The organism is Nocardiopsis sp. NPDC006198 (assembly GCF_040613895.1).
Lineage (GTDB): Bacteria > Actinomycetota > Actinomycetes > Streptosporangiales > Streptosporangiaceae > Nocardiopsis > Nocardiopsis tropica.
Genome location: NZ_JBEXSY010000042.1, coordinates 1 through 57,671 on the forward strand (window position 1 = coordinate 1; position 57,671 = coordinate 57,671).

The window sequence follows — 57,671 nt, forward strand, 5'->3', positions numbered from 1 at the left end:
TCCGGGTCCTTTCTCCCCCGACCCCTGACCTGGTCCGGCCCCGGGCCGTGCGGTGGGCCCCGGGGGGCGGCCCCGGGGGCCCCCGGTGGCCGGGGGTGCCCCCCCGCCCGGGCCGCCCGCCGACGCGGGCGGCCCGGGCGGGCGGCTGCTACGCCTGCGCGGTGCCGCACCAGTCGGCGATGAACAGGGCGATGCTCTTGGTGATCCGCCGGACGGACTCCACCTCCACGCGTTCGTCGAACCCGTGGATGGCCTCGGAGACGGGACCGTAGACGAGGGTGGGGATGTCGCCGTAGAGCGTGAAGACGCGGCCGTCCAGGTAGCCGGGGGTCGTGAAGCTCCGGAGCTCGGACCCGAACACCCGCTCGTGGGACCGGGCGAGCACGGCCTCGGCCTCACTGCCCTCCTCCAGGACGTAGCCCTCGGCGTAGAACCCGGTCCGGGTGGCCACGGCGGAGATCGGGTGGCCCTGGGCGTCGGACGTGACGGACTCCAGCGCGCCGGTCAGCTCCTCCCACGCCTGGTCGGCGGTGACGCCCGGGTAGAGGGCGGCCCGCACCTCGATCTCGCACCAGGCGGGCACGCTGGACGGCCAGTCGCCGCCCCTGATCGTGCCCAGGTTGAAGTTGATCGGGTGGTCGAGGTCCTCGAAGTGGCGGTGGGAGCCCCGTTCGGCGTTCCACCGCTCCTCCACGCGGCGCAGCTCGCCCATCACGTGGTGGGCGGCGTCGATGGCGTTGAAACCGGAGCTCATCTCGCGCGGGTGCGTGGGGACGCCCGCCACGCGGACCGTGAACCAGATGACCCCCGTGTTCGCTCGGACGAGCATGTCCTCCTCGGGCTCGGGGATGACGACGGCGTCCGCCGTGTACCCGCGCATGAGCGCGGACAGCGACCCGTTGCCCGTGCACTCCTCCTCGACCACCGACTGGAAGTGGATGGGCGCGGCGGGGGAGAGGCCCGCGGCGCGGACCGCGTCGAACGCGAACAGGTTGGCGACCAGGCCCGCCTTCATGTCCCCGCTGCCCCGGCCGTGGAGCCAGCCGTCGATGACGGGGGCGTCCCAGGGGGAGCGCGACCACGCCTCCTCCGGGCCCTCGGGGACGACGTCCACGTGCCCGTTGAGGATGAGGGACCGCCCCGTGTGCTCGGTCGGCCGGTAGGTGCCGACCACGTTCGTCACGCCCTCGTAGGAGACCGTGCTCGGCCCGTAGCCCACGTGCTCGGAGAGCTGTGCGGCGTCCAGCTCCCACCGGTCCATCGCGAAGCCGCGCCGCTCCATCTCGGCGTATAGCAGGTCCTGGGCGGAGCCCTCGCGGGTGCGCAGGGACGGGTGGCGGACCAGTTCGGCCGTCAGCTCCAGCTGGGCGTCGAAGGCCGCGTCGACCGCGTCGCAGATCCTGCGGGCATCGTCGGCGTGCATGGGGTGGTTCCTCTCGTTCGGGGCGGTGCGGTTCAGGAGACGATGGACTTGTCGGTGATGCGCAGGCGCTCCCCGTAGGCGCCGCCGACCGCCGAGAGGAGCGCGATCACGACGAGGATGAGCGCGGCGGACCAGGAGGCGTTGCCGGAGGCGGCGAGGAAGGCGGTGGCGATCAGGGGCAGGAACCCGGTCAGCGCCCCCGCGAGGTTGTAGCCCAGGGAGACCCCGCTGTAGCGCAGGTGCGGCGGGAACAGGTCGGTGAGCAGGGCGCCGGTGACGGCGTAGGCGATGGTGACCAGGGCGATGCCGGCCGTGACCGCGAGGACGATGGCCAGCGGGTCCCGCGTGTCGATGAGCCAGAACAGCGGGAAGGCCGCGGCGGCGGTCGCCAGCGAGCCCGCCACGGTCATGCGGCCCGGTCCGAAGCGCTCGGCCAGGCGCCCGGCGAACACGGTGACGACGATCTGGAGGGCGGCGGCGACCAGGGTGGCGTTGACCATGACGCTCCGGTCGACGCCCAGGGTGTTGGTGCCGTAGCTGACCACGAACGTGGTGATCATGTAGAACCCGCCGACGCCCAGCATGGCCGCGGCGACGGCGACCAGCAGACGGCCGCCCGCCTGGCGGAAGACGTCCAGGGCGGGGATCCTGGAGCGCTCCTCCTGCTCGACGAGGTCCTGGAAGATGGGCGACTCCTCGACCTTGAGGCGGATGTACAGGGCGATGCCCAGGAGCGGGAACGCGGCGAGGAACGGCAGGCGCCACCCCCAGGCGTCGAAGGCCTCGCCGGGCAGCATCAGGACGAGGGCGAACGCGCCGGAGGACACGAGCGTGCCCACGGGGGAGCCGACCTGCACCAGGGCGGCGAACCGGCCCCGGGTCTCGATCGGGGCGTGCTCGACGGCGATGGTCACGGCGCCGCCCCACTCCCCGCCCACGGCCAGGCCCTGGAGGAGCCGCAGCACGGTGAGCATGACGGGCGCGGCCAGGCCGATGGAGCCGAAGTCGGGCAGCAGGCCGATCAGGCCGGTGGCGCAGCCGATCATGACGATCGTCGTGAGCAGGGCCGGCCGCCTGCCGAAGCGGTCGCCCATGTATCCGAAGAGCAGGGCGCCCAGGGGGCGCGCGGCGAACCCGACCCCGAAGGTGGCGAACGCGGCGAGCGTGGCCGCGGTGCTGTCCAGCTCCGTGAAGAACAGCCGGTTGAACACCAGGGCGGCGGCGGTGCCGAAGAGGAAGTAGTCGTACCACTCCAGCGCGGTGCCGACGAACGCCGCCCAGGCGATGCGGGAGGCGTCCGCTCCGGAGACGGTCTTCGTTCCGCCGGGGGGCGGTGCTGGGGAGTCCATTGGGGGCCTTTCGTTCGGCGGTGCTCTGCTCGGCACCCCTCGTCGGTTCACCGGATGTGCCGTCCCCCAACGGGAGGGGGCGCACGGGGAGCGGGGGCGGCGTGGCGCCGCCCCCGCTGGTAGTCCATGATCAGGGGGATCGGGTGACCTGGACAATGGTCATCCCCAACCGCCTCGCGCGTTCGACTGTGCGAACACACAACGAGGAGAGTCCCCGTGTCCTGGTCCGAAGAAGGCTCCCCCGGGGCCGTCGCCCTGCGCGCGTGCCTGCGCGAGGTCGACGACCTCGCCCGCGCCTACCTCCTGGAGGTGCGCGGGGTGACCGGGTACCCGGAGGCGGCGATCGCCGACGAGGAGCTGCTGGCCACCGCGCGCGAGTCCCTGGAGTACCTCCTCCGGCTGGTGGCCGGGCTGCCCGTGACCTCGGACCGGCGCTCCCTGTCCCGGGAGGTGGGCCGGCGCCGCGCCCGCCAGGGCATCCCGCTGGAGTCCCTGCTGCGCGCGGTGCGGATGGACTTCCGGTTCATCTGGAACGCGTTGCGCGAGCACGTGTCCGACGAGGACCTGGTGGCGTTCAGCGACGGGGTGCTCCCGATCTGGGACGCGGTGGAGCTCCACCTCACCGACGTCCACTCGGGGTACCTCGCGGAGCTGACCGCGATGCGCAGGCAGGCCGAGCACGAGAGGGTCTTCCTGCTGCGCAGCCTGTTCGAGGCGGAACGGCAGGACCCCCACCTGGTCCGGCAGGTCGCACGGGCCCTGGACGCGGACGCCCGGGACCTGTTCGCCGTCGCGGTCGCGGCGCCCGGCCGCGAGGCCGAGCTGCGGGCGGCGGCCGCCGGCGCGGGGGCGGACGACATGCTCGTGGACCTGGACAGCGAGGTCCTGGCCCTCCTGCGGTGCGCCGACCCGGGCGGCGCGCCCCCCGAGTGGCTGCTCGGCCTGCCCGTGGGGCTCGCGCCCACCGCCCGCGGCGTCGCCGAGATCCCCCGCATGCGCCGTGTCGCCGCCAGGCTCGCGAGGGCGGTGCGACCGGGGGACGGGCGCGCCCTGCTGGTGCGCTCGGACTGGCCCGCCGTCGTCGTCCGCGAGCTCGGCGACGTGGCGGAGGTCCTGGCGGAGGAGGTCCTCGCCCCGCTCGACGGGCTCGCGGAGAGGGAGCGGGCGGCCCTGGTCGAGACGGCCCTGGCGGTGCTGGAGCGGGGGTCGGTCAGCGAGGCGGCGCACGCGCTGTACTGCCACCGCAACACGGTCCTGAACCGCCTGCGCCGGTTCGAGGAGCTGACCGGCAGGAACCCCGCGCGTCCGGGCGACGGCGCGCTCGTCCTGCTGTCCCTGGAGGCGGCGCGCGGACGCGGGGCCGAGGCGGACCCGCACTCCTGATGCCCGGCCCGGGGCCCGGTCGGGCCGGCGCCGTCAGGGCCGGCCGGGCGGGTGCTCCGGTGCGAACAGGACCAGGGCGCGCGCCGCCTCGCGGGGGACCGTGAGGTCCAGCCCCGTCACCTCGCGGAAGGCCTGAAGCCTGTTCACCACCGTGTTGCGGTGGCAGTACAGCGACGCCGCGGTGTCCTTGACCGAGCCCGTGGCCGTGTAGTGGGAGAGCGTCTCCATGAGCCTCGCCCTGGGCCCGGGCGCCAGCCGGGCCAGGCGCGCCGCGGCGCCGCCCCCGAACCCCGGCAGCACGCGGCGCACCTGGTCGCCCGCCACCGCGAACCACACGTCGTCCTCCCGGACCAGGCCGCCGCGCTCCCCGGCGTAGCGGGACAGGACCCTGGCCGCCCCGACGGCGGCGGGGACCGCGGCCAGCCCGGCCGCGTCGGCCACCAGGCCGCCCGCCACCCCCTCCAGGGAGGCCGCCCACCCGGGCCCGCCGACCTCCCTCACCAGCGCGATCCCGTCGTCGAACTCCCAGCTCAGGTGGCGTCCCCGCTCGCGCTCCCGGGTGATGCGGCCCTGCGCCCCGCCCCGGGCCGCGGAGGGCGCGGCCACGAAGGCGACCTCGAACCGGCCGTGCTCGGGCAGGCCGAGCACGGCCGCCACCTCCGAGGCGACCTCCGCCGACCGCTCCCCGGAGTTGAGCAGGCGGGAGAAGGCCTGCGCCGTCACGGCGCGCGAGTCCCGGGCCAGGACGGCCCGCTCCTCCAGGAAGGCGGCCTGCACGTCGCTGATGTACTCCTCCACCGTCGTCAGGATCTCCTCGGCGTGCAGCACCAGGACCTCCGACGACCCGGGGCCGCCCGCCCGCACCAGGCCCGCCCAGATCACGCGGAAGTCGAGCCGGACCGCCTCCAGCAGCTTCTCCCTGGGGACCCCCTGGCGCGCCCGGCGCACGCCGAGCCGCTCCGGCAGGCCGCGCAGGCGGGCGGGCAGCGGGGCGCCCGCGATCCGGCGGATCAGCATGTCGAGGGTGTCGGAGGCGGTCCTGCGCAGGTCGTCCTCGGGGACCGCGCCGCCGGTGTAGCCGCCGAGGTCCCCCAGCCGCCGCAGGAAGTCGTCCACGAGGTTCTCACGGTCCCCGGCGAGGAGTTCGAGCATCCGCGCCCACGTCGGGGGGCCGGGCGCGGTGTGCGCGGGGCCGGGTTCGGCTGTCATCGGGCCCTCCGAAAACGTCATCTGGGCGATACATGGGAGAAATGCCAGGGGTCGGCGCCGGAGGGGGCGCGCCGGGAGTTCGCAAACCCCCCTCCACCTGGGCCTATTCTGCTCGGTCGGCGGTTTCCTCCGCAAAAGGACCGTGGTCCCGTGTGCATTTACACAGTCTGGCGGGGAAATCGTGTGTGAATGCCGATTGAGCTCCGACCTGCGGCGCACCGAGTATGAGCCGAGACACACCGCGCTGTTTCCACAGCTCAACCGGAGACCTCCATGACCGCAAGCCCCACACCCCCCGTCGGCGCCGACCCCGCGGCAGCGGGCCGGGACCGCCTCGCGCCCGCGAAGATGAAGAGGATCGCGACCGCCAGCGTCATCGGCACCACCGTCGAGTGGTACGACCTCTTCCTGTTCGGCACCGCCTCCGCCCTCGTCTTCAACCAGGTCTTCTTCCCCGACCTCGACGGCGCGGTCGGCACCATCCTCGCCTTCCTGACCTTCGCGTCCGCCTACGTGGCGCGCACGGTCGGCGCGGTCCTCTTCGGCCACTTCGGCGACCGCCTCGGCCGCAAGTCGATGCTGCTCGTCTCCCTCATCACGATGGGCGCCGCGACCGTCGCCATCGGCCTGGTCCCCGACTACCGGGCCATCGGCGTCGCCGCCCCGCTGCTCCTGCTCACCCTCCGCCTCGTCCAGGGCCTGGCCCTGGGCGGCGAGTGGGGTGGCGCGGTCCTGATGACGGTGGAGCACGCGCCCCCGCACAAGCGGGGCTGGTTCGGCTCGCTCGTCCAGGTCGGCGTCCCGGCGGGAACCCTCATCGCCAACCTCGCCTTCCTCGGCGTCCTGGCCGCCGTCGACCACGACGCCCTGCTGACGTGGGGCTGGCGCGTGCCGTTCCTGCTGTCCGCCCTCCTCGTCGGCGTCGGCATCTACATCCGGCTCAACATCGAGGAGACCCCCAGCTTCCAGCAGGTCAAGGACCAGGGCGCCAAGGCGAAGCTCCCGTTCGCCCACCTGATGCGCCACTACTGGAAGCAGGTCCTCCTGGGCGGCGTGGCCACCCTGTCCACCGGCTCCACCTTCACGCTCCTGGTCACCTCCGGCGTCAACTACGGCACCGCCGAACTGGGGCACTCCGAGGACCTCATGCTGTGGGCGGTCCTGGTGGCCTGCACCCTGGCCTTCGTGGCCATCCCCGCCTTCGGGCGCCTCTCCGACCGCGTGGGGCGCAAGCCCGTGATCCTGGCCGGCGTGGCGGCCGAGGCCCTGCTGGCGTTCCCGTTCTTCTGGATGCTCGACACCGGCTCGGCCGCGCTCGTCTTCGCCGCCTACGCCCTGATGATGGTCGCCTTCTCCGCCAACTACGGCCCGATCGCCACCTTCCTCGCGGAGCAGTTCGGCTCCCGGATCCGCTACTCCGGCCTGTCCGTGGCGTACATGCTGTCCGGCCTCCTCGGCTCCGCGATCACGCCCGCCGTCACCGTCGGGCTGCTCTCGCTCACCGGGCAGAGCTCGTCGATCGCCTGGTACATCCTCGGCGCCTCCCTGCTGTCCCTCGTGGCGCTCCTGCTCCTGAAGTCCGTCGCAGGCGAGGACTTCGACGCCGCCGACGCCACCGGGGCGGACGGGGCCGCGGGGACGGAGGTGCGGGCGTGACCCCCCGCAGACTCGGCGCGGTCGACGGACTCGCCGCACCCGTGGGCGCGTTCTCCCACGCGGTCGTCGCCAACGGCTTCGTGTACACCTCCGGGCAGCTGCCCTCCGACGAGCACGGCGCGACCCCCGCCACGTTCGAGGAGCAGCTCACGCGTACCCTCGACAACCTCCGCGCCGTCCTGGAGGCGGCCGGGAGCTCCCTCGCCCACGTCGTCAAGGTCAACGGCTACCTCACCGACCCCGGCCACCTGGAGACCTACAACCGGGTCTACCGGGCGGCGTTCGGCGACGCGCTCCCCGCGCGCACGACCGTCTGCGTGTCCCTGTGGGGCGTCGCGCTGGAGATCGACTGCGTCGCGGTCCTCGCCGACCGTCCCGGAGGGGGGACCGGTGCCGCCGATGCCTGACACCGGACCCGACACCGCCGCGCTCCTGCGGGCGCTGGCCGGGGTGGAGCTGCCCACCCTCGGCCACGTCCTGGAGGAGGGGTTCTGCGACCCCGCCGTGCGCACCGTCACCCCGGGCGCCCCGCGCATGGGCGGTGAGGCGCTCACCGTCCACCTCGCCGAACCCGACGCCCTCGCGGTCAACCGCGCCCTCGTCCGGCTGCCCCGGGGCGGCGTCCTCGTCGTCGGGGTCGACGGCGGGGCGCACGCGCCCATCGGCGCCGTCACCGCCGCCGCGGTCGCCGCCCGCGGCGGCGCGGGGATCGTCGTGGACGGCCCCGTCACCGACCTCGCGGCGCTCAGGGACAGCGGCCTCCCCGTCTACGCGCGGGGCTCCACCTGCCGCACCACCAAGCGCCTGGGCACCGCCACCGAGGCGGTGGGCGCCCCCGTCACCGTCGGCGGGGTGCGCGTGCGGACCGGCGACCTCGTCCTGGGCGACGAGAACGGGCTCCTCGTGGTCGACCCGCGCACCTTCGACCGGTCCCTGGTCGAGGGCGCCCTGCGCTCCGACCGGGCCGAGCCCGGCCTCGTGGCCCGCATTCGCGCGGGGGAACCCCTCACCGGCCTCCTCGCGCTCTGACCCGCCCCACCGGGGAGTCCGACGGCCTCCCCACGTCCCGACCCGCCCCACCAGGAAGAAGGCACCTCCCCTCATGTCCACCACCGACCCCGCCCGCCCGCGCTCGGCGGGCCACCTCGTCGTCGCCCAGCTCGAACGCGAGGGGGTCCAGCGCGTCTACGGGGTACCGGGGGAGTCCTACCTCGACGTGCTCGACGGCCTGCACGACTCCTCCGTCACCACCGTGGTCACCCGCCACGAGGGCGGCGCCGGGTTCATGGCCCTGGCCGAGGGCCGGCTCACCGGCCTCCCGGGCGTCGCCATGGTCACCCGCGGGCCGGGCGCGGCGAACGCGTTCATCGCCGTGCACACCGCCCACCAGGACGCCACGCCGCTCGTGCTGTTCGTCGGGCTGATCCCCGTCGCCGACCGGGGGCGGGAGGCGTTCCAGGAGTTCGACCTCACCGCGTGGTTCGGCAGCACCGCCAAGGCCGTGGTCACCCTGGACGACCCGGCCGCGGCGGCCCGGGTGGTCTCCGACGCCGTGCGCCTCGCACGCTCGGGCCGCCCCGGGCCGGTCGTGGTCGGCCTGCCCGAGGACGTGATCCGGCTCTCCGCCGGGGGAGCGGACACGGTGGAGCCCCGCGCGCTGCCGTCCGGCCGCCCGGACGCCGACGCGCTCGCCCGGGCCCTCGCCCGCGTCGACCGGGCCGAGCGGCCCGTCGTCGTCGTGGGCGGCGAGAACTGGACCGACGCGGACGGCGCGGCGCTGGCCGCCTGGGCCGCCGCCCGCGACATCCCGGTGCTCGCCGACTTCCGCGCCTACGACGCCGTGCCCCACCGGCTGGACAGCGCCGACAGCCCCTACGCGGGCTCGCTCGGCTACGGCCGCTCCGACGCCGCGGCCGCACTCCTCGACGACGCCGACCTCGCCCTCTTCGTCGGCGCCTGCCGCACCGACGTGCTCAGCGACGGCTACACCCGGGGCGGCCGGGCCGAGACCGTCGTCGTCCTCCCCGGCGAACCCCTCGGACACAGCGGGCGACTGGACCAGCACCTCGTCGCGGACCCCGCCGGGTTCGTCGCCGCCCTCGCCGAGGCCGGGGGCGCACCGGTCCGGCACGACCCCGGGCGCCTGGCCGGGGCCCGGGACGCCCACACCGCCTTCTCCACCCCGGTCGCGGCGGCCGACGACGGGGGCTTCGTCGACCTCACCGCCGCCATGGGCGTGCTGCGCGAGGAGCTCGACGACGACGCCGTCATCACCTACGGCGCGGGCAACCACGCGGTCTGGCCCGCCCGTTACCTGGAGCACCGGTCCGCCCGCTCCCTCCTGGCGCCCCGCAACGGCGCGATGGGGATGGGCATCCCGGCCGCCGTCGCCGCCTCCCTCGTGCAGCCCGGGCGCCAGGTGGTCTCCGTCGCCGGGGACGGGTGCTTCCTCATGAACGGCCAGGAGATCGCCACCGCGATCGGCTACGGTGCGGTGTTCACGGCGATCGTCGTCGACAACGGCGTCTTCGCGACCATCCGCGAACACCAGGAGCGGCACTACCCGGGGCGGCCCTCCGGCACCCACCTCACCAACCCCGACTTCGCCGCACTGGCACGCTCCTACGGCGGGTACGGGGAGACCGTGACCGCCACCGCCGACTTCCGGGGCGCCCTGCGCCGGGCCCTGGAGAGCGGGCTCCCCGCGGTCCTGCACGTCAGACAGGACCCCGCGGTCCGCGCCCCCGGCGCCTCCTGACCCGGGGCCGGCGCCCCGCACCGACACCACCCACCCGTGCCCGACGAGCAGAGGAACGAGGCCATGACCTCCAGCCCGCCCCGACCGCCGCGCGACCCCGCGGCCGACGACGCCCGCTTCCTGCGGGACTTCGAGACCATGAGCTCCTTCGGCGCCACCCCCTCGGGCGGCGTCGACCGCCAGGCGGCGAGCGAGGCCGACAACGCCCAGCGCCGCTGGTTCGCGGGCCTGCTGGAGGAGAACGGGCTGCGCGTGGTCTACGACCGCGTCGGCAACCAGTTCGGACTCCTGGAGCGCGTGCCCGGCGCCCCCTACGTCGTGGTCGGGTCCCACATGGACTCGCAGCCCACCGCCGGGCGCTACGACGGCGCCTACGGGGTCCTGGCCGCGGCCCACGCCGTCTTCCGCATCGCCGCCGAGGACGGCGCGGAGGCGCCCCCCGTCCACAACCTGGCCGTGGTCAACTGGTTCAACGAGGAGGGCTCCCGGTTCACGCCGTCCATGATGGGCAGCGCCGTCTACACCGGCAAGCTGCCGCTGGAGACCGCCCTCGCCGCGAGCGACAGCTCGGGCACCACGGTCGCCGAGGCCCTGGCCCCCACCGGGTTCCTCGGTGACGGCGACGGGCCGGAGGCCGTCCTGTGCGCCGAGATCCACATCGAGCAGGGGCGCCTCCTGGAGAACTCCGGCACCACCATCGGCCTGGTCGGCGCCAGCTGGGCGGCGAGCAAGTACGAGATCACCGTCCACGGCGAACAGGCCCACTCCGGCGCCACCGCCATGGAGGACCGCCGCGACGCGCTCGTGGGCGCGTCCATGCTCGTCGTCGCCGCGCGCGAGCTCGCCGACCGGTTCCCCGGCGTCCTGCACACCGCCGTCGGCCGCCTCGACGTGTACCCCAACTCCCCGGTCGTGGTGCCCTCCCGCGCCACGCTCCTGCTCGACCTCCGCTCGCCCGACGAGGCCGTCCTCGCCGAGGCCGACGAGCTCCTGCTCGCCGAGGTCGCCCGCGTCGAGGCGGCCGCGAACGTCACCGTCGAGCGCACGCTCTCGCACTCCTGGGGCGTCAACCCCTACCAGCCCGAGGGCGTCGAACTGGCCCGTGCCAGCGCCGAGCGGCTCGGCCTGCGCAGCGGTGAGATCATGACCGTCGCCGGGCACGACTCGATCAACATGAAGGAGCGCGTGCCCACCGTGATGCTCTTCGTCCCCTCGGCGGGCGGGGTCTCCCACAACGAGGGCGAGTACACCGAGGACGCCGACCTCCTCGCCGGACTGGAGGTGCTCACCGACGTGACCCGCCGCCTGGGCGCCGGAGAGCTGGAGAACGCCGCACCCCACGTTCCCGGAAGGAACCGAGCATGACCGAGTACGCCGTCACCGACCCCGCCACGGGACGCCTCGTCAGGAGGTTCCCGACCGCCACGGACGCGGAGGTCGACACCGCCGTCGAAGCCGCGGGGAGGGCCTTCCGGACCTGGCGCCTCCGCCCCGTCGCGGAGCGCGCCGCGTACCTGGCCGCGGCGGCGGAGCGCTACCGGGCCGACCGCGAGCGCCTGGCCGGGATCATCACCCGGGAGATGGGCAAGACCACGGCGGAGGCGCTCGGGGAGGTCGACCTGTGCGCCCGGATCTACGACTACTACGCGCAGAACGCCGCCGCGTTCACCGCCGACCGGGTCCTGGACGTGTCCCACGGGACCGCGACCGTGCGCACGGAGCCCATCGGCGCGCTGCTCGGGATCATGCCGTGGAACTACCCCCACTACCAGGTGGCGAGGTTCGCGGCGCCCAACATCGCGCTCGGCAACACCGTCCTGCTCAAGCACGCGCCGAGCTGTCCGGAGTCGGCCGGGGCCGTCGCCGGCCTGCTCGCCGACGCGGGCCTCCCCGAGGGCGTCTACACCAACCTGTACGCCACCGAGGCGCAGTGCGTCCGGATCATCGAGCACCCGGCGGTCCAGGGGGTCTCGCTCACCGGCTCGGAGCGGGCGGGGCGCGCCGTCGGCGAGGTCGCCGGGCGCGCGATGAAGAAGACCGTGCTGGAGCTGGGGGGTTCCGACCCGTTCATCGTCCTGCCCGACGCCGACCTGGGGCGCGCGGTCCGCGCCGCCGTGGCCGGGCGGATGGGCAACGCGGGCCAGGCGTGCACCGCGTCCAAGCGGTTCATCGTGCTGGACGAGGTGTACGACGCGTTCGTGGAGGGGTTCGTGGACGCGGTCGCGCGCCTGAGGGTCGGCGACCCCACCGAGGAGGGGGTGGACCTGGGGCCGCTGTCTTCGGAGGCCGCGGCCGTGCACGTCGCCGGCCAGGTGGCGGACGCGGTCGCCCACGGAGCCACCGTCCTCACCGGCGGGGGGCGCCCCGACCGCCCGGGCGCGTTCGTCGAGCCCACGGTGCTCACCGGGGTCGCCCCCGGCACCCGCGCCTACCGGGAGGAGATCTTCGGCCCGGTGGCCGTGGTCCACCGGGTCGCCACCGTCGACGAGGCCGTGGAGCTGGCCAACGACACCCCCTACGGCCTGGGCAGCGTCGTGTTCGGGGAGGACGAGGAGGCGGCCCTGGCCGTGGCCGACCGGCTCGACGTGGGCATGGTGTCGGTCAACGCGCCGTCGCGGACCCAGGCCGACCTGCCTTTCGGCGGGGTGAAGGCGTCCGGGGTGGGGCGCGAGCTGGGCGAGTACGGCATGGCCGAGTTCGTCAACCGCAAGCTCCTCCGCACGCGCTGAGCGCGGCCGGCCCGCCCGGGGCCGTGCGCCCGTCCCGTGCGCCCCTCCCACGCGCGGGGCCCCGTGCGGGTCCGCCGGGGGAGCGCGGGGTCGCGGCGTCTCAGCCCCCGGACTCCCACCGCACCTCGCCGTCGGCGTCCCGGTGCGGGGCCGGGGCCATGCCCAGCCGTCGCGCCACCCCCGCCGAGGCTCCGTGGCGGGGGTGGACCCACGCCCCGAACCGGCGGACGCCGCGGGCGGACAGCCAGTCGCGCATCCCGAGGGCCGCCTCGGCGGCCAGGCCCCGCCCCTGGTGGGGGACGCCGACCGCCCACGCCAGGTCCGCAGCCGGGCCCGGCGCCCCGAGCACCACGGTGGCCTGCACGAACCCCGCAGGGCCGCTCCCGTCGCGGGGGCACAGGATCCAGTTGAACCACGACTCCTCCCCGCCGGGGGACCGCCCGGCCGACTGGAGCTCGTAGCGGCGCCGGAGGCCGTCCGCGGTCGGCGGTTCCCCGCCGGTGAACGCGTACAGCGCCGGATCGGCCAGCACGGGGAGCATCGGGCCCGCGTGGTCCGGCGTGAGGGGGTCCAGCACCATCCGCGCGGTCGTGATCTCCTCCGGCGCGGGCGGGGACCACGGTGCGGGGGCACGCCCTCCGGAGCCGGGCCCCTCCGACGGGCGGGGCGGGTCCTCCGCCGGTCGCGCGTCCGCCATGTCCGACCTCCTGTCCGCGGCCCCTCCGGGGCGGCCGGCGGGCGCCGGACGTGACGGAGCCTCCCCCTCCGGGACCGTCCGCGTCAACCGGGTTCCGTGGTCGCAGGGGCCGGCCGCTGCCGGACAAAAGGAATCTACAACGTAAACCTCCGGCCTGTGTCGGATACCGGTCGGGGGGTGAGGGACCGGGAGGGAGCCGGCCCCGGGCTCGCCGGAACTCCCGGACCCGGACGGAACCGCGACGCGAGAGGCGGGCGGGCCTACCGGGACGGGCGCGGACGGGGCGGGCGTGGGTCGTGGCGGAGCGGCTCCGGGCGGACGGGCCTCAGGGAACGGGACAGCGGCCCGCCCCCTCACGGGCGCAGGCCGCCCAGGACGGCACGGGCGATCGCGTCGTTCTGCCGGAAGAACCCGGCGTTGGTGCGCGGACGGGAGAACCCGCCCGCTCCCACGCCGCCGGCGACCAGCGCGCCCGCGCCGAACCGGGCCGGGTGCGGCGTCCCGTCGGCGCCGCGCAGCCGCTGGTCGGCCGGGTCGGCGTCGACGAGCCCGGTGCCGGGCCGCTCGCGGATCTCCCCGCGCCGGAGCAGGGCCAGCAGCAGCGGGTCGGTCGTCCGGGACAGCGAGGGTTCGGGCAGCCTGGCCTCCAGGAGTACGGAGGCCCCGACCGTCGCGTCCGTGCTGGAGGACCTGGCCAGGAAACGGCCCTCGGGGGTGTCCACCTCCATGTCGGCGCCGACGAACCGCAGGACCCCCGCCCGGGCCAGCGCCAGGAGCTCCTCCAGCCGGGGGCCGGGCGGCCCGCTGGCCAGGTAGCTGAAGAACCCGGTGAACCGGGGCAGGTCCCGCGCCGCGGACTCCTGGGAGATCCGTCCGGAGCCGATCGCCTCGGAGATCACCGTGAACACCGACAGCAGCGCGAAGAAGACCGCCAGGTCCATGCTGTACCGCTGGTCGCGCCGCCGTTCGAGGTCGGCGCCGATGTAACCGTCCAGCCACGCGCCGAGCGCGTCGTGGTCGGCGAACCTGAGTCCCGCCAGCGGCCGGTCGATCCGCCCGGCGTCGAACCGGTCCCCGTCCTCGCGCACCGCCTCGGAGACCAGTTCCTTGAGCTGGGCTCCCGACCAGTCCAGGGAGTCCAGCCGACGGACGAACTCCTCCGCGCCGACGTCCAGCCGCTCGGGGTGCGACAGCGCCAGTTCCCGGTAGTGGGCGTGGGCCAGCTCCCGCACGACGAGCGGCCACACGTCCTCCCGGAGGTCGAGGGGGTCGGGGCCGAGCGCGTCCAGGGCCTGAGCGCTCACGTGCCTCGGCAGTTCGGGGCGCGCCCCGGGCAGGTGGTAGCGGATCTTGGAATGGTAGGGCACCCCGCGCCGCGATCCGGCGTGGAGGACGGGCTCGGAGCCGGAGGGGGAGTAGTGCAGGGTCCCGTCCGGGTCCCTGCGGAAGACGCCGCCCCTCCCGGAGGTCAGCAGCACGACGGTGTCCACGAACGCCAGTCCCATGCCGCGCACCAGCGCGGGTTCGCCGGGCGGGACCGCGTCGAGGGAGATGTCGGCGGTGGAGGCGGTCGGTATGTGGACGAGGCCGTGCGCGGCGGCGTGCCGGGCGAGCTCGCGTTCCTCCTCGGTGGGGCCGGTGCCGGCGGAGCCCTGCGCCAGGACGACGGCGTCCGCGTCCAGGGTGTTCCCGGGAGCCGGCGGGCGGCCCGTGCCGGCGGTGCGGTCCGGGACCGGATACGGCGGGCGGTCGAGGAACAGGCGCTGGCGCCCGTCGGCCAGGTCGCGCAGGTCCACCACCCGTGCGGCCACGGAGCGGACGGCCACCCTCCCCGGGGCCCGCTCGGCCACGTGGTGGAAGACCCAGGACAGGTACCGGCTCTGGAACCTGCGGGTGGCGAACCAGCCGGGATGGACCCGGCGGGCCTCGGAGAGGTCGGCCGCGTCGGCCGTGAACCCGGGCGGCCTGTGCAGGCGTCCCGCAGCGAGGTCCTCGGCCCACTCGGTCAGCGTCGGTCCGGGGACGACGGGCCCGGAGCACACCACCGACGCGTCGGTGAACATCGTGCAGTCGTTCGCCGTGGTGTTCATCCACAGCCGGGGCGACTGCGCGCGCCGCCAGATCCGGCCGCCGCCGGGCGGGTGAGGATCTACGACGCAAACCTCGAGCATCGTGTCGGGGAGGAGTTCGTGGACATTGGCGGTGATCCGTTCGAGGAGGGAGGTGGCCCTGGGGCCCGCGCCGACGAGCGCGATACGGAGCGGACGCCGGGGGAGCGCTGTGGTGGTCACCCCCATGAGGCTAATGCATACTAAATAGGTAGTAAATATCGGAAATGAAGGATTGTTCGCGGCCCGGGAACGGAACCGCTACGCGAGGGGCGGGTGGGCCCCAGGGGACGGGCGCGACCGGGGAGGTCAGGGGTCGTGGCGGAGCGCTCCGAGCGGGCGGCCTCAGGGGACGGGCGCCGCCTCGACCCGGCGCAGCGCCTCCCGCCAGGGCGCGGGCACCGCGCCCGAGCAGACCACCTCGCGCGCCCCCAGGAACCCGGCCAGGTCGGCGACCGCGCCCGCGACACCCTCCGCGGCGTCCGCGACCTCCTCGGCGGAGGCCGGGTCAGGGGACGGGCCGGCCCCGGCGTCCGGGCCCGCAGCCCGGACCCCGGCCGCGCCGGGCTCGGCGTACACGTTCTCCAGGTCCAGGACGCCGCGCCGCCGGTCGAACCTCGGCGCGATCCTGCCCACCAGCCGGTCGCCGTGCAGGACCGGCAGGACGTAGTAGCCGAACTCCCTCCGCGCCTTGGGCACGTACATCTCGGTGCGGAAGCGGAAACCCCACAGCAGCTCGGTCCGCTCGCGGTCGCAGAGCAGGTTGTCGAACGGGGACAGCAGCACGGTCCTGGGCCCCCACGCCTCCCCGCCCACGGTCTCCAGCAGCGGGAGGACGTCCGCGTGCACGAACCACGGCTCTCCCGGGTCGGCGCCCTCGACCCGGGCCCGCACCGCCCGGCCGTCCGCCACCAGCCGTTCGAGCGCCTCCGGCAGCGCGTCGTACCGGTCGCGGACGAAGTGGTTCGCGACGTCCCTCGCGCGTCCGGCGCCCAGGGCCCGCAGGGCGTGCTCGGCCGAGAGCGACACGATGTCCGCGTCCGGCAGCTCGGTCCGGTCGGTGCGCTCGGGCAGGCACCGTTCGGCCAGGTCCCACAGGCGCTTGCCGCCCTCCCGGCCCGCCACCATCACCCGTCCCTGGGTCCACAGCAGGTCGAGCATGCGCTCGACGTTGCGCCCCTTCGTCCATCCGCCCGACTCCCAGGGCAGCGCGGAGCGGTCCTCGAACCCGCCGACGGGCAGGGGCCCCTTGTCCTCCAGCCGCTGGAGGACGTGCTCGCGCAGTTCCGCGTTGGCCTCGACCCAGGCCACCAGCCGCCGTCCGTAGGCGGAGACGCCCCTCGGGTAGCGGCGCATCAGCCCCCGGTGCAGCGCGTAGTCCTCGGTCAGCACGATCGACGCCGCGTGGGCCCAGTACTCGAACAGCCAGCGCTCGTCCCACAGGAGGGCGTCGAGGTCGGCCCGGTCGAACCGGCCCACCCTGCTCCACAGGACCAGCAGGTGGCTCCGGGCGACCACCGCGACGGGGTCCAGCTGGAGGCAGCGCAGCGCGCGCAGGACCTCGCGCAGCCCGTCGGCGTCGGCGGCGGGCCGGGGACCGGCCAGCCTCTGGCGGGTGATCGCGAGGCGGCGGACGGTGCGGCGGTCCAGGTCGAGGGGGCGCACGGATGCTCCTGGGGAGAGGGGGTGGAGGGCGGGACGGGCGCCTCGTGAGGCGTCGCGTCCCCGCCAGTGAACCGCGCGCCGACGACGTTCCGGGCGCCGGGAGGGCGGTCGGCGCGCTGTACGGGCTCCGGGAGGGGGCGGGGGCGGTTCCTGTCGCGCCGGTCCCGGTGACCGCGTCAGAGCCGGGTGGGGAGCGGTCCGCCGTTCCACTCGACGGCGTCGGACAGCGCCGCCGTGAGGTCCATGGCGGTGCCGGTGAGGTCGGCGTGGGCGCGGTGCAGGTTCAGGGCGATGCGCTCGGCGTCGTCCCAGTCGCGGAACTCGCCCAGGTCGCAGGCGAGGGCGGTCTCCAGCGGTGTGTGCCCTCGGGCCACCCCGGCGCGCGCGGTCTCCAGGACGAACCGGTAGTAGCGCTCGTGGGCGCCCAGCACAGCGTCGAGCTCGGCGGCGCCGAACAGCGGCCCGTGTCCGGGGACCACGTGGTCGGGCGCGAAGGCGTGCAGCCACTCCAGGGAGCGCAGCGCGCCCTCCAGCGAGCCCATGAACACGAGCGGGGTGAGGCCGTGGAACACCAGGTCACCGGTGTACAGCACCCGCTCCTCCGGCAGCCAGGCCACGACGTCGCCGGGGGTGTGCGCGGTGTACCCGGGGTGGAGCAGGTCCACGCGCCGCCGGCCGGTGTACACGGTCAGCCCCCGGTCGAGCACGATCGACGGGGCGCGCCTGCTGACCCCGCCCCAGTCGGGGGAGGGGGACCAGAACGGCGGGCAGGCGTCGAAGAACGGGTCGTGGAGCAGGGCCTCGCGCATGGCGGCCTGCCCGATGAGCGCGGTGGAGTCGGGCAGCAGGCTGTTGCCGTAGGCGTGGTCCCCGTGCTGGTGGGTGTTGACCGCCCACCGCACGGGGGCGCCGCCGGTGGCGCGTGCCAGGGCGCCGAGGAAGCGGCTGGTGCGGGCCTCGGTGGCGCAGGTGTCGACCACCAGGAGGCCGTCCTCGCCGGCGACCGCGCCCGCGTTGTTCACCCACCAGGTGCCGTCGGGCTGGACCCACGCGTACACGCCCTCGACGATCTCGGTCAGGGCCGCGGCCTCGGGGCCGGCCGGTGCGTTCGAGCCCATGGTGGTGGTCTCCTCACGGAACGTGCGTGCGGTCGGGGGAGCAGGTTACCGCCGGCGGGCGGGGGCCGGTGACGGGGAGTCCGGTCCCCGGACACGGCCGGCCCCGGGGCGGTCCGCTAGTCCGGTCCCGGCCCGGGGTGGGGCTGGACCACGTGCCCGGCGGCCTCCAGGCCCGCCGTCGCGGCGGCCACGAAGACCGCCACGCTCGCGTGGCGCCGCCGGGGCGGCCACACCACCGACGTGCGCCAGGCCAGTGGGTTCCCCTCCAGGGGCGACCACACCAGGCCCTCGGGGAGCCCGCCCAGGGGCCTCTCGTTGAAGTGCACGCCCCGCCCGGCCATGACCAGGCCGTTGACGAACAGCGGGTTGCGGGCGTGCCGGATCGCCCCGGGGCGGAACCCCTCCGAGCTGCACGCGGACATGACCTGGTCGTAGAGCATCGGCGCCATCGCCCGGGGGAAGACCACCAGCGGCATCCCGTTGAGGTCGCGCAGCCGCACCGGCCCGCCCCCCGCCAGCGGGTGCTCGGCGGGCAGCAGGACCCCCAGGGCCCGGTGGGCCACCGGGCCCGACTCCAGGCCTGTGGTGTCGGAGGGGTGGCGCACCACCCCGACGTCCAGGTCGCCCTCGCGCAGCGCCCGCAGCTGCTCGTCCGTGGTGAGCTCGTGCAGGTCCACCAGCACGTCGGGGGCGTTGCGCGCCAGCTCCGCGACCAGGGTGCGCAGCGTGGCGGGCATGGTGTCCGGCGGGATCCCCGCACGCAGGATCCCGCTCTCCCCGGGGCGGATGCGGCGCATGGCCTCCAGGGCCGACTCGGTGCTCTCCAGCACCGGCCGGGCGTGCTCCAGCAGCAGGGCCCCGGCCTCGGTCAACCGCACCTGGTTGCGGCCGCGGTCGAACAACCGCACGCCCAGTTCGCGCTCCAGGTCGCGGATGCGCTGGGACAGCGGCGGCTGGGCCATGTGCAGCCGGGCGGCGGCCCGGCCGAAGTGCAGCTCCTCGGCGAGCACCGTGAAGTAGCGCAGGTGGCGCAGTTCCATGCGGGGACCCTACCGGTCATATCACTGCGATATCGCGGGAGGTCCCAACTGGTGTTGGACGCCGGCGGCGGTGAGCTGTTGTGATGTCGTTCATAGGGCGGAGGGCCCGGGTTCGCCCGGGGGCCACCGGGGAGCACCGGCTCCGCCCGATCCTCCGGCGTACGCGACCCCGTCCGCCGCACCCCTGCTTGTGAACTCGTGAAAGGCATCGGCATGTCACCGAACGACGACCTCGTCCTGGCGCACCGCGAACCCCTCGCCGAGGGCCACGCCACCGTCATCACCCTCAACCGCCCCGACAAGCTCAACGCGTGGACCGGCGCCATGCGCACCCGCCTGGTCGGGCTGTTCGAGGAGGCGGGCGCCGACGCCGACTGCCGCGCCGTCGTGCTGACCGGCGCCGGCGCCGCCTTCTGCGCGGGCCAGGACCTGGCCGAGACCCGGGGCATCGACCCGGCCGACCACGCCGCCGCCGAGGCGTGGATCGACGACTTCGACCTGCTCTACAGGGCCCTGCGCGGCATCGACAAGCCCACCATCGCGGCGGTCAACGGCGTCGCCGCCGGCTCCGGGTTCCAGTTCGCGCTCCTCGCGGACCTGCGCGTCGGCCACCCCGGCGTGCGCATGGGCCAGCCCGAGGTCCGCTCCGGCATCCCCAGCGTCACCGGCATCTGGGCCATGTGGGACATCCTCGGCAAGGCCCGCACCATCGAGTTCACCCTCACCGGGGAGCTGGTCGACGGGGACGAGGCCCACCGTCTCGGCCTGCTCACCCGGCTCGTCCCCGGGCGGGACGAGGTGCTCCCCGCCGCACTCGCCCTCGCGGACTCCCTCGCCTCCCTGCCCCCCGGCGCCGTCGCCCTCACCAAGGCCCGCCTGCGCGAGATCGACGACGAGGCGCTGACCGACTCCATCACCGCGGCCAAGAGGGTCCACGCCCAGGCCTACGCCAGCGGCGAGCCCCAGCGGGAGATGGAGCGGTTCCTGGCCAAGCGCCGCTGAACCGCAGCTCCACCACCGACGCCACAGCAGGAAACAGGGGAGACCACCCGATGACCACCACCGGAACCGAGGACGGCACGCACTCCGGAGCCGGGGCCGCAGCCCCGGGCACCGCCGTCCCGGACCCCGCCCAGTCCCAGGCCGCGGCCGCACCCACCCCGGAGGCGCTCGCCGAGGGGGACCGCCTCTACCGGCTCCTGTGCGAGGAGCAGGACTGGGAGGCGCCCGAGCGCTACAACATGGCGGTCGACGTCGCCGACCACCACCCCGGCGACCGCGTCGCCCTCGTCTTCGAGGACCACACCGGCCACCGGGAGGAGGTCACCTGGGACCGGATCCGCGACCGGGCGGCCCGCGTCGCCGCCCACCTGCACGCCCTGGGCGTGCGCAAGGGCGACCGGGTGGCCGTGCTGCTGCCCCAGCGGCCCGACACCCCCGCCGCCTACCTGGGCGTCCTGCGCACCGGCGCCGTCCTGGTCACCATGTCCCCGCTGTGGGCCGACGACCCCATCGCCTACCGGCTCGCCGACTCCGGCAGCACCGTCCTCGTCACCGAGAACGCCTCCCTGGGGCGGGCCGCCGACGCGGTCGCGGCGGTCGCCTCCCTCGGCGGTGAGGGGGCCGGCGACGCGCCGTCCCCGGCCGACGTGCGGATCGTGGACGTGGACGACCCCGCGATCGCCGCGTGCGAGCCCCGGTACGAGGCGGCCGACACCGCCGCCGACGACCCCGCCCTCATCTTCTACACCTCCGGCACCACGGGCCCCGCCAAGGGCATCGTGCACGCCCACCGCACCCTCCTCGGGCACAACGAGTTCCGGTACTGCCACGACCTGCGCCCCGGCGACGTGTTCTACGGCGCGGGCGACTGGGCGTGGTCCATGGCCAAGCTCATGGGTCCGCTGCGCGTCGGGGCCACCCACCTGGTCTACCGCCCCCGGGCGGGCTTCGACCCCGAGGGCCTGCTCGCCGCCATGTCCCGCAACCGGGTCACCACCGCCCTGGTCAACCCCACCCTGCTGCGCAAGCTCCGCGCCGACGTCCCCGACGCCGGGCGGCGCCACCCCCAGGCACTGCGCGTGGTGTGCTGCTCCAACGAGCCCCTCACCACCGACCTCATCGCCTGGTTCCGCGAGCAGTTCGGGGTGACCCCGCTCGACTACTACGGGTCCACCGAGTCCTACCCGCTGCTGGGCAACCTGCCCGGCGTGCCGGTCAAGCCCGGTTCGGTGGGGCGCCCGCTCCCCGGGTGGGAGGTCGCGCTCCTGGACGCCGACGGCAACGAGGTGCCTGAGGGCGAGCCGGGGGAGATCTGCCTCCGTGCGCGCAGCAACCCCCAGTTCCCCCTCGGCTACTGGAGGAGGCCCGACGCCTCCGCCGAGAGCTTCGGCGGCGACTGGTACCGCACCAAGGACCAGGCCACCCGCGACGCCGACGGCTACTACTGGTTCCTGGGCCGCACCGACGACGTCATCAAGACCTCCGGGTACCGGGTGGGCCCCTACGAGGTCGAGGCCGCCCTGCGCGAGCACCCGGCGGTCGCCGACGCGGGCGTGGTCGGCCTGCCCGACCCGCTGCGCGGACAGGTCGTCAAGGCGTGGATCGAACTCGCCGACGGGTACCGCCCCGGCGACGACCTCGCCGACGAGATCCGCGCCTTCGCCCGCGAACACCACTCGCGCTTCGCCTACCCGCGCCTGATCGCCTTCGCGGAACGCCTCCCCCGTTCCGCGACCGGCAAGGTCCAGCGCGCCGAGCTGCGACGACGCGACACGGTCTGAGAGACCGGTGCGGCGGCGGCCCCCGCCGCCGCACCCGGCCGCGCCAGGCCACCCCGGCGGGCCGCCCCGTCTCTTGTCCCCCCTAACATCGATCCCGGGCCAGGCCCGGGCAGTGAGAAAGAGGAGTTCGGGTACGGTGCTGAACGATCAGGAAGCCCCCGCGACGCCACCCCGGGACATGGGCGGCGTCCGCCGCCGCGTCACCGTGGCCACCGCCATCGGCAACTTCGTGGAGTGGTTCGACTCCGGCGCCTACGCCGTCATGTCGGCCACCATCGCGGTGCTGTTCTTCCCCAACTACGACCCCGCCGCCGCGCTGCTGGCGACCTGGGCGATCTTCGCGGCGGGGTTCGTCGCGAGGCCGATCGGCGCCCTGTTCTTCGGCCACTACGGCGACCGCATCGGCCGCAACCGCGCCCTCGCGCTGAGCGTGCTGTGCATGAGCGGCGCCACCCTCGGGATCGGCCTGCTGCCCACCTACGCGGCGATCGGCCTCGGCGCCCCGCTGCTGCTCCTGCTCATGCGCACGGTCCAGGGCTTCTCCACCGGCGGCGAGTACACGGGCGCCTCGTCCTTCATCATGGAGTACGCCCCCGAGGGCCGCCGCGCCCGGTACGCCAGCGCCGTCCCCATCACCGTCGGCGTGGCCGCGGTGGTCGGCTCCGGTGTGGGCGTGCTGCTCACCGGCACCCTCAGCGAGGAGGCCCTGATGTCGTGGGGCTGGCGGATCCCGTTCCTGATCGCGGGCCCGCTCGGAGCCATCGGCCTGTACCTGCGCTCCCGCCTGGACGACACCCCGGTCTTCCGCGAGATGGCCGCGCAGGAGAACACCACGAAGAGCCCGCTGCGGCAGGCCTTCCGGGTCTCTGGGCGCCAGATGTTCACGCTGTTCGGCTACAGCATCACGAACGCGGTCGGCTACTACTTCATGAGCTCGTACATGATCAGCTACATGTCGGAGTCGCTGGACTACACCAAGACCCAGGCGCTCATGACCAGCGTCGTCGCGATGCTCGCGTACACGGCGGCGTGCCCGCTGACGGCCACGGCCAGCGACCGCTTCGGCAGGCGGCCCATGCTGATGGTCGCCTGCGGGGGGTTCGTCCTGCTGACCTACCCCGCGTTCCAGCTGATGTCGACCGGGCTGGCCGGGGCGCTGGTGGGGACCTCGGTCCTGGCCGTGCTCGTCGCCGTGATCGGCACGTCCAACGTGCCGATGATGGTGGAGATGTTCCCCGCTCAGCTGCGGGCCAGCGGCTCGGCGGTCGGCTACACCGCCGCGTACGTGCTGTTCGGCGGCACCGCGCCGTTCGTGGCGACCTGGCTGGTCAGCAGCACCGGCAGCGCTCTCACGCCGGCGTTCTACCTGGTCGGGGTGGCCGCGATCAGCCTCCTGGTGGTGCTGACCCTGGTGAGGGAGACCAAGGACCTCTCGCTCACCCGCACCACGCTGCGCTGACGGGAGCACCGCCCGGTCGGCGGCGCCGGTCCACGAGGACCCGTGCCGCCGACCGCCCTCCTCAGCCCCGGGCGAGGCGGCGCAGCGCGGCCCTGGCCGGCGGCCCCCAGGTGTCGTGGCCGCCGGGGCGTCCGCGGACGCCGGCCTCGCCGACGAGCACGCCGCCGAGGGCGCACAGCACCGCCCAGCCGCGGGCACGGCGCAGGGTCGCGGGGTCCGAGGCCGGGCGGTAGGCCCGGTGGAAGCGGTCGAGCCCGCCGTCCGGCAGCAGGATCCAGGCGGCGGCCAGGTCGCAGGCCGGGTCGCCCGCGCACAGGTCGCCGAAGTCGATCACCCCGCACAACGCGCCGTCGCGGGTCAGGACGTTGGCCGGGTGCAGGTCGGCGTGCAGCCACAGCGCCGGCCCCTGCCAGCGGGGCGCGGCGACCGCGTCCTCCCAGACCGCGCGCACCGCCTCCGGGTCCTCGACCAGCCCCTGGGCTGCGGCCGAGGCGAACTGTTCGGCGAACTGCTCTGCGTGGCCGGCCAGGGGGCGCCGGCTCTTGCGGTTCACGGGGGCGTCCTCGGGCGCGGGCCGGTGCAGGGCCGTCAGGAAGGCCGCCAGGTCCTCGGCCGCACGGGCGGGGTCCGTGACCGGGGCGCGGTCCGCGGGCGTGCCCGGCACCCAGGTGGTCACGGCCCAGGGGCGCTGGAACCGCGCACCGGGCATGCCCAGGCGCAACGGGACCGGGACCGGCAGCGGAAGGCACGGCGCCAGGGAGGGCAGCCAGGCGAGCTCCCCCCGCACCAGCGCCTCCGCGGAACGCGGCGTCCACGGCAGCCGCACGGCGAGGTCGTCCCCGAGCCGCCACATCTGGTTGCCCGCGCCCCGCGTGCCCGAGTGCAGGGGACGGTCGGCCAGGTCGGGGTGCTGTTCGCGCAACAGGTCCCGGACGAACTCCGCTGTGAGGCCGAGAGGGGGGTGCGTCATGGCCAGAAATGTAGCCCACGGGCCCGGCCCGCGCGCGGGCGGTGCGGAGCAGACGCGCAGGGGCGCGGACGCCCGTCGTCCCCGGCCGGGTGGGCGGGGGCGGCGGTGGTCGCAGCGGGGTGCGGTGCGGCGGCGCCCCGACCCGGCGGACCGCCCGGAGCACCCGGCCCGCCCGGGGGCGGGCTGCGTCACCCCCGGGGGGACGCGCCCGTCGGGGCGGACCCGGGGCCGTGCCCCTCCGAGTGCGGTGCCGGATAGGTGACGACGCGGTCGGTGCGCACGACGGCCCCCGGGGTGAGCCGGGCGGCGTCCACGCGGTGGCCGCCCATGATGTGGAGGACCTCGTGGCCGTGGGCGAGGAGGTGGTCGGCGATGATGCGCCGGTGGCACCGCCACCACACCGCCTCCGCGCACATCACGGCGGCGCGGTGGGCCGCGCCCGCCGCGCGCAACCGGGCGAGCCCCGCCCCGAACTCGGCCGAGAGCCCGTGGTCGGCGTAGTTGTGGAAGCCGCGGTTGCGCCAGAGCCCGTTGACCTCGGGGGGCACGTCCCCGGCGACGGGGCGCCGGCCGCCGAGCTCCGCAACGCGCTCGTAGCGCACGCCGAGAGCGCTCAGGGCCGTGGAGAGCGCCTCCTCGTCGAACTGCGGGTTGCGGCGGGAGCCCGGAAGCCTGCGCACGTCGACCACCGCCTCCACGGCGGCCTCCTCCAACAGGGCGGCGAACTCCTCGAACGTGCGGTCGGAGTGGCCCACGGTGAGGAACGGCGGCGCCATCGCGGCTAGCCGCCGCCGGACGTCCGGGTCAGGGCCCCGTCCTTGTGCGCCGCCGTGCGGCCGGTCCTGTCGCTCTCGATCTCGTACTGCGGATCGTCCTCGGACGCGCGGCGCGTACGGCCCCGGAACGTGAAGTCGCCGGTGTGGACCCTGGTGATCGTGCCGGACACCCGTCCGGCCTCGGAGTTCCAGCTCACGTGGTCGCCGACGTCGAAACGGCGTGTCATCGCGCACCCTCCTCCGGTCGCTGCGGGACGGACCCCCGCCATACCCCGGACGACCCCGGGGTATGCGGGCGGGGCACGCCGCGGGGCCCACCGCCGGGGAAGACGCCCCGCTCCCCGGTTCGGTCCCGGGTCTCCCCGTCCACCGGGCGGCGCCCGGTGGACGCGGACGGGGGCCGGGCGCCGGAGCGGTTGCGCGGAGGTCGGCGGGGACGCGCCCGGCCGCGGTCGGTCCGTGCCCGGCCCCTCCGGGAAGGGGCCTCCGGGCCGTCCTGCCGCCCGGGGCACACCGCCCGCGGGGCCGACGGCCTCAGCGGGCCGGGATGTCCTCGGGCAGCAGGGTGGTGAAGTCCTCCATGGTGGCGTTCTGGACGCCGTTGACCAGGCGGCCCGCCTGCCGGGTGATCATCCGCTCCAGCACCTGGCGCGCGTAGCGGGCGTTGCCGAAGTTCACGTCGCGGACCACCCCCGAGAAGTGCTCGTGCAGGGCCGCCGTCGTCGCCTCGCCGCAGGTGTACCCCGAGCCCTTCGCCATGCGCTGGACGATGGTGACCAGCTCGTCGTCGCTGTAGTCGGGGAACTCCACCTGGTGGTTGAACCGGGAGGCCAGACCGGGGTTGGAGTCGAGGAAGCGCTGCATCTCGTTGGTGTACCCGGCGACGATGACCACCGCCTCGTCGCGGTGGTCCTCCATGAGCTTGACCAGGGTGTCGATGGCCTCCTGGCCGAAGTCGTTGCCCGAGCCGCGCGGCGCCAGCGAGTAGGCCTCGTCGACGAACAGCACGCCGCCCTTGGCCCGCTCGAACACCTCGGCGGTCAGCTGGGCGGTGTGCCCGACGTAGCGCCCCACCAGGTCCGAGCGTGCCGCCTCCACCACGTGGTCGCCGCGCAGCACCCCGAGGGCGTGCAGGAGCTTGCCGTACAGGCGGGCCACGGTCGTCTTACCGGTACCGGGGGGACCGGCGAACACCAGGTGGTGGCTCATCGGCGCCACCTGGAGCCCCATGGCGCGCCGCTGCTGCGACATCAGCAGCAGGTTGGCCAGGTCGTTGACGGTCTCCTTGACGCTCGCCAGGCCGACCATGGCGTCCAGCTCCTCGCGCAGGGCCGCGATCCCGTCCGCCGTGCCGCCGAGCTGCTCCTCCTCGGCCGCATCCCCGAGGTCCTCGGGCAGCAGGAGCGTGAGCGAGTCGGGGCTGTCGGGGATGGTCCCGCCCAGCCGGTACGCCTGGCGGTCGATCATCTCCTCGAAGAGCTTGCGGGCCTCGCGGCCGTTGCCGAACGCCGGGCCCTTGGGCACCCGCTCGAAGTGGGCGAGCAGGGCCGCCTCGGTCTCCTCCGCCATCCGGTAGCTGTGGGAGACGCACATGTTGCGCACGATCTCCGTCAGCTCCTCGGCCGCGTAGTTGGTGAACTCGATGGTCCGGCTGAACCGGGAGGCCAGGCCGGGGTTGGTGTCGAGGAAGCTCTGCATCTGCTCGGTGTAGCCGGCGACGATCACCACGACCTCGTCGCGGTGGTCCTCCATGAGCTTGACCAGGGTGTCGATGGCCTCACGGCCGAAGTCGGGGCCGCCGCCGCTACCGCCCTCGCTGCCGCTCGCCAGCGTGTAGGCCTCGTCGACGAACAGCACGCCGCCCTTGGCCCGCTCGAACACCTCGGTGGTCTTGATCGCCGTGCCGCCCACGTACTGCGACACCAGGTCGGCGCGGGCGACCTCCACCACGTGCCCGTAGCGCAGGACGTCCAGTTCGGCGAGGATCTGCCCGTACAGCCGCGCCACCGTGGTCTTGCCCGTGCCGGGGGCGCCGCCGAAGACCAGGTGGCGGCTCATGGGCGGCGTGGGCAGACCCATCTCGGCCCTGCGCTGGGCCATCTGGTTACGGGTGACGAGCGTCTTGACCTCGTGCTTGACCCCGGCCAGGCCCACCAGCGCGTCCAGCTCCTTGAGGGGGCCGACCTCCTCGGAGTCCTCGTCCTCCTGCACGGGGGCGGGGGCCTCCGGCATCGGGACGGGTGCGCCCGCCAGGTCGCCGAACGCGTCCGGCGCCCCGTTGCCGCGGCTGAGCAGCTCCTCCGTGCGCATGCTCTGGCTGGCCACGGTCTGGCGCAGACCGGAGCGGCCGTTGTCGCGCACCGAGCAGTCCTCCACCGCCACGTCCTCGGCGGAGTGCACGAGGATGCCGTCGGCGCCGTTGCCGAACACCTCGCACCTGCGCAGTGTGGCGCTCGCCTTCGCCGCCACCAGCACGCCGTTGCGGCGGCCGTTGTACACCCGGGTGCGCAGCACCGTCGCCCGGCCGCCGGCCCGCACGGCGATGCCGTCGCCCGTGCACTCCGACACGTCGCAGTCGCGCACGTCGGCGGAGCCGTCCGCGCCCACCGAGATCCCGGCGTCGCGGCTCCCGGAGATCTGCACACCGGTCAGCAGGGGCGCCCCGCCCTCCTCCACGGACACGGCGCTCTTGCCGGTGCGGTCCAGCGTCACGTCCTCCAGGCGTCCGCGCCCGCCCTTGCCGAACACCACGCCCTGTCCCCGGGTGTTGTTGATCGCGGTCCCGCGCATGAAGGGGGCGCACTCCTCGACCACCACGCCGGGGCCGGCGGTCCCGCTGACCAGGCCGCGGTCGAACTCCACGACGCTGTCGCCGCGCAGGCTCAGCCCCTGCCCGCCGCGTACGACCAGGCCGAGGAAGGCGGTGGAGGCCCGCTCCGCGGCCTGCACGGCGTCGCCGCCCGACTCCTCCACCTCGCAGTCGGTGAAGGTGCCGCGCGCCCGCCCCGACAGGTGGATCGCCACGTTCTTGGCGCGCACCACGCGCACCCGCGCCACCTGCGGGTCCGCGCCGTTGTGCACGACGACGCCGCGCCCGCCCACGTCCTCGAACACGCAGTCCTCCACGACCGGGCGGGAACGGCTGGACACGACCAGTCCGTCGCCCTCGGTGTCGTGCACGCGTGTGCCCAGCAGCGACGCGGCGGAGCCCTCCTCCAGCGCCACCGCGGGCTTCTTGGTCCCCGAGATCTCGCAGTCCCGGATCGTGCCCCCGGACTGTCCGCTGGCGAACACGCCGTTGCCCCCGGCGTCGCGAAGCACGCAGGAGCGGATCGTGGGGCGCGCCTGCTCGCCGATGACCACGGCGCTGGTGTCGACCTCCTCGACCACGCAGTCCTCGATGACGCTCGGCCCGGAGGAGGTGATCACCACCCCCGCGCCCGCCGAGCACGTGACGCGGCTGTCGCGCATGGCGAGCGCGCCGTCGCCGCGCACCGACACTGCGGTCCAGGACGCCCCCTCCACCTCGCAGTCGGCCATCTCCAGCTGTCCGAGGGGGATGTCCACCGCGGGGTAGTCGGCGTGGCGGCCGCGCAGGACCAGCCCGGACAGCTTGACCGCCTCGGCGCCCGAGACCACGGCGCAGCCTGAGCCGGTGGTGATCTCGACGCTGCCCAGGCCGTCGCGGGCCATCAGGGTGACCACGTCGCGCAGGACGAGGCTCTCCTCGTAGCGGCCGGGGGCGATGGTGATGAGGGCACCGCTGGCGGCGGCCTCGACCGCCTCGGTGATCGTCGCGTGCCCGTCCTGGGCGCCGGCGTCGACGGTGAGGAGCTGCCTGGTCATCGGTGTCTTCCTAGATCGGGGGAGGGGAGGTGGCGGGGCGGCGGGGGCCGCCCCGCCGAAGGCGGGTCAGGAGCAGGACGCGCGCACGGCCGAGGCGGCCACGTGCGAGCTGCTGTGCTCCTGGTCCGCGAGGGCGTCGGCCCCCGCGTTGGTGAGCTTGACGGTGAACTCCTCCGTGGGAGAGGTGAACCCGGTCACCTGGACCCATCCGCCCCGGATCCCCGCCTGGTCGATCCCGAAGACCGCCACGGGCGACCCCTCGGCCGAGGGGCCGGAGAAGAGCTGGTAGCGCGCCTCCCCGGGGGAGATCCACAGCGGGCTCTCGTCGTCGGGCACATGGACGTAGAGCTCGCACGCGACCCCGGCCTCCCCCGGGGTGAACGTCCAGGTGGCGTACTGGCCGTTGCCCTGCTCCGGGTCGCCCGAGACGGGAAGCGCCTCGTAGCCGCCGTCGCAGCCCTCCTGAGAGTACCCGCCGGGCCGTGTGGCCCAGCTGGCGGTGCCCTCGGCGCTGTCCCAGCGCCCCTCGTTCGCGTAGGAGGAGCCGGGGGAGTCCTGGCAGCCGGGCCCCGCGACGGCGAGGAAGGGCTCCGGTTCCGAGCCCCCCGTCATCGCGACGGAGTTCTCCAGGACGGAGCCCCCGCCCTCCGAGGGCGGCGGGTCGGCGACCGGGGCGTCGGCGGACGCCGACCCGCCGTTCGCGGTGTCGCCGCTTCCGGCGGCCCCGCCCTCCCGGGCGGTGTCGCCGGTTCCGGTGGTGTCGGCGAGGGGGGCGTTCATCTGCTCCGTCGCCGGGCCGGTGCCGGTGTCCCCGGTACCGGTGTCGCCGTTGCCGGCGCCCTCTCCGGCCGCCCCGTCGGTCTCGCCCTCCCCGGAGGTCCCGGCGCCCTCGTCGCCTCCGGCCGCCGTGTCCTCTCCGGCCGTGCCGTCCGCGGCTTCTTCGCCGGCGGGGGGACCGGCGGCCGTGTCACCGCCTTCGGCCGCGGCGCCCCCGGCCACGGGCTCCCCGGCGGCGGTCGTCTCGCCCGCGCCGTTCCCGGCCTCCTGGGCTCCGGACGCGCCCGGGTTCTCCTGCGCGGCGGGGGCGGTCTCCACGGGGTTCTCCCCGCCGGTGGCGCCGGCGCCCGGGTCGGGCATCGTCGGGGCCGCGGCTCCGTCCCCGCTCACCTCGGGGACGTAACCGGTCTCCTGGGGCGCGGCGCCCTGTTGGGGCACGGCCGCGGCGCCCGTGTCCGCCGGAGCGGCTCCGGACCCACCGCCGCCCGAGCCGCCCGCCTCGGCGGTGCCCGAGGACGGGCCGCCGGCGCCGCCGGCGTCCGAGGCGAGCGGCGTCGCCTCCAGGGTCACCCCGGGCACACCCGCCGTCATGGCGAAGGGTGCGGCGACCAGGAGCAGACCCGCGATGGCGGCGCCCGCCAGGGCGGGCTTGCCCGGACGGTCCAGGGCCACCTCCGGGGCCTGGGGGGCGGCCGGTTCGTGCAGGGCGCCGGTGATCCGGGGAGCGGGAACGGCCTCGGCCGCCCCCTCGGCGGCCCCGGTCGGGGGAGCGGGCGCCATGTGCGCCGCGGAGCCCGCGGCCCCGCCGGAGACCGTGCCGTCGGCTCCACCGGAGAGCGCCGTCCGGAACTCGGACTCCGGTGTGGGACGACCCTCCGCCGCGCCGCGCGCCTGCGCACTCTCAGACATCGGAACTCCTTCTCGGGGGCCCCGGGCGGCCGCGGGAACGGCCGCCCGGGGAGGTGGGGGTGGGGTCGGGGGTCACCGGCGTCCTCCGGGACCGCCCGGGGTGTCGACGTCCGGGACGTGGTTCACATTGTCCTCTTCCGTACGGCCGAACTTCTCCTTGGTGCCGCCCAGGATGGCGCTCGTGTCCTGCGCCGCGATGACCACGAAGCCCATGTACTCCTCGATGGAGGTCCTGAGCACCCCCAGCGACTTGTCCATGTCGTTGGCGAACTTGTCGCCCTTGCCCCAGATGGTGGGGTCCTCCAGGGAAGCCAGTTCGCTGTTCAGCCACTGCTGGGTCTCTTGGGCGTACTCGGCCGCGTCGTTGACGCTCCAGCTGTTCCTGGCCATGCCGTCGAGATCGGCGAAGAAGCCGTCGCCGCGGTCCGTCATGTCCGTCTCCTCTTCTCGGTCCTCAGCCGCGGGTGCGGCGTGGAACGCCTACTGCCTCGGGTCGTCGGAGGGGATGCCCAGGCGGTCGAGCAGCTTGAGCGGGTCGAGGTCGCCGTTCATGATCTCCTGGGCGCCCGCCACGTCCGGCATGAAGGGGCTGTAGGCCTCCGTGACACGCTCGGCCATCTGGCTCCGCGCCTTGTTGACCACCTCGGTGATGGCGGCGGCCAGCTCGGTGGGGGCCATGTCCCGGTAGGCCTGGGTGTGGAACTTCAGCTCAACCAGTTCCCCCGTCGCGTCCACCTTCGCTCCCACGAGCCTGTTCTTCGCCACGACCTCTTCGGTTGCCGCCTCCAGGCTTGCGCTTGCGTCCACCAGCCGGTCCATCGTCTTGTGAAGCTGTGCCAGTTCCTCTTCCATCTGGCGTTGCATCTGTGAACTCATGCCGGGGTGTTCCCTTCTTGTTCTGGCCGGGGACGGGGCGTCCCAGTGCGGATCTCTGCGCGTCGGCCGTGGTGCCCCAGACCTTCTCGTCCTCGGAGAGCCAGGTGGAGCGCTGCCGGTCGCGGTTGTTGTCACCGCCACCGCCGCCCATGCCGCCGCCCATCATGGGGGGCATCATCGGCATGCCGCCCATGCCCCCCATGCCGCCGGCGCCTGTACCCGCACCCGCGCCCCCGGCGCCGGGCTGGCCGTTCAGCCCTCCCGCGCCGCCGAGCCCGCCGAGGCCGCCTGCGGTGCCCTGTCCGCCGGAGGCCCCGTTGGGGCCGCCCGCCGTGTACTGCGTGCCGTCGGGGTTGGCGAACAGCGAGGAGCGGTCGGAGCTGTCAGGCGAGCCCGGGCCGTCACTGGAGTAGGGGCTGGGTTCGAGGCCGCCGTAGTTGAGGCCGATGTCGTCGGGCGCCAACGGCGGCGGCAGGATCTCCGGGATCGGTCCTTCCGGGATGCCGCCGCTGTCCGTGATCGGCTCCCCGGTCTCGGGGTCGATCGGGTAGGGCTGGCCGGTGAGCGGGTCGATGACGTAGGGCTCGCCGGTGACCGGGTTGATCGGTACGTCCTCCCCGGTGCCGGGGCCGTTGAGCCCCAGGTCCGCCGGCGGCGGTGGAGGCTGCAGCACGTAGTCGTCGTTGTTGGAGGTGCCGGGGCCGTTGAGCCCGAGGTCGGGCGGGGGGGCGGGCACGTTGAAGTCGTAGTCGGTCGGCAGCCCGGTCGACGGGTCGATGCCGACCGGTTGTCCGGTGACGGTGTCGATGGGCAGGACCTGCCCGGTCTCGGAGTCGTAGTTGATGGGCAGGCCGGTGTCGGGGTTGTACGGCAGGCCGGTTCCGGGGTCGACGGGGTAGGGCTCGCCGGTCTCGGGGTTGAGCGGGAGCCCTGTCGCCGGGTCGAACTCCAGGGAGCTCCCGGTCTCCCCGATCGGGAGCGGCTGTCCGGTGACGGGGTCGACGGGGAGCGGTTCTCCGGTGACGGGGTCGATGGGCAGGACCTGCCCGGTCTGGGGGACGAAGTTGATGGGCAGGCCGGTGTCGGGGTTGAAGGGCCGACCGGTCTCGGGGTCGATGGGGTAGGGCTCGCCGGTCTCGGGGTTGAGTGGGAGCCCTGTCGCGGGGTCGAACTCCAGGGAGCTTCCGGTCTCCCCGATCGGGAGCGGTTCTCCGGTGACGGGGTCGATGGGCAGGACCTGCCCGGTCTGGGGATCGAAGTTGATGGGCAGACCGGTGTCGGGGTTGAAGGGCAGGCCGCTCTCGGGGTCGATGGGGTAGGGCTCGCCGGTCTCGGGGTTGAGCGGGAGCCCTGTCGCCGGATCGCGCTCCAGGGAGCCGTTGTAGCCTGCCGGACCGCCGCGGCCGCTTCCCGGGCCGTTGAGCCCGAGGTTCGGGGGCGGGGGCGGGGGGATGAAGGGCCCGTTCATACCGGGGTCGCTGCCGCCGCCCTGGCCGGGGCCGTTGAGGCCGAGGTCGTTCGGGGGCGGCGGGGGCGGGGGCATGAGGGGACCGTTGTCGCCCCCCTGGCCGAAGCCGGGGCCGTTGAGGCCGAGGTTCGGAGGAGGAGGGGGGAGCGTGACGGGGCCGCCGGCCCCTGGACCGCCGATCCCCTCGGGTCCGCCGTTGCCGGGGCCGTTGAGGCCCAGGTCCGGTGTGAACGGCGGCGGGCCGCCGAGACCCTCGGGGCCGCCCTGGCCGGGGCCGTTGAGGCCGAGGTCGTTCGGGGGCGGCGGGGGCGGGGGCAGGATCTCGTTGTTCCCGGGGCCGTCGCCGCCGGTTCCGGGGCCGTTGTACGGGAGCTGCGGGGGAGGCGGCGGCGGTGGCGGCGGGGGAGGCGGTGGGCCCGGAATGTCCTCCTCGTCCCAGCCGCTGAAGGGGTTGTCGATCTCCCAGTCGTCGAACGGGTTGTCGATCTCCCAATCGTTGAACGGGTTCTCGGGGCCGCCTCCGCCACCGGGGCCGGGGCCGGGGCCGGGGCCCGTCGGCGTCTCCGTCGGGAGCGAGGTGGGAACCTCGATGCGCGGCAGGACGTCGTTGACGCTCTTGTAGTAGAGCGCCATGTTGTCGCGCAGTTCGTTGACGGTCTCGTAGACCCCCTTGTAGTGGTCCCGGAACCTCTGGTACAGCGTGTTGTTGATGTTGTCCTGGGTGGCCTGGTCGCCGGGGATGCCCATCACCGGCTCCCCGCCGGGCGGCCCGTTGTTGATCAGGACCTGGAACTGGTCCCGCTCCGGGTTGAACGTCTCCGTCCCCGCGGAGGTGTGGAAATACCAGGTGTCGAGGACGCCCTGGACGGTGCCGCCCGTGCCTTTGAGGGCTTCGCTCACCGCCTTGGCGAGCCCGCTGGTACCGGGCTTCAGGCTCTCCCTGAGATCCCCCAGCTGCTTCGTGTAATCGGGGATCTTGTCGTAGACCACGGTCATCCGGTACGCCAGGTCCTTGAGGCGGTACTGGTACGCCGCCGCGGCCGAGCCCTGCATGGGCCCGTCGGGGGTGTCGATCTCCTTCCAGAGCTTGTTCAGGCTGCCGCCCCCCTCCCCGTCGATGTAGGGGGCCAGCTTGTCGCGCAGGTTGTTCAGGTCGTCGATGGTGTTCTGCAGCCGCCTGAGGTCCCAGCTGGTGGACACCAGCTTGTTCGCCTCGTAGTCGGCGACGTGGGCCAGGTTGCTCAGCTGCTGGCGGAACGTGTCCTGCGGAGGGGCTCCCTCCTCGTGCAGGCTCTCCTTGCCATCGCTGAGGGTCTTCTCACCCCACAGGTGCCTCTGCATCGTGTAGCCCGCGTAGTCGATGCCGTAGGTCTCGTAGGAGTAGCCGTAACCGCTGGGCGTCGACATGTAGGCCGTGTAGTAGTCCCGGTAGCTCCACCAGCGGTCCATCTCGTGGCCGCCGTAATTCCAGGAGAAACCGGTGAAGGGGTTGGTGTTCTCGTGGAAGTGGTAGCGCCCGTCGGCGACCCAGGGGTCCTTGGTGACCGTGTCGATGCCGACCATCGGCGGATAGGAGCCCCCTTCGTCGCTGTCGGCGAAGATGTTCATGAGCTCGTGCAGTGGTTGGTCCGGAAGGTCTTCCAGTTCTCTTTCCGGCGGCATGTTCCCCTCCTTCTATGGATCGCGCCTCGGGGCTAGGCCTCGCTACTGTCCTCGTCCGTGTCCTGGTCGTTCCCGCCGCCACCGCCACCGCCACCGCCACCGCCACCGCCACCGCCGCCACCGCCGCCGCCCGAAGTGCTCTGGCTCGGGTACATCAGGTTGAAGATCTCCTGGGCGGTGAGGCTCTGCTCGTCCTCGAGGTCGGCGAAGACGATGAGGTTCTCCGAGAGCCTGTCCTCGATCTGGACCAGCTCCGTCTGCAAGCCGTCGAGGAACTGGTAGATGCTGTTCAGCGAGGAGTCGATCTTCGAGCCGAGGGTTCCGGCCTCCGTGAGGATGGAGGGGTTCCCGAGCCTCTGGTAACTGCCTTCGCCTCCGTACACGGAGAAGTCGGTGACCAGATAGGCGATCTCGTCCTGGAGGGGGGACACGATCTGGGAGCGGAAATCCTTGATCCGTTGGAGGTCGATCTTGGTGCCCTTGTCACCGTTGTCGCCTCTGGTGTCATTGGTCCCGCCGGTGTCGCCCTCTCCTTCTCCTTCTCCCTCTCCTTCTTCCTCCTCTTCCTCTTCCTCGCCTTCTCCTTCTTCTTCCTCTTCTTCTTCTCCCTCGCCTTCTTCTTCCTCGTCCTCTTCCTCTTCTTCCTCTTCCTCTTCCTCGCCTTCTCCTTCTTCTTCCTCTTCCTCTTCCTCTTCCTCGCCTTCTCCTTCTTCTTCCTCTTCGTCCTCGGATTCTTCGTCTTCGGGGTTTTCCTCTTCGTCCCCGGGCTGCTCTTCCTCGTCCTCGCCCCCGGCGCCGTTCCCGCTGCCCTCGCCTTCGGTGTCCTCCTCGGGCCTGTCGGAGGTGACCGCGACGGGGGGCTCGGTGATGTGGGCCGGATCCGTCGGTATCGGGTCATCACCGGGCGTTTCGTTCCCCGGCCCCGGCCCCGGTTCCAGACGACTCAGATTCTCGTCGGGGGTGTCATCCGGTGCCGTTTCCTCCGGCTCGCCTGGGGTGTCGCCCGTCTCCGTGACAGGGGGCTCGGTCACCTCGACCGGTTCCAGGGGCACCGGCTCCTCGCCGGTGCCGTCGCCTCCCGGCCGGTCCCCGCCGGGGGTCTCCTGCTCGCCGGGAGTGTTGCCCACCACCGGAGGCGGGGTGGCGCCCACGGGAACGCCGGGCGTCCCGCTGCCCGGGTCGGTCGCGCCGGGGCGGTTGCTCTCCACGTGCTCGGGGGAGTCCTCCTCGCCGGGCCGGTCGCCGCCGGGCCGGTTCCCGCCTTCTTCGTCCTGACCGGGTCCGTCGCCGCCGGGACGGTCCCCGCCGGGGGTCTCCTGCTCGCCGGGCCGGTCGCCGCCGGGCCGGTTCCCGCCTTCTTCGTCCTCGCCGGGCCGGTCGCCGCCGGGCCGGTTCCCGCCTTCTTCGTCCTGACCGGGTCCGTCGCCGCCGGGCCGGTCCCCGTCCTCTTCGTCCTCGTCCTTCTCGGAGATGGTGATCAGGCCGGTCTCGGGGTCGACCTCCACATTCCCGTCACCGGGGTCGAAGGTCACCTCGCCGGTCTCGGGGTCGAGGGTGAGCTTCAGGTCGCCGACCTCGATCGTGGTCGGCAGAGACTCCCCGCCCTCGCTCGCGCGGGACGTCTCGATCTCGACGGTGCCCTCGGCCGGGTCGATGGTCAGACCCAGGTTCCCGGTCTCGACCGTGAGCGGCGCCGCCTCGGGGTCGAGGGGCACGTCCCGGTCGCCGGGCTCGATGCTGATCGTGTTGGTGTCCGGGTCCAGGACGAACTTCAGCTCGCCTGCCTCGACGGTGGTGACGGCCGTCTCGGGGTCCAGGGTCACGACCGGCGCCCCGGGGATCTCGGAGTCGTTCTCGCCGAAGGCGGGGTCGTCGGCGTCGGCGGAGATGGGCTCCACACCGGTGATCGGTTCCCCGGCCGGGTCCCGTTCCGACTCGTACAGCTCTCCCCGCTCCACCTCGGAGCGGGTCTCCAGGGGGGCGTCGCTGAGGGCGGCGGCTTCCTGAAGCGGCTCCGCGGGCAGCTGCGGGGTCATCGCCTCGAAGGACTGGGGCTCCATCGGTGCCAGCGCCTCTGTCGCCTCCGCCCGCTGGAAGGGCTCCGCGAGAACGGTGGACTCAGGGGCGGTCGTCTCCCCCTCGGGGACGGACTCCGCGTTGGCGGGCACCCCGACGGAGGCGATCGTCGGTTCGAGGGGAAGGGCCGGGGTCCCCTGCATCACCGGTGTGAAATGGCTCTCCGTGTGGAGCGTTTCGCCGGAGACGTCCCCGGCGGGGGCGGACACGGCGACGACGTGCTCGGTGTCCTGCCCTGGGAACACGTGCGGGGAGGCGGTGTCCCCTGCCTGCTGCGCGCCGAACAGCATCACGCCGTCGTCGCCGATGTTCACCCTGGAGTCGCCCGGGTCGAGCACGGCCTCCTGGGTGGAGGTGTCCACCTCGACCGAGGAGCCTGCGTGTCTCAGCAGAAGCAGCCCGCTGGTCAGGTCCACGCTGATCGGGGCGGATTCCGACCGGTTCGTGGTGGTGCTCTGCTCCTCGAGGAGGGCGGCCTCCTCGGTCTCGGTCGGGTCCGGCTCCTCTCCGGAGAGGGCAGCACGGAAGTCGAAGAGGGGGGGCTCCACGTCAGGACCTCCTCACCGCCCACAGGGCGGTCGTTCGTCGGGTTGTCGGGGGTGGGGGATGGGGTGGGGCGGGCGCCCTGAGGGAGTGGTGGGCCGCCCGCCCCGGGGAGGGGGAGTGGACTACAGGAGCGCTTGCCAGTTCATGGCCTCGCGCCCGTCGGTGGAGGAGTAGTTGTTGCGGATCTCGTTGAGGGCGGTCTCCGCCTTGTTCAGAAGAACCTGCATGTCGGCGACGTTGGCCCGCCACGAAGCGACCTTGCGGTCGTACTCCGTGGCCATGGCGCCGTCGAGCTCCGCCTTGACCGTCTGCATCTGGGCGTCGAGCGCCTCGATCTGGTTCTGTACGGCCTGCGTCTGGGTGCGCAGCTCGTTGGTGGCCTCGTCGACGTAGGCGTAGCTGACGTCGAAACCGTTGATGGTCATGGTCTCGCCTTCCGGAGGGGGACTCGTGCGTGTGGGAGCGGTCGGCAGGCCTCAGCCGGACTGGTTCGGGTTGAGCTCGTTCATCCACCGCGAACCGGTGATGATGGCCGCGTCCTCCGTGGCGTGCATGGCGTGGACGGTGCCGCCGAAGGTGCCGATCATCTGGTTCATGTCGTTGGTGATGAGCCGCAGCTCCTCCAGCCAGCCGACGACCGCCTCGCTGTACTTGTTGGAGGCCGCGCCCTGCCAGGACATGCGCAGTTTGTCACGCGTGTTGTCCACGTTGGTGTAGATGGTGTTGCACTGGCTGTGGGCCTCGGTCATCGCCTCCTGGGCGATGCGCTCGGCCTCGTCTGTAGTCCTTGTCCTCTGGTTCACAGGCTCTCCTCGGGTCGTTCCATCAGGGGCATCCGGCGTCCTCGACCATCGACGAGGACGCCAGGGGGAGGGCGGCTGCTTCCGGGTCGAGTACCGGACCGGAGGGCAGCAGCCTCAGGAGGGAGGTCGGGACGGGGACGGCCTGGGCCGTCTCGTACCCGAGGGCGGTCAGGGCGGCATCGTCGACCACCGGGTACTTGGCCGCGCTGTCGGTGACGAGGTAGTGGGTGGTGGCGGCAGCGCCGCCGCCCACCGGCTGGGCGGCGGCGACCGTGCCCCGGCCGGAGGCGATGCCCACCAGGTCGGGGGTCGGGCACCCGGGGACGATGCCGGGCCGCTCCTGCACCGGCCACGCCTCCACCCCGGCGGGGTCGTCCATGGTCAGCGACAGCGAGCCGTCGGGGGCCAGCCGCAGGCACGGCACACCCGCGCCGACGCCCACCAGCTCCGGCGGGGCGCCCGGGTGGCGCTCCTCGCGCGGGGCGGGGCCGTCGGAGAGCCGGGTGTGCGCCTCGCCGGCGGGCAGGGGCAGCGCCTCGGCGGGGGCGTCGGGGTAGGCGGCGCCCGAGATGTCCGGGTTGGCGAGCAACAGCAGTGCCTGCGTCACGGAGAGCGGCACCAGGCCGTCCCGGGTGAGCAGGTAGTGCTGGTCCCCCTGCCCGGGGGTGGACACCGCGAACACCTGTCCCACCTGCCGGGGCCCGCCCGCCAGCTCGCCCGCGTCCTCACCGGCGCCCGGGACCTCGGGCGCGGTCAGGTCCGGGCCGGTGGGCACGGTGTTGAGGAAGGCGGCGGTGACGGGCAGGGCGTCGCTCGTCCCGTAGCCGAGGGCCTGGACGGCGCCGCCCTCCTCGTCCAGGCGCAGGCGGGTGCCGTTCCACAGCAGCTGCGGAGCCCCGTCCGGCCCGGAGACCAGGACCGCCTGCTCGGCGGAGGGCGGGGTGGGCTCCGGGGCGTCGCCCACGACCAGGGCGGTGCGGCCCCGCTCGTCCTCCTCGCCCTCGGGCGGCAGCGCGCACACCCGCCAGACCGCCTCCTCCAGGCCCGCTTCGGTGGGAAGGGAGTCGGGCGCGGCGGCGATGCCCACGGGGCCGCCCACGGGCACGCCTTCCAGGGACCGGGCCGAGACCAGGCTCACGGCGGCGTCGGCGCCCTGGACCAGGCGGGCGGAGGCGCCGTTGGCCACGGGGCGCAGCACCCCGGCCGAGTACATGTAGGAGGCCCCGGTGTCGCGGTCCACGATCAGCCGGCCCTCCTGGCGCCAGCTGGTCGCGCCTCCGGGGAAGATGAGGCCGAACACGAGGAAGCCGATGCACAGCACCACGCCGATCGCGATGCCGATGTAGGTGCCGGTACGGGTGCGGCGCATGGGGGCGTCGACCGCGTCGGGGTCGCCCTCCAGCATGGCCGTGCCCAGTCGGCCCACGGTGAAGTTGTGGGCCATCACCCTGTCGCGACGTGACTGCATGTCAGCCGCCGATTCCGCGCAGGAGCGAGAACACGCCGAAGATCGCCAGTACCAGGGGCACGATGGCCACCGTCAGCAGCGACTGGATGATCTCGGCGGCCCGGCCCCAGTGGGGCAGCGGTCGTGTGCCCGGCAGGTTCCAGGACACCACCGCCAGGATCGCGGAGGCGGCGAACAGGCCCACCATGGCGAGGGTGCGGGGCAGGGGGTCGGCCGTCCACACCACGACCAGGACCAGCGCGGTCAGCCCGATCCAGGGCGGCGCGACCACGTAGGACCGCTGCCAGGCGCTGGCCAGACCGCGTGACTGGAGCAGCATCACCAGCGACACGATCACGCACAGGGTGATCGGCACCCACCCGGGGGTGGCGCCGAGCACGACCAGGCAGACCGTCAGGACGGCGCCGGTGGCGGCGTACAGGGCGGTCTGGAACCGGTCGGCGAGCTCGGCGCGGTCCAGGACCCCGCGCGCGGGGTAGGGGTCGATGCCCTCCTGGAGCTGGTCGGGGTTGGAGGGCAGCGGCGGCAGTTTCAGACCGGAGAGGCGGAAGGCCAGCTGGGGGGCGAACGTGCCCAGCAGCAGCGCGATGAGCGCCACCAGGGCCGCCACGGCCGGGACCGTGGCGCCGGGGATGAACATCAGGGACAGCGCGCCCAGGGCGCACAGCACCTCGGCGGTGAACAGGCCGGCGAAGAAGGGCACGGAGCCCGCCACGGCCGCCAGGCCGAGCACGCTGGCCCCGGCGGCGGTCACCGCTCCCGTCAGGACCCGCGCCCCGATCAGCGCGGTGCCGGGGTCCCCCGAGGGCACGGACGCGCCGGCCACCGCCATGTACAGGGTGGCCGCCGCGGCCAGGCCGGTGGCGGCGGCCAGGTCGCCCATGGCGCGCGAGGCCGCCCAGGCCGACAGCAGCATGAGGAGCGACGAGCAGGCCGCGGACACCGCGGTCAGGAGGCCGGGGCCGCCGCTGACCAGGACGGCCAGGCCGGTGAACAGGACCACCAGCCCGAGCGACTGGAGCAGGACGCGCGTGGCCTCGGGGCGCCACCGGTCGGCGCGCTCGCTCATGCCGGTGGCGACGCCGTCGGTCAGGTCGTCGAAGTGCACCGGCGGCAGCTGGTCGCGGCGGGGGCGCAGGTAGAGGGTCTCGCCGTGGCAGAGTCCCAGGGAGCGGAGGGTCTCGTCCTCTTCCAGGGGCTCGTCGCCCAGTTGCTGGAGGACCCAGCCGTCGTGCTCCAGGCCGCTCTCGTCCAAGTCCTCGCCGTTGTCGCCCTCGGCGTAGAGCACGAGGGTGGGCAGGATCTCGGAGAGGGGGACCTCTGTGGGCGCCGCGATCTCGAAGGAGCGCTCGGGAGCGCGGATCAGGAGCCGGCACAGGTCAGGGGAGGCGACATCGTTCATCCGGTGGGGCCCATCATGAGGCAGGGTCGTGACAGGGGTGGAAGTGACGGTAACACTCCGACGACCCATTTTGGAGGTGTGTTGTTTTAAATTTTGGTGTCTGTCACTTTAGTTGGCAACGGTAGTGTTCTGCTTCCGGCGTTCGGTTCCGGACGCCGGTTACGGTCCCCGTTCCGGACCGCCCCCGCTGTTCCCTGCAAGGGAGGACCCCGTCCTGTGAGTACGATCCTCGTCCGCCGTCCCCCGCGGCGCCCCGGGCCGGACCTGCCCTCGGGCGAGGTCAGCCTCCAGGAGCCACCGGAGCTGCCGGAACCACAGGCCGGCGCCTCCTCGGTGTTCACCTACCTGCCGATGGCCATGACCTCGTTGGCGATGATGATGATGATCATCCGCCCCGGGAGCATGATGGGCGGCGGCGGGGGCAACAGCATCATGCCCTATCTGGCGGGCGGGATGATGCTCGTGGGCGCCGTGGTGATGCTCGGCGGCCAGTACCTGCGCACCCTGCTGGAGCGCCGCCGCCAGCTCAACGACGACCGCCGGGACTACCTGCGCTACCTCAAGCAGATGCGCACCCGCCTGCGGGGGGTGGTCACCGAGCAGCGCGACGCGATGCTCTGGCGGGCGCCCCACCCGGACGCCCTGTGGTCGATCGTGCGCACCTCCCGGCTGTGGGAGCGCAGGGGGACCGACGACGACTTCGCCGAGGCGCGCATGGCCGTCGGCGAGCAGGCGCTGTCCATGACGATCTCCCCGGTCTCCTCCAAGCCGGTGGAGGACCTCGAACCCCTCAGCGCCCACGCGCTGCGCCGCTTCATCCGCGCCTACGGAACCGTCGAGGACCAGCCGGTCCAGATCTACCTGCGCGGGTACTCCCGCATCACCATGCGCGGCGACCTGGACGCCAGCCGCGGCCTCGTCCGCGCCCTCATCGGCCAGCTCACCGTCTTCCACGCCCACGACGAGCTGCGCGTGGCCGTGTGCGCCTCCGAGGAGAACCTGGCCCTGTGGTCGTGGACCAAGTGGCTGCCCCACACCCAGCACCCCACCGCCCGTGACGGCGCGGGCCAGGCCCGGCTGCTGTGCACGGACGCGATGGACCTCGAACAGCTCGTCCCGGATCTGGCCGACCGTCCCCGCTTCGACCCCACCGAGACCCCCAGCCGCGAGGAGCCCTTCACCGTCATCGTCGTGGACGGCGGGCGCATCCCCCCGGGGTCGCGCATGCTGGGCGGCGGCTACCGCAACGCCGTCGTCGTCGACGTCGCCGACCCGATGCCCCCCGAGGACGACCCCTACACCCTGGCCCTGCGGGTGGAGACCGAGCGCCTGGTGATGCTCTCCCGCGACCACAGCGGCCGCGACGTCGAGGAGGTGCTGGGCCGGCCGGACTCCCTGAGCCTGTCCCGCGCCACCTCCCTGGGCCGCCTGCTCTCGCCCTACCGGATCGGCATGGTCGTCGAGGTCACCGAGCCCCTCACGACCGACTTCGAGCTGACCGCGCTCCTGGGCATCCCCGACCTGCACCGGCACGACACCGAACGCATGTGGAGCGAGCTGCACGAGAAGGACCGGCTGCGCGTGCCCATCGGCATGAACTCCGACGGCGCGCCGCTGGAGCTGGACCTCAAGGAGTCCGCGCTGGGCGGCATGGGCCCGCACGGCATGCTCATCGGCGCCACCGGCTCGGGCAAGAGCGAGCTGCTGCGCACCCTGGTGCTCGGCCTGGCCCTGACCCACTCCCCCGAGACCCTCAACTTCGTGCTCGTCGACTTCAAGGGCGGCGCCACCTTCATCGGCCTCGACCAGCTCCAGCACACCTCCGCGCTCATCACCAACCTCGCCGACGAGGCCATCCTGGTCGAGCGCATGCAGGACGCCCTGCACGGCGAACTGGTCCGCCGGCAGGAGCAGCTGCGCTCCGCGGGCAACTTCAGCTCCGCACTGGAGTACGAGAGGGCCCGCGAGACCAACCCCGGCATGGAGCCGATGCCCACGCTGTTCGTGGTCGTCGACGAGTTCAGCGAGCTGCTGGCCGCCCACCGCGACTTCATGGACCTGTTCGTCATGATCGGCCGCCTGGGCCGCAGCCTCGGCGTCCACCTGCTGCTGGCCTCCCAGCGCCTGGACGAGGGCCGCATGCACCAGCTGGAGGGCCACCTGTCCTACCGGATCGCGCTGCGCACCTTCTCCGCCATCGAGAGTCGCGGGGTGCTCGGCGTCCCCGACGCCCACCAGCTCCCCTCGGCTCCCGGCAACGGCTACCTCAAGACCGACACCGAGACCCTCACCCGCTTCAAGGCCGCCTACGTCTCCGGGCCCTACCGCGTCAAGCGCCGCGCCGCCCGCAGGAACACGGTCGGCGGCGAGGTGGTGCTCTTCACCGACACCCCCGTGGACGCGACCGCTCCCGAACCCGAGGAGCCCGAGGTCCAGGAGGAGGAGACCGGCGAGTCCCTCCTCGCGACCGCGCTGGAGCGGATGGACGGCCTCGGCCCCGCGGCCCGAGAGGTGTGGCTGCCCCCGCTGGAGGTGCCACCGCTCGTGGACGAGCTGCTCGCCATGGTCGGCACCCGCCTGCCCGCAGGAGGCCTGGCCTGGACGAAGGAGACGGTCCTGCGCGTGCCGCTGGGGATCATCGACCGCCCCTTCGAGCACAGGCGCCTGCCCCTGGTGGCGGACCTGTCCGGGGCCGGCGGACACGTCGGCATCGCGGGCGGCCCCCAGAGCGGCAAGAGCACCATGCTGGCCACGTTCATCCTCACCCTGGCGGTGTGCAACACCCCCGCCCAGGTCCAGTTCTACGGGATCGACTGCGGCGGCGGTGTGCTGACCGCGCTCAAGGACCTGCCGCACGTGGGCAGCGTCGTCACGCGCACCGACGAGCGGCGCATCACCCGCACCATCATGGAGATGAACGAGATCCTCACCAAGCGTGAGGTCTTCTTCGCCGAGAACGGCATCGACTCCATGGGCACCTACCGCAGGCGCCGCTCCGCCGGGGAGTTCGCCGACCAGCCCCACGGCGACGTCTTCTTCGTCATCGACGGCTGGGGCACGATCCGCCAGGACTACGCGGACCTGGTCGGCCCCATCGTCCAGCTCGTGCAGCGCGGCCTCAACTACGGCGTGCACGTGGTGGTCGCCTCCCCCCGCTGGGCCGACTTCCACACCGCCGTCCGCGACCTCATGGGCACCCGCTTCGAGCTGCGCATGGGCGACCCCGTGGACTCCATGGTCCACATGCGCGCCGCGCAGACCGTCCCCCGCGTGCCCGGCCGCGGTATCACCGACACCAAGCACCACCTGCTCACCGGTCTGCCCCGCGCCGACGGGGACGCCGACTCGGTCACGCTGTCCGAGGGCATGGGCGAACTCGTCGAGCGCGTGCGCGCGGCCTGGGACGGGCCGTCCGCCCCGGCGGTGCGCACCCTGCCCCCGATCCTGCACGCCCGGGAGCTGCCCGCCTCCGAGCTCACCCAGATGGGCGGTCTCAAGGTGCCCATGGGGCTGGAGAGCCGCCGGATGCAGCCGTTCTGGCACGACTTCGGCGTCACCCCGCACCTGCTCGTGGTCGGCGACACCGAGACGGGCAAGACCACGCTGCTGCGCCACATCACCAACGCGATCCGCAGCCACTACGGCCCCACCACCGCCCGGGTCGTGCTCGCCGACCAGCGCCGCCAGCTCTACGACGCCGTGCCCACGGACATGCAGCTCGGCTACGCGGTCTCGGGCGACAACGTCAAGGAGATGATGGCCGCCGCCGCGCAGGCCATGAAGGCGCGGCTGCCCGGGCCCGACGTCACCCCCGACCGCATCCGCAAGCGCGACTGGTGGACCGGCCCCGAGCTGTTCGTCCTCATCGACGACTTCGAGATGGTCTCCGGAAGCGGCCCCAACCCCCTGACCCCGCTCCTGCCGATGCTCAGCCAGGGTGCGGAGATCGGCCTGCACGTGGTTCTCGTGCATGCCGCGGGCGGTTTCAGCCGGGCCTCCGGCGACCCGGTCATCCGGACGCTCATCGACTCCAACACGCCCAGCATCATGCTGTCCGCCCCGCCCTCGGAGGGCATGCTGTTCGGCAACATCCGTGCGCGCACGATGGCCCCCGGCCGCGCCCTGTGGATCGCGCGCCGCGACCCCGTGGAGGTCCAGCTGGCCATCGCCGAGGGCGCCGAGGACTGAGCCCCGCGACCGGGTCGCGGGCGGGGCCCGTGGAGCACGCCTGGAGGTGTGCCCCACGGGCCCCGCCGCGTCAGCGCACCGGTTCGTCGGAGCGCATCGGCACCGGTTCGCCCGGGCCGGCGGGACGCCACTTGCGCGCGCGCCCGAGCTTGAACACCGCTCCGCCCAGGACGCACAGCACGATGAGCAGGAGGGTCACGGACACCACGGCCGCCGTGGGCGGCGCGTCCACCGAACCGTAGGGGGAGGGATCGGGGACGAACCCCTCGCCCGCCACCCCGGCGGGGACGCCGCCCGGTGCGATGGCCATCGCCGCCAGCGGGTCGATCCTGCCGTGCCCCGACAGAGGGTCCGAGTCCCCCCGGGGGGACTCGTAGGCCGTGGTGGTCAGCCGCTCGCGCACCTGCTCCGCGCTCAGGTCCGGCTCACGGGCCATGAGCAGGGCCGCGGTCCCCGCCACGAACGCCGCGGCCACGCCGTCGCCGGCGGCGGTCACGTGGCCGCCGCCCGGGCCGGTCGCCACCACGCGGTCGCCCGGCGCGATCAGGTCCACGCGGGCCAGGTCTCCGCTGGGCAGGACCAGCGGGCCCTGGGCCACGGGGAGGCCCTCCACGTCGTGCGCGGCCACGCTCAGTACCGACGCCTCCTGGGCGGGCCGCCCCGGCAGCGGTCCCCGGGACGTGGGGACCGTGGCCGGGGCCACGACCAGGGCGTCGGCCTCCTCCGCGGCGGCGACCGCGGACTCCAGTGCGGGGGAGGACTCCCAGGTGCCCGTGCCCACCAGGACCACGCGGGCCCCCGAGTCCACCGCGCTCCCGATCCCGTCGGCGATCTCCTGCGCGGAGGCCAGGCCGGTCCCCGGACTGCCCGTGGCCACGGCCGTCACCACGGTGTCCGGGGCCACCCCGACCAGACCGCTGCCCTCCACGGACCGGGCGGCGACCACCCCGGCCAGCGACGTGCCGAACCCGAGGCAGTCGGCGGACTGCCCGCCCTCCACGGCGTCGGCCAGCGCGGGGTCGCCGCCGTCCACCTCCGGGGCCAGCAGCGCCACGCCCACCCCCTCGCCGGTGCTCAGGTCGTGGGCCCGCGACAGGCCGAGGAAGTGGTGCGTCCAGGGGGACTGCTCCACGACGTCCCCGCCGGTGGCGGCGCACGGCTGGTTGTCGGCCTTGAAGGGGTGGACCTGCGCGAGCGAGACGGGGTCCTGGGGGGCCTCGGCCGCCGCCGGAGCCGCGGGGAGGGGGGCGAGGAGTCCCAGGGCCAGCGCCGCTGCGGCGGTGCGGCGGCGCCGGGGCCGGGCCGTCCCCGGATCGGTGTGTGCGGTCACCTGGTGTGTGCTCCAGACTGTCAGGGGGTGTCCTCGGGGCGCTCCGCGCCCGGTGGGGGACCCGTACGGGTCGAGGGGGTGCGTCTTCCGCGCGGAGGCCGTACGCGGGGGAGAAGGGCGCCGGGGAAGGTCCCGTGCCCCTACGCTAGCCTCCCCGCGACGCGGCGGACCCGGGGCGGCCGCCCTTCCGGGCGCCTCTTCCGGGACCGTTCCGTCGGGACCCTCCGCGCGGGACGGGGCCGACCCCGCGAGCCCGCCGGACCCGGCGTGACCGGTGTCCTCCCCCGGGCGGTGACGAGGCCGCGACCGCGGGGGAGGGGCGGCCGTCCGTTCGGACGGAGCCCCGGGAGGAGGACCGACTGCGGTAGCGTACTCCGTTTCGTGTGTACGTTCCATGAGCGTCCGATGGCCGGTCCGCGTCGTTCTCTCCGGAGCGGCGGCTCCACGGAGGAAGGGCGACGGTCGCGCTGTCCCACCGCCGGGGCGGAGCGGCTCTCAGAGCCAGGGGGCTGGGCGCTGTTCGCCGGTCGCGGGGTCGAATCGGCCGAACTGGGCCCTGTGCCGTTCCTCGCCGACCAGGCGGCCTTCGGCGTCCCAGTGGTGGGAGGGGCCGACGGGCAGGCCTCCGGTGGCGAGGTTGCCCAGGGAGACGAGCCGGCCGTCGCTGTTCCAGGCGATGTCGGGACCGCTCGCGACGCCGTTGACGAAGGTGCGCGCCGTCACCCCGGTCTCTTCGGCCTCCACCACTCGACCGGTGAAGCCCCGACGGCGGAGCACGGCCCCGGTCTCCTCCAGGAGGTCGAGGTCCTCTGCGTCAATTCTGCGCAAGGGGGCGTCCGTTTTCGTCTACCTCGGAGAATTCTGGGTGGCTCGGGGGCGAATTCTTTCCGGCCCGGTGTGCGGGCGCTCCCATGGTGATGTGGGTGCAGCACGCTCAGAGCGAACCGTCGTTCTTGAGGGTGAACCAGGCGTCGAGCTGGAAATCACTGATCTCCGCGCCGTCGCGTTCCCAGAGGAGTGCGTTGAGCGCCTTGATCTCAGCGTGCCGGGCGGGTAGGTCGTTGAACGGGTAGGGGGTGGTCTCCGGGCTGCCGTCCGCCCTCGTCACGGGATTTCCGTCGGCACCGTACACCTGGTAGCCCCCGTCGCTGTACACGGCGTCGAAGCGCTCTTTCAGCTTGGGGTGCAGTTCGTCCTCGGGGATGACGGAGTACGTGGTCCTTCCGTTGTGCCCTTCCGCCACTTTCCCGCTGACGCGGTCCACGACGATCGCGTTCACCGCGCCGTTCCTTTCTCCCAGGTCCCCGAAACTGATGGCGGCTTCGGTGAAGGGGTCCGCGTCCGGGCCCGACGGGCGGTCCGCCTTGGTGTTGTGGAAGGTCCCCGTGTCCACCCTCACGGGGGTCTTTCCCCTGAGGATCTTCTTGACCTCCTCGGCGCGCCTGATGAGCAGGTCGCTCTGGAAGTCCTGTAGCGGTTTCCCGTCGACCGTGATGATCCGGTCGTTGTCGTCCCTTCCTGTGCGGTTCTCCGGAATGGTGCCGATAACCCTTCCGTTCGAGAGGTCGCTCGGGAACCGGGGGTCTCCGTCGGGCCTGTCCTCCAGCCCGAGGGCCTCGACGGCCGGTCGGTCGTCGCTTCCCTGGTTCTCCTGGGTGCCGTCCTGGCCGGGCTCCTCGGCTCCGGCGGGCGCGTCGCTCGACGGGTTCTGCCCGGTGCCGGCGGGGGTGTCCCCCGTGGGAGCGGTCGCGGAGTCGGATCGCGGCTGCGCGGAGGAGTGGCTGCCGTCCCCCTGGGGGGCTCGGCCTCCGCTGTTGCCCTCGGAGCCGTCATCGCCTGCGGAACGGTCGCTGGGCCGGTCACCGCCACCGCTGCCGGACCGGTCAGCGCTGTTGCCACCGGACGGGTTGCCGCCGTCGCCTCCGGACCGGTGACCGCTGGAGCCGGTGCCGCCTCCGGCGCCGTCCTTGTCGTCGTCCTTCTTCCGGTCGTTCCCGGGGGCGTCCTCGGAGCGGTCCTCGGTCCCGTCCTCGTCCTTCGTCTCGTCCCCGTCCTCGTCCTCGGACTGCTTCCGGGACGGGTCGGACCCGGCCACCTCGGGCGCCGTCACGGGGGACGAGACTTCCGGGACCCGGCCGTCGTCGACGGCCGGGGCGGTCCGGGGAGTCGTCTCCTCGCCGGAGGGTGTGCGCGTGGTGCCCTGCGCGGAGTTGCCGTCCCCCTTGTCCACGGTGCCGTTCAGCTCCTGGGCGAAGAACGCGAACAGGTCGGCCGCCGGGCCGGAGATCAGGGGCGCCTGTTCGGCCGGGGGCGCGGTCCCCTCCTGCTGGGAGGCGTCCGTGCGGTCCTGGGGCAGGGTGGAGGAACCCTCGCCGCCCCGGTCCTGGGTGAGGGGTCGGGTGGCGGGGGTTTCCTCAGGGGTCGGTCGGGACGGGGGACCGGAGGTTTCCCCGGGGGCCGGTCGGGACGGTTGCGTGCTCGTTCGGCTCTGCGGTGGGTTGTCGGGGGCCGGGTCCGTCCCGGTCGGGGCGGGGGAGCGCGGTTCCTCCCGTGCGGTCTCCGTCGGGGGGACGGGGCGGTCCTCGGAGGCGCTGGAGGTCTGTGCCCGGTCGGGGGAACTCTGCGCCGCACGGCCGCCGAACGGGTCGGCGCCGTGCTGGGAGGGTCCGCTCCCGCCCGGTCTGGTCGTGGTCGGCAGCGACCACCGGGTCCTCCACTCCTGCCGCAGGCGGTCCTCCTCCTGCGGTGTGCGCGCCCTGTGCTGCCAGTTGGTCCTCCAGTCGTGCATGGCCCGGAGCCGGTTGTCCCACTCGCTCCGGTCCGGGTCCGTGGAGGGGGCGGGCAGGTCAGGGGTCTGCGGTCGACGGGGAGCGGGCTGCTCCTCGGAAGCGCGGCCGGTCCGCTCGGGAGAGCTCTGCCGGCCGCGGTCCCCCGTCGGGCCGGTGTCGGCCGGGGACGGCCGGTCGCCCCCGGAAGGGGCCGGGGTCGACGAGCGCAGCTGCTCCAGTCGCAGCCGCATGTCCCTGAGCGTGTCCGAGTCCGGCGTGGACGCCTCCGAGAGGGTGTCCTGGTCCGCCGGCAGGTCTGTGTCGTGGTCGGGTCCGGTCTCCGTGTGGAGGGGGAGGCGCTGCCCGTCGAAGGTGAACACCGCGTCCAGGGCCGCCGCGGCCATCTCCTCCTCGGACGCTGGCGGCTGCGGCTGCTGGTCCCGACCCTCCGCAGGCCGGTCCTGCTGCTGCGGTCCGCTCGGGTCCGTGGAGGGCCCGGGCAGGGCGGTGGTGTCGGACTCCGGGGGGAAACGCTGCGCTCCCCGGGCTTCGAGCCAGGCGGCGTCGTCGGGACCGCCCAGGTCCATGTCGTACCGGAACCCTTCGGGGACGTCCGGGCCCACCGCCAGGGACCGTTCCATGAGCGATCGCATCAGCTCTGCGCGTTCTTCCCCGCTGAGCGAGGCCGCCTCCGGGTAGTGCCTGTCGAGCCAGCGGACGCGCGGCGCCTCCTCCTCGTCGTCACTGACGTCGTACAGGTTCTCCTCGTCGTTCGCCGTGTATCTGTCGGCGGGGCTGTCGACGCGCTCCGGGGCGGGGCCGCGACGGGTCTCGGCCTGGTCGCCGGGCAGGACCGCCTCGTGCCGGGACGGCCCGTTCCCGTCCTCCCCCGTCGGCGTCGCCCACGCCCTCGGTCTCCGGACCGTCGCGGACTCGGGCCGGGCGTGCGTTTCGGAGGAAGGGCCCGAACGCTGGTCCGTGTGGCTGAGGGGCCCCTTCGACTGGTTGCGTGAGTGGCGTTCCGGGCGGTTGTCGGCGGGAGCGGTCTCGTTGCGGGAGGAACCGTCCTGGCCTTGGAGGGCCCTGCCCATCACTGTGTCCCGTGCCAGTTTCTGCCGCGCCCGTTCGAGCACCTCGGCCGCGCTCGGCTCAGGTGCTTGCCTCGGCACGTCTTCCTGCGGCCGGTTGTCGCGCTCGGGCAGCTCGGTGGGTGCGGGGTCCGGGGTGTTCCTCTGCGGGGGCCGGGGAGGCGCTTCCTCCTCCCCGGCCTCCCGCGGCCGGATGTTGAGGGCCGAGCCGAGGGTGTCCAGGAGGTTCGGGTCGGTGTTCCGCTGTTCGGTGTCCTGCTCGGGCTGCCGGCCCTCCTGCCCGGGCTGCCGCTCGGGCAGCTCGACGGCCTCGGGGTCGGCGGCGGGGTCAAGGGCGTTCTGCTGCGGTGCCGGAGCAGGAGGAGACGACGGCTCCTCCTGGATGGTGTCGAGGGCCGGCGCGGTCGCGGTGCGCGGCCGGGGCAGGGACGAGAGGTCGCCCAGGCCGTCGCGCAGTTCCCGGAGTGCCGTCACCCAGTTGCGTACCGCCTCGTCGAAGTCCTCCCGCCGGTCCTCGTAGGTGGTCTCCAGGTTCCTGTAACGCGCCTGGACCTGCGGGTCGTCGGGTGAGGCGATGCGGTCGGAGGCCGCTTTGTCCAGAGGCCAGCGCGCGTCGAGATAGGCCTTCTCCGCGTTTGCGAGCGCCTGCTGGATCGCAGCGAAACGCTCGGTCAGGGGGGCGATCCGGTTGGCGTGGTCGGGCGTGATGATGCCCGTCCTCACCGCGTCGCCGTGGGAGATCCACCGGGTCGTCTTCACGGTGGTCCCGCCCTGCTGCCACCGGGCCGGGCGGGTCGGGACGGACGAGGGGGTGCTCCGGCCGCCGAAAGCGCCGCGCACCGCCCTGCCCGCGGACGCGGCCTTGTCCCCGACGTAGCGTGCCGAGCGCTTGTACCAGGGGCCGCTCAGCTCGGTCCTGGCCCCGATGAACACGTCGGTGTCCATCTCGACCAGGTAGCCGGGTCCGGTACGGACACGGTCGGAGTGGGGAGGCTCCTTCGGCTTGCTCCCCCGTGCGGTGTCGCCTCCGGACGTGGACGATCCCGTGTTGTTGGCCGAGCCGTAGTGGGTGGCCGTCGTCGGAGGCCCCGTTCCGGTGCGTCCCGAGGGGCGCGCCTCGAAACCCATGGTCGTCGTGGACGACTCGTTGTGGAACGGGGAGAAGGTCCTGCCCGTCTCCGAGGAGTCGGTCAGGCGCATGCTCGGGTTGTAGTCCTTGATGCTCGCTGTCTCCGGATGGGAGATGGCGCGCATCATCCACGTGGTCGGGCCCAGCTCGGGCAGTTCGGCGCCCGTCTCCGAGCCGGCCTCGGCGAAGGAGGCCTTGATGCCGAGTTCGGTGAGCGTCTGGTCGATGGCGTTGTTGCGGGAGTTCAGCTTGAGCTTGTCCGCCACGTAGTCGGCCGCCTTCCCGACGGCCTCCGGGGTGTAGCGCCCGTCGCTGACCGCGTCCGCGGGCGGGTTCCAGCCCCACGACTTCGCCAGGACGATCCGGCCGAGGTCGAGGATGTCCTTGCCCTTGTTCTCGACGGACGCGAGCAGGGTCAGGGCGTCGTTGAAGGCGTCTCGGGACCCCGGGCCCCCGGCGGGCGTCAAGGAGCGCGCCATGTCGGTCAGTGAGGCGTAGTTGTCGTTGGAGGGGTTCTCCGGAGCGGTCCGGTTCCCCGTCTGCTGTCCGCCGGGCTGTCCGTTGTTCCCTGCGGGGGTGGCGGTGTTGCCGTCGGTGGTCGTGCGGGTGGTGGTGTTTCCCTGGGGGGTGGTGGTGTCGCCGTCGGTGGACGTCCGGGGTGTGCCGTTCCCCCCGGTCGTGCTCGCTTCGTTGCGTAGGTCGAGGGCGAAGGCCGGGTACAGCTCCTGAGCCCGGCCCGAGTTCCCCGTACCGGTGAAGTCGCGCCTGCGCGAGCCCGGGGTTTCCCCCAGGAGGGAGTTGGCCCTGCCCTGCTTCTCCGAGATGTGCAGGTCGAGTGTCAGCCGCGTGTCGGACGACACCCGCGCGTAGGGCGTCTCCATGGTCAGCTGGGTGGAGCGCTTGTCCGTGTCCCGGACGATCCCGCCGTCGCCGCGCGCGTTCGTCGTGGTGCCGTCGCCCTGCAAGCCCATCAGGTAGGGGCGGCTCGCCGGGGCGGCGCCCCCGGGCTGGTCGCCCCCCGACTGGGGCAGCGGTGTCAGGAGCGAGCCGTGGGCCCCGTGGAACGCGGAGCTCTCGCTGCCCTGCTGAAGCCTGTCCCCTTCCTCCGAACCCTGACGCTGGCGGTACTCCGTCTTGCCGCCCAGGTACTCGACCTTCGCGTCGTCCCTGTCGAGCCGCAGTCTCACGGTGGCGTCCAGGGACAGCGGCGTGCTCGTCGGGGCGTTGAGGTTCCCGATCGAGTGGTCGATGGGGCTGATCTTCACCGTCACCGGTACGCCGGTGTTGGGGTTGAGTCCGGTGTGGGACTTGAGGGCCTTCAGGATGGTCTCCCGGCTGCCCTTGGTCAGCTGCCAGCCCTGTGAGGCCAGGTCGTCGACGAGGCTCTGGACGGCCTCGTTGGGGTCGACCGGATCGAGCATCGTGCCGGAGTCCTCGAAACCCGGGCGCGGTTTCACGGACGCGGGCGGTTCCGGTTCGGGCTGGGGGACGCGGACCAGCTCGCCGTCGACCTCCAGGACCCGGTCCTCGACCATGCCCGACGCGTGGGCGTCGCGGATGTGGATCAGTCCGGATTCCAGGTTGTCGGAGTCGGCCTGCCATCCCCGGTAGCGCGCGTCGCGGGAGAAGGTCGGTCCGATGCTCCAGTTCTTGACGAACTCCAGCGCCTGCGTGATGCGCCCCGAGGCGGAGTAGGAGTACGACATCGGGATCTTGGGGTGGAACTCGACCGACTCGTTGAACCTCGACGTGGGCTTGGTGAGGGTGTAGCGGTCGAACAGGCTCTTGCCCGCGGAGGGGCCGAGCTGGATCAGGGGGGCGCCCGCGGAGTTGGGCGCGGGCGCGGTCCCGCCCGCGGGCTGCTCGGCCGGCTGTACGGGGTTGGGGTTGACGCGGCCTCCGCCCGTGGCCAGGACGGTCAGGTCGGTCCTCCTCCCGTCCCTGGAGAACACCTCCAGGGTGTTCTTGCTCTTGAAGACGACCGCGCCGTCGGACTGCTCGAAGCGGTCGACCGAGTCGATGTCGAGCCGGGTGGACGACGTCGCGCGGAGGTGCATCGGGGAGAGCGCGCCCCCGCTCGACTCCGTGCGGGTGCGTGCGCCGGTGGAGGAGCGCGCCGCCGGGTTGTCCGTGAGGTTCTCCGGGGAGAGCGCGTTCTCGTAGAACTGTCTGCTTCCCTCACCCCGTCTCAGGAAGTGCCGCAGCTTGCGCTCGTTGCCGAGCCCCCTGGAGGGGCGCGGGCCGTCTGCGTCCCTCTCCCAGGGCGCGGTGGAGGAGAAGCTCTCGTAGGCGGCTTCGAGCAGGCTGCTCACCCGGTTGCCGTCACCGGTGGTGAACCGGGTGTTGACGTTCTCGACGGTGGCGGGAGTGCTGCGGAGCTTCTCGGCCCGGCGCTGTTCGACGGGGCGGGTGTCGGGGGTGTTCTCCGCAGGGTTCTGCCGCCCGGTGGTGTCCTGCGCGGTCTCGGTGTCGGGCGCCCGGGTGGTTTCGGTGTTCTGCTGCCCGGTGGTGCCGTCGTCGTTCGTGCGGGTGTCGTCGGCGCCGCCCGTGGTTTCCGTGGCCGGCGGTCTCCGGACGTCGCCGGTCCGGGCGTCGGTGTTCTGTCGGCCGGCGGTGTCCTCGTCGGTCGTGGTGTTCGGCCGGTCGGTGTCGGTGTCGGGGGCTGCTGTTCGCTGGTCGCCGCCGGTCCGGGAACCGGTGTTCTGCTGCCCGGTGGAGTTCTCCGGCGCCGGGGCGGGCGCCTGTTCGACCGGGGGCCGTCGGCTCTGCCCCCCGCCGAACAACCTCTTGACACCGCCGGTCACGTCGCGCGTCTTGCGGACCCTGTCCGGCGTCGGCCTGGTGGGGCCGTCGATCATCTCCCTGACCTGATCGACCGGCAGCGGTCGGATCCGGGTGACCCGCGGGGCGGGGGCGGCGTCGTCCCGGCCGCCGCGTTCCCCGCCCGGCACCGCCTTGGCCGTGTCCATCGTGGCCAGCGCCTCGATCGGGCGGCTGAGCAGGTCCTTTCCCCGGTTGGACAGCGGAGTGTCGCCGCCCAGGACCATGCCGAGGTCGTCGTCCTCGTAGAGCCTCGCCCTGAACCGGACCCCGGAGTTCCAGACACTGGAGTCCTCCGCGTACTGGATGGTCCTCTCGCTCTGGGACTTCATGCCCAGGCCCCGGCTCTTCCCCTTGGTGTCGCTCATCTGGAGGGCGACCGAGAACACGCCGCCGTCGCTCGGGTTGCCGGCCGCGTCGACGGCGTCGATCCGGCGGATGTAGCCGCCGGAGGAGAACCGGAGCGTCTTGCGCTTCTGCGAGCCCTCCGCGGTGGTGATCTCGGTCCCGCCCGCGTACTCGCCCCCGGTGCCCCTCGTGGTCTCTCCGGCGTGTCTGAGCGAGGAGAAGTCCGCGCTGATGCGTACCGCGACGAACGGGGAGCGCATCACTTTCTGGCCCGACTCGAAGAGCGCGCCGGGGTTGAACCTTCCCGTGTCGATCAGGTGGATGGGCCGGCCGTGCAGTGTCAGGCCGTCCGTGCCGCCCTTGAAATCGGACGCGGAGATCGCGTCCATGACCCTGTGGGTGTTGAAGACGGCGGTCTCGTGGTCGCGCCGGAAGGGACGGTGCTCGCGTGTGGAACCGGTCAACGGGCCACTGTTCTCGTGGCCGGGCCGCCGGGCGAAGTTCTTCGGGTCGCGCGCCATGTCGGGCAGGACCAGACCGGGCAGCTTGTCGGCCAGCCCGGTCAGCACCTCGTGCGCGATCTGCTGGTAGATGCTGCGCTGCTGCCCGTCGACGTCGCGGTACTGGCTGCCGTCGGGCCAGGTGAAGTCGCGGGGTACGGCCCCGTGGAAGGTGACCGGGTGCTCCTCGGCCAGGTTCGGACGAGGGGGCCGCGGGTTTCCGGGCTGTTCGTCTCCGGGCGGGCGCTCTCCGGAAGGCCGCTCGCCGGGCGGTCGTTCCTGCTCCGGCCCGCGCTCCCGTTGCTGATCCCGGCCCTCGTTCCCGGTGTCCCCGTTCCGTTCGCCGCCCGGCGCACTCCGGTTCCCGTCGTCCCCGGACCGCTGGTCGCCGGTGGCGTCGGGAACGGTCCCGGGGGTGTTCACCGTCCCGGGCTGCGTGTTGCCCCCCTCGGTCCGGACGGGCTCGGGAGGAGCGGGCACCTTGTCCGGGGGCTCGTCCCCGTTCAGGATGCGGGCCTCCTGGACGGTGAGGATCTCGACGGTGTCGCCCTGGAAGCGGTACACGTCGGGTTCGCCGTCGAAGTGCACGTAGTAGTTGCGCTGCACGTCGTAGGCGGACGACTCGGTCTTGCCGTAGTTCATGCGGTTGACCGATCCCGACGACACCTGCGAGCTCTCCGCGGTCGACCGGCCCCGCACGCCCCCCTCCACCGCCAGCGCGTCGACGCGGGCCCTGTGGGTGCCGCCCACGGCTCCCGCGTCCACGCTGACGCCCGCGCCCAGGGTCCCGCCGAGGAAGTCGCTGTGCCGGAGTGAGCTGCCGCTCTCGTTCTCGGCCTTGTTGCCCTTGATGTACTTCGCGGGCTGGATGGTGTGGGACTTGGCGTCGTAGGCGGTGGGCACGGACTGGACGCTCACCAGCCGGGGCCTGCCCGAGGGGTCGGTGACGGTGAAGACCGCGGGCGCCGAGGTCATCTCCGACAGGTTGTTGCGGATGGACTTCTTGGAGAAGGACTCCCCGACCTGGTCGCGGAAGGCGTCCAGCTTCTGCTGCCTGCGCCTGTCGACGAACCCGGGCGTCACCTTGTCGACCGCGGACTTCCACCACCCGCGGTCCCGCTCCGGGGACCACAGGTGGTCGGCGATCCAGTCGGGGAAGGACTTGTCGGAGGACCCGTCGCTCAACCGGATGTCGCCGACCGACACGGGGTGCCCCTTGTCCGCGTGCGGTCCCACGGGCCTGTGGTCGTCGTTCCGGCCGCGCTGGTGGTCCTCGGTCGCGAAGGGGTCCCGCAGGCGGATCGTCTCCGGGCCGGTGTTGGCCACGACCTCGCCCGGAAGGATCAGGAGCACCCCGTCGGAGGACTCGGCCAGGGCGTTCACGGCCTGGTCCGGCGGGGTGTCGTCGGCTGGAGCGGTGTCGTCGTCGGAGCCGGTGCCGTTGTTCGGGTCGGTGCCGCCCGGCGGAGTGCCGCTGTTCGCCTGGGTGGTGCCGCCGGCCGCTGTCTGCCTCGGGACGTGGACGGGGGTCAGATCGAAGGACATGGTCAGGTCGGAGGCGTAGACCTCGGGCTTGCCCTTGATCTCGTAGCTGGTGTAGCTGTCGTGGACGCTGACCGCCGTGTCCACGGTCTGCCGTTGGCGTGTTCCCCCCGAGAAGCTGAAGGTGAAGCGGGGGCCGATGTCGGCGCCGCCCACCGTGCCGAGGAGCAGGGGGGTGACCTGGAACCCCACTCCGACGAACTTGGTGCCGCCGTGGTTGCCGCTGCCCTCGGCAGGGTTGGCCTCCCCTGCCTCGTCCACCAGCTTCAGCTCGGTGGAGGCCGTGCCCTGTTCCGGCTTGGTGGGTGCGTGGTGGAAGTCCCCGCGGGAGGAGCGCAGCCGCAGATCCGCCCGCCAGGTGGAGCCGTCCGCTCCGGTGACCGTCGTGGAGAACCCCTCCGGTCCGAAGAACACGCCCGTCTGCTTGCGCGCCTGGGCGTCGACCTGCTCCCTGACCGCGTCGCGCACGGTGGCGTCGACGTGTCCGGCGTCGTTGGCGAGGGTGTCGTCCACGAACGAACGCAGGTGCTCGGCGTGGACCATGCTGGAGTTGACCAGGTTGGACGTCAGCAGGTAGCCGAGGTCGTAGGGGGCGCCCGTCCGGTCCGGCCGCACGGAACCCGGGTAGTTCCGGGGCGCTGGCTCCTCCCGTGGCCGGGTGTCGCCGGTGTCGGGCTGCGGGCGCTCCGTGTCCGTGCCGACGGTGGTGTCGGTGTTCTCCTGCGGTGGCGGGGGCGGAGGAGGCTGTTCCGTGTCCGCGGGGGGCGTGGTGTTCCTGGTGTCCGTGGTGAGGTCGGTGTTCTCCTGCTGGGGCGGGAGCGGCTGTTCCGTGCCCGTGGTGTCTGCCGTGTGCACGGGGTCTGCCGTGTGCACGGGGTCCGCCGTGTCCACGGGGTCTGCGGTGGTGTCGGTGTCGTGCTCGTGCCGTAGGGGAAGCGGGGGTACGTGCTCCGTGTTCGCGGGGGTCGTGGTGTTCCTGGTGTCCGTGGTGGTGTCGGTGTT

Annotated in this window: 35 protein-coding genes (1 of these 35 running past the window's edge); 11 read left to right on the plus strand and 24 right to left on the minus strand. The window is 73.5% G+C overall.

Translation table 11 applies throughout. The annotated features are described in order from the left end of the window. Positions 1–148 precede the first annotated feature (148 nt). Positions 149–1,423, minus strand: a complete 1,275-nt coding sequence (locus ABZ234_RS23705; protein ID WP_267945606.1) for an ArgE/DapE family deacylase — start codon at positions 1,421–1,423, stop codon at positions 149–151. A 32-nt stretch (positions 1,424–1,455) separates the two neighbouring features. Next, positions 1,456–2,772, minus strand: a complete 1,317-nt coding sequence (locus ABZ234_RS23710; RefSeq protein ID WP_344182592.1) for an MFS transporter — start codon at positions 2,770–2,772, stop codon at positions 1,456–1,458. 216 nt (positions 2,773–2,988) lie between these two features. Here ABZ234_RS23710 and ABZ234_RS23715 point away from each other — a divergent pair, with 216 nt between their 5' ends. Continuing rightward, the gene (locus ABZ234_RS23715; RefSeq protein WP_355013487.1) at positions 2,989–4,155 is read left to right on the plus strand and encodes a helix-turn-helix domain-containing protein; all 1,167 of its coding nucleotides are present in this window, start codon (positions 2,989–2,991) and stop codon (positions 4,153–4,155) included. Between the two features lie 33 nt (positions 4,156–4,188). Here the strand turns inward: ABZ234_RS23715 and ABZ234_RS23720 are convergent, their stop codons facing one another. Next, positions 4,189–5,364: a helix-turn-helix domain-containing protein gene (locus ABZ234_RS23720; protein ID WP_355013488.1), complete on the minus strand. Its 1,176-nt coding sequence runs from the start codon at positions 5,362–5,364 to the stop codon at positions 4,189–4,191. Between the two features lie 273 nt (positions 5,365–5,637). Between ABZ234_RS23720 and ABZ234_RS23725 the strand changes: the two genes are divergently transcribed. The 6 genes from ABZ234_RS23725 to ABZ234_RS23750 all read left to right on the plus strand — a co-directional run bounded on the left by ABZ234_RS23725 (position 5,638) and on the right by ABZ234_RS23750 (position 12,507). Then, positions 5,638–7,020, plus strand: coding sequence for an MFS transporter (locus tag ABZ234_RS23725; RefSeq protein WP_355013489.1), 1,383 nt, complete (start codon positions 5,638–5,640; stop codon positions 7,018–7,020). Beyond that, complete coding sequence (locus ABZ234_RS23730; protein WP_355013490.1) at positions 7,017–7,427, plus strand: RidA family protein; 411 nt, start codon at positions 7,017–7,019, stop codon at positions 7,425–7,427. Before ABZ234_RS23725 ends, ABZ234_RS23730 begins: the two co-directional genes overlap by 4 nt. Beyond that, entirely contained in the window at positions 7,420–8,049 is a 630-nt protein-coding gene (locus tag ABZ234_RS23735; protein ID WP_330161320.1) for an RraA family protein, read from the plus strand. Before ABZ234_RS23730 ends, ABZ234_RS23735 begins: the two co-directional genes overlap by 8 nt. A 73-nt stretch (positions 8,050–8,122) precedes the next feature. Continuing rightward, positions 8,123–9,778 (plus strand): thiamine pyrophosphate-dependent enzyme, encoded by a 1,656-nt coding sequence (locus ABZ234_RS23740; RefSeq protein WP_355013491.1) that lies wholly within the window; start codon positions 8,123–8,125, stop codon positions 9,776–9,778. 63 nt (positions 9,779–9,841) lie between these two features. Continuing rightward, positions 9,842–11,143, plus strand: a complete 1,302-nt coding sequence (locus ABZ234_RS23745) for a M20 family metallo-hydrolase (RefSeq protein WP_267950439.1) — start codon at positions 9,842–9,844, stop codon at positions 11,141–11,143. Next, on the plus strand, positions 11,140–12,507 hold the full coding sequence (locus ABZ234_RS23750) for an NAD-dependent succinate-semialdehyde dehydrogenase (protein ID WP_267945598.1): 1,368 nt from the start codon (positions 11,140–11,142) through the stop codon (positions 12,505–12,507). The genes ABZ234_RS23745 and ABZ234_RS23750 overlap by 4 nt, the downstream gene beginning before the upstream one ends. Positions 12,508–12,607: 100 nt before the next feature. On the opposite strand, the gene ABZ234_RS23755 is transcribed toward ABZ234_RS23750, so the two are convergent. The 5 genes from ABZ234_RS23755 to ABZ234_RS23775 all read right to left on the minus strand — a co-directional run bounded on the left by ABZ234_RS23755 (position 12,608) and on the right by ABZ234_RS23775 (position 19,135). Further along, entirely contained in the window at positions 12,608–13,204 is a 597-nt protein-coding gene (locus ABZ234_RS23755; RefSeq protein ID WP_355013492.1) for a GNAT family N-acetyltransferase, read from the minus strand. 353 nt (positions 13,205–13,557) lie between these two features. Further along, complete coding sequence (locus ABZ234_RS23760) at positions 13,558–15,495, minus strand: FAD/NAD(P)-binding protein (protein ID WP_355013493.1); 1,938 nt, start codon at positions 15,493–15,495, stop codon at positions 13,558–13,560. 162 nt (positions 15,496–15,657) lie between these two features. Continuing rightward, on the minus strand, positions 15,658–16,977 hold the full coding sequence (locus tag ABZ234_RS23765; RefSeq protein ID WP_355013494.1) for a crosslink repair DNA glycosylase YcaQ family protein: 1,320 nt from the start codon (positions 16,975–16,977) through the stop codon (positions 15,658–15,660). A 176-nt stretch (positions 16,978–17,153) separates the two neighbouring features. Next, positions 17,154–18,095 carry an MBL fold metallo-hydrolase gene (locus ABZ234_RS23770; RefSeq protein ID WP_344182572.1) on the minus strand — a complete coding sequence of 314 codons (942 nt, stop codon included), beginning with the start codon at positions 18,093–18,095 and terminating at the stop codon, positions 17,154–17,156. Between the two features lie 116 nt (positions 18,096–18,211). Next, positions 18,212–19,135 carry a LysR substrate-binding domain-containing protein gene (locus ABZ234_RS23775; RefSeq protein ID WP_344182570.1) on the minus strand — a complete coding sequence of 308 codons (924 nt, stop codon included), beginning with the start codon at positions 19,133–19,135 and terminating at the stop codon, positions 18,212–18,214. A gap of 213 nt (positions 19,136–19,348) precedes the next feature. Between ABZ234_RS23775 and ABZ234_RS23780 the strand changes: the two genes are divergently transcribed. The 3 genes from ABZ234_RS23780 (at position 19,349) to ABZ234_RS23790 (ending at position 23,377) form a co-directional block, all read left to right on the plus strand. Beyond that, on the plus strand, positions 19,349–20,137 hold the full coding sequence (locus ABZ234_RS23780) for an enoyl-CoA hydratase/isomerase family protein (protein WP_355013495.1): 789 nt from the start codon (positions 19,349–19,351) through the stop codon (positions 20,135–20,137). Between the two features lie 50 nt (positions 20,138–20,187). Beyond that, complete coding sequence (locus ABZ234_RS23785) at positions 20,188–21,918, plus strand: AMP-binding protein (protein WP_355013496.1); 1,731 nt, start codon at positions 20,188–20,190, stop codon at positions 21,916–21,918. Between the two features lie 136 nt (positions 21,919–22,054). Further along, positions 22,055–23,377 carry an MFS transporter gene (locus ABZ234_RS23790; protein WP_355013497.1) on the plus strand — a complete coding sequence of 441 codons (1,323 nt, stop codon included), beginning with the start codon at positions 22,055–22,057 and terminating at the stop codon, positions 23,375–23,377. A gap of 61 nt (positions 23,378–23,438) precedes the next feature. Here ABZ234_RS23790 and ABZ234_RS23795 read toward each other — a convergent pair whose 3' ends face one another. From ABZ234_RS23795 to eccD, 13 genes are all read right to left on the minus strand, one after another. Next, positions 23,439–24,347 carry an aminoglycoside phosphotransferase family protein gene (locus tag ABZ234_RS23795; protein ID WP_355013498.1) on the minus strand — a complete coding sequence of 303 codons (909 nt, stop codon included), beginning with the start codon at positions 24,345–24,347 and terminating at the stop codon, positions 23,439–23,441. 188 nt (positions 24,348–24,535) lie between these two features. Further along, entirely contained in the window at positions 24,536–25,123 is a 588-nt protein-coding gene (locus tag ABZ234_RS23800) for a DUF488 domain-containing protein (RefSeq protein ID WP_355013499.1), read from the minus strand. Between the two features lie 5 nt (positions 25,124–25,128). Further along, positions 25,129–25,350 carry a DUF2945 domain-containing protein gene (locus tag ABZ234_RS23805; RefSeq protein ID WP_267945587.1) on the minus strand — a complete coding sequence of 74 codons (222 nt, stop codon included), beginning with the start codon at positions 25,348–25,350 and terminating at the stop codon, positions 25,129–25,131. Positions 25,351–25,657: 307 nt separating this feature from the next. Then, on the minus strand, positions 25,658–28,969 hold the full coding sequence (locus ABZ234_RS23810) for a right-handed parallel beta-helix repeat-containing protein (RefSeq protein WP_355013500.1): 3,312 nt from the start codon (positions 28,967–28,969) through the stop codon (positions 25,658–25,660). Between the two features lie 66 nt (positions 28,970–29,035). Beyond that, positions 29,036–30,655: a hypothetical protein gene (locus tag ABZ234_RS23815; RefSeq protein ID WP_355013501.1), complete on the minus strand. Its 1,620-nt coding sequence runs from the start codon at positions 30,653–30,655 to the stop codon at positions 29,036–29,038. Between the two features lie 72 nt (positions 30,656–30,727). After that, complete coding sequence (locus ABZ234_RS23820) at positions 30,728–31,087, minus strand: hypothetical protein (protein ID WP_267945584.1); 360 nt, start codon at positions 31,085–31,087, stop codon at positions 30,728–30,730. A 48-nt stretch (positions 31,088–31,135) separates the two neighbouring features. Next, positions 31,136–31,465, minus strand: coding sequence for a YbaB/EbfC family nucleoid-associated protein (locus ABZ234_RS23825; protein WP_267950438.1), 330 nt, complete (start codon positions 31,463–31,465; stop codon positions 31,136–31,138). Next, entirely contained in the window at positions 31,365–34,661 is a 3,297-nt protein-coding gene (locus tag ABZ234_RS23830; RefSeq protein ID WP_355013502.1) for a hypothetical protein, read from the minus strand. The genes ABZ234_RS23825 and ABZ234_RS23830 overlap by 101 nt, the downstream gene beginning before the upstream one ends. A 32-nt stretch (positions 34,662–34,693) precedes the next feature. Then, the gene (locus ABZ234_RS23835; protein ID WP_355013503.1) at positions 34,694–37,285 is read right to left on the minus strand and encodes an AAA family ATPase; all 2,592 of its coding nucleotides are present in this window, start codon (positions 37,283–37,285) and stop codon (positions 34,694–34,696) included. A gap of 120 nt (positions 37,286–37,405) precedes the next feature. Further along, entirely contained in the window at positions 37,406–37,708 is a 303-nt protein-coding gene (locus ABZ234_RS23840) for a WXG100 family type VII secretion target (protein ID WP_267945581.1), read from the minus strand. Between the two features lie 51 nt (positions 37,709–37,759). Continuing rightward, positions 37,760–38,086, minus strand: a complete 327-nt coding sequence (locus ABZ234_RS23845) for a hypothetical protein (RefSeq protein ID WP_355013504.1) — start codon at positions 38,084–38,086, stop codon at positions 37,760–37,762. A 22-nt stretch (positions 38,087–38,108) separates the two neighbouring features. After that, positions 38,109–39,554 carry a type VII secretion protein EccB gene (gene eccB / locus ABZ234_RS23850; protein ID WP_267945579.1) on the minus strand — a complete coding sequence of 482 codons (1,446 nt, stop codon included), beginning with the start codon at positions 39,552–39,554 and terminating at the stop codon, positions 38,109–38,111. Position 39,555: 1 nt separating this feature from the next. After that, complete coding sequence (eccD, locus tag ABZ234_RS23855; protein ID WP_267945578.1) at positions 39,556–40,956, minus strand: type VII secretion integral membrane protein EccD; 1,401 nt, start codon at positions 40,954–40,956, stop codon at positions 39,556–39,558. Positions 40,957–41,172: 216 nt separating this feature from the next. Here eccD and eccCa point away from each other — a divergent pair, with 216 nt between their 5' ends. Next, positions 41,173–45,144 carry a type VII secretion protein EccCa gene (gene eccCa / locus ABZ234_RS23860; protein WP_355013505.1) on the plus strand — a complete coding sequence of 1,324 codons (3,972 nt, stop codon included), beginning with the start codon at positions 41,173–41,175 and terminating at the stop codon, positions 45,142–45,144. 70 nt (positions 45,145–45,214) lie between these two features. Here the strand turns inward: eccCa and ABZ234_RS23865 are convergent, their stop codons facing one another. The 3 genes from ABZ234_RS23865 to ABZ234_RS23875 all read right to left on the minus strand — a co-directional run. Next, positions 45,215–46,474, minus strand: a complete 1,260-nt coding sequence (locus tag ABZ234_RS23865) for a S8 family serine peptidase (protein WP_355013506.1) — start codon at positions 46,472–46,474, stop codon at positions 45,215–45,217. Between the two features lie 495 nt (positions 46,475–46,969). Further along, complete coding sequence (locus ABZ234_RS23870) at positions 46,970–47,302, minus strand: hypothetical protein (protein WP_355013507.1); 333 nt, start codon at positions 47,300–47,302, stop codon at positions 46,970–46,972. A 106-nt stretch (positions 47,303–47,408) separates the two neighbouring features. After that, on the minus strand, positions 47,409–57,671 hold the 3' portion of the coding sequence (locus tag ABZ234_RS23875) for an ADP-ribosyltransferase (protein ID WP_355013508.1). The gene runs 2,655 nt beyond the window's last position; the window shows 10,263 of its 12,918 coding nt (coding positions 2,656–12,918); its start codon lies beyond the right edge, outside the window; the stop codon is at positions 47,409–47,411.

Excerpts from the sequence above, each read along its gene's own strand:
- ABZ234_RS23795 (WP_355013498.1), bottom strand. The coding sequence starts at position 24,347 with ATGACGCACCCCCCTCTCGGCCTCACAGCGGAGTTCGTCCGGGACCTG.
- ABZ234_RS23805 (WP_267945587.1), bottom strand. The coding sequence starts at position 25,350 with ATGACACGCCGTTTCGACGTCGGCGACCACGTGAGCTGGAACTCCGAG.
- ABZ234_RS23820 (WP_267945584.1), bottom strand. The coding sequence starts at position 31,087 with ATGACGGACCGCGGCGACGGCTTCTTCGCCGATCTCGACGGCATGGCC.
- eccD (WP_267945578.1), bottom strand. The coding sequence starts at position 40,956 with ATGAACGATGTCGCCTCCCCTGACCTGTGCCGGCTCCTGATCCGCGCT.
- ABZ234_RS23840 (WP_267945581.1), bottom strand. The coding sequence starts at position 37,708 with ATGACCATCAACGGTTTCGACGTCAGCTACGCCTACGTCGACGAGGCC.
- ABZ234_RS23775 (WP_344182570.1), bottom strand. The coding sequence starts at position 19,135 with ATGGAACTGCGCCACCTGCGCTACTTCACGGTGCTCGCCGAGGAGCTG.
- ABZ234_RS23720 (WP_355013488.1), bottom strand. The coding sequence starts at position 5,364 with ATGACAGCCGAACCCGGCCCCGCGCACACCGCGCCCGGCCCCCCGACG.
- ABZ234_RS23740 (WP_355013491.1), top strand. The coding sequence starts at position 8,123 with ATGTCCACCACCGACCCCGCCCGCCCGCGCTCGGCGGGCCACCTCGTC.
- ABZ234_RS23800 (WP_355013499.1), bottom strand. The coding sequence starts at position 25,123 with ATGGCGCCGCCGTTCCTCACCGTGGGCCACTCCGACCGCACGTTCGAG.
- ABZ234_RS23810 (WP_355013500.1), bottom strand. The coding sequence starts at position 28,969 with ATGACCAGGCAGCTCCTCACCGTCGACGCCGGCGCCCAGGACGGGCAC.
- ABZ234_RS23755 (WP_355013492.1), bottom strand. The coding sequence starts at position 13,204 with ATGGCGGACGCGCGACCGGCGGAGGACCCGCCCCGCCCGTCGGAGGGG.
- ABZ234_RS23780 (WP_355013495.1), top strand. The coding sequence starts at position 19,349 with ATGTCACCGAACGACGACCTCGTCCTGGCGCACCGCGAACCCCTCGCC.
- ABZ234_RS23725 (WP_355013489.1), top strand. The coding sequence starts at position 5,638 with ATGACCGCAAGCCCCACACCCCCCGTCGGCGCCGACCCCGCGGCAGCG.
- ABZ234_RS23830 (WP_355013502.1), bottom strand. The coding sequence starts at position 34,661 with ATGCCGCCGGAAAGAGAACTGGAAGACCTTCCGGACCAACCACTGCAC.
- ABZ234_RS23745 (WP_267950439.1), top strand. The coding sequence starts at position 9,842 with ATGACCTCCAGCCCGCCCCGACCGCCGCGCGACCCCGCGGCCGACGAC.
- ABZ234_RS23785 (WP_355013496.1), top strand. The coding sequence starts at position 20,188 with ATGACCACCACCGGAACCGAGGACGGCACGCACTCCGGAGCCGGGGCC.
- ABZ234_RS23735 (WP_330161320.1), top strand. The coding sequence starts at position 7,420 with ATGCCTGACACCGGACCCGACACCGCCGCGCTCCTGCGGGCGCTGGCC.
- ABZ234_RS23815 (WP_355013501.1), bottom strand. The coding sequence starts at position 30,655 with ATGTCTGAGAGTGCGCAGGCGCGCGGCGCGGCGGAGGGTCGTCCCACA.
- ABZ234_RS23750 (WP_267945598.1), top strand. The coding sequence starts at position 11,140 with ATGACCGAGTACGCCGTCACCGACCCCGCCACGGGACGCCTCGTCAGG.
- ABZ234_RS23705 (WP_267945606.1), bottom strand. The coding sequence starts at position 1,423 with ATGCACGCCGACGATGCCCGCAGGATCTGCGACGCGGTCGACGCGGCC.
- eccB (WP_267945579.1), bottom strand. The coding sequence starts at position 39,554 with ATGCAGTCACGTCGCGACAGGGTGATGGCCCACAACTTCACCGTGGGC.
- ABZ234_RS23770 (WP_344182572.1), bottom strand. The coding sequence starts at position 18,095 with ATGGGCTCGAACGCACCGGCCGGCCCCGAGGCCGCGGCCCTGACCGAG.
- ABZ234_RS23710 (WP_344182592.1), bottom strand. The coding sequence starts at position 2,772 with ATGGACTCCCCAGCACCGCCCCCCGGCGGAACGAAGACCGTCTCCGGA.